This window comes from Prosthecobacter sp. GW821-HT29F12, assembly GCF_058803405.1.
The window spans coordinates 1,493,899-1,551,569 of sequence record NZ_CM179517.1 but is presented as its reverse complement, the minus strand read 5'-3'; the positions used below and the strand labels follow the sequence as shown (position 1 = coordinate 1,551,569).

The window sequence follows — 57,671 nt, the reverse complement described above, 5'->3', positions numbered from 1 at the left end:
CCGGCACCTCCGGCGTGCATCCGCGCAATCTGAACGCCACCACCGCCATCGTGCGCAGCGCCGTGCTGTATGTGATGCGGCTCATGCTGCAGGAAGACCTGCCCCTGAATGAAGGACTGATGGAGCCCGTGGAAATCCTCTGCCCCGAATCCCTGCTCAATCCCACCTTCACAGGCGATGCGGCGCGCGATCCCGCAGTCGTAGGCGGCAATGTCGAAGTCAGCCAGCGCCTCGTCGACACCCTCATCAAAGCCCTCGGCCTCCAGGCCTGCAGCCAGGGCACCATGAACAATTTCCTCTTCGGCGGAGCCGGCTTCGGGTACTATGAAACCATCGCCGGTGGCTCCGGTGCTGGAGATGGCTACCACGGTGCCAGTGCGCTTCACACGCACATGACCAACACCGCCATCACCGACCCCGAGATCATCGAACAACGCTACCCCGTGCGCCTCCGCCAGTTCGCCATCCGCCGCCACTCAGGCGGCATCGGCCAATGGCACGGCGGCGATGGCGTCATTCGCGAATTCGAGTTCCTCGCCCCTCTCACCGTCAGCCTCCTCACTCAGCATCGCGTGGAATCACCCTTCGGTCTTCACGGCGGCTCCGCCGGAAAAACCGGCCACCAAACCCTGCTGCGCGATGGGCAATCAACAACACTCGAAGGCTGCACCTCCTTCCCCGTCCAACCCGGAGACCGCGTCACCATCCAAACCCCCGGCGGTGGTGCCTGGGGAAGCGGCCCCGCCGCTTGAAGTACGACAGGCACTCATGCCTGTCGACCAGCGCCCTCAAATCTCCCCAACCCCACCGCACAAAGTCTGCCCTGTGCTAAGCTCGCACCTCACGGCTTCTTCGCCACCACCGTCAGCCACGGATGCGTGTCAGTCATGATCAGCAAATCCCCTCGCGGCTCAGTAAACGGAATCGCATAGCTCGCCTTCACCGTCTCCACCGCATCCGGTGCGCTGGTCACAATCTCCACGGCAAACGGTGCCTGATTCGCCACCACCTCCGCCGTCGCCTTCAGCGTCAGCTTCACCTCACCCCCCTTCGCCGGCACATCCACGCTCTCCGCTGTGACACCTGCAGGCAACTGCACCGCCTGCGCTTTGATCTTTCCTGCGAAGGTTCCGTTCGTCTTCACCGTGACCTTCACCTCCACCGACTTTCCAGCCTCCAAACGATAAGCATGGGTATCCAGCGTGGCCGTAAGTGAAGCCACAAACGGCTTCACCGTCAGCTCATACAGATGCTCGGCGCTGCCATGTTGAAACCGGTCGCCCACAATCAATTTAAACTCACCATCCTTCGGCGCTTTCCAGCGCAGCGTGGGGTCCAGGCTGTCTTTGTCGGCATCATCCGCCTGCTGCAGAGATTTGCCCGCCTCATCCTCGATCCGCAGCGTGGCATCCAGCAGGCTGCGCACGCGCTGCGCACGCACGCTGATCTGCAAATCATCACCCTTCTTCGCTGTGAACGTGTAGGCATCCTCTTCCGCCGCCTTGCTGATGCAGCCATTGAGCACCGCTGGCAGCGTGATTTTCCCCGGCTGGCTCAAAGCCGCCACGGCCTTTGCCACATCCGTCACCGTGAGCCGATACACATGACTCGCGCTGCCTTTAAGGGCGACATCAGCCGCAGGCGGATGCGCAAACGCGAAAAGCTGCACAAACAAAGCGCCGTCGGCAGCAGGCGTGTATTCAATGCGCGGATCGAGATTGTGTGTGTCATGCCCGGCAGCGATCTCAACACCCCGTTCGTTCAGCAGCCGCATCGCGGGGTCCATCGGTGAACCCAAGGCGTAGCCATGCAGATCAAACCGGATGCGTTTCCCCTTCTGCGCCCGGATGGCGAAGGTGTCCACATCGCCCGCCTTCTCCAGCACGCCGTTGAAGGTCACATTCATCTTGCCCTCAGCCTGCTTGGCATCGGCCAGAGTGTCATTCGGCTCCTTTTCCAGCACCTCTTCAAATTTGCCCACCTCGATGATTCGAGGTGGCGAGGCATCCGCTTCGTTGTACAGCCTGATCAGGCACGGGCCCGGCACAGCATCTTTGGAGATGTTCAAATAGAACTTTTTCGGCTTGTCACCGCCCAGCACCACCACATGCGGATCGCTGCTCCAGACCAAGAGCGTCTCCTTCTCCAGTCCCTTGCCGCTCACCAGCGTCTCCACCCGGCCGCCAATCTGCCCTCCTGCTGGAAACAGACTTTCAAACGCATGCGGTGCAGCGAATGCCGAAGTAATAAAGGCGGAGCACAGAATGACGAAAGCCAGCACACGGCGGCCATTCGTCATTCTGCATTCGTCATTCGTCAGTTCCCGGCGCATCACGCAAACAGTTCGCGGATGGGCCTGCCGCCGTTGATCAACTGCACCGGACGTCCGCTGCCTGTGTGCAGCACCTGGTGCGGATCAATGCCGAGCTTGTTGTAAAGCGTCACGGCAAAATCTTCCGGCGAATAGATGTTGTCGCTGGCGTAGTAGCCCTTCGGATCGGTGGCACCAACGATGCCGCCACGTGGGACTCCCGCGCCTGCGAACAGGATGTTCATCGCGCCCGGCCAGTGGTCGCGGCCCGAATCCTTGTTGATCTTCGGCGTGCGTCCAAATTCTCCGAGGGCAACGACCAGCGTGCTTTCCAGCAGACCACGGCGGTCAAGGTCGGTGATCAGGCCGGCCATACCCTGGTCAAACTTGTTCATGAATTCACCTTTGCAGGTCTTGAACAGATCGCGGTGATGGTCCCAGCCACCGTAGTTCACGGTGACAAAAGGCACACCCACTTCCACAAGACGTCGCGCCAGCAGCATGCGCTGGCCCAAATCATTGCGGCCGTAGAGATCCCGCGTCTTTTCGTCTTCCAGAGAAATATCGAAAGCTTCCTGCGCCGGCTTGGAGGCGATCAGATCCACTGCCTGACCGTAGAAAGTGTCAAAGCTCACCGCCGGATCTTCCGCCACGGCATCATTCAGACGCTTCATGCGGTCCAGCGAATGACGCAGATCACGGCGTGCGAGTCCGCGTGCATCGGAAATCTCGGAAGGCAGCACCACGTCGCGCACCTTAAAGCCCTTCGAATTCGGGTCACCACCGGCAACAAACGGCGCATGCTCCGCACCGAGGAAATTGGGGCCACCGCTGCGAGTGATGCTCGGCAGTGTCATGTAGGCGGGCAGACCATTTTTGATGCCCCGCTTGTAGCTCACCACGCTGCCAAAAGACGGATGAAAGGTCACGAAGGCACCACAGCCCACCGGCACCGGTGTCGGCGCGCCCGTCATCATGTAATGATTGCCGCCGCCGTGGTTCGGATCCTTGTGCGTCACGCTGCGCAGCACGGTGAACTTGTCCGCCGCTTTGGCCAGGTGAGGCACACTTTCAGAGAAGCGCACCCCTGGAACACTGGTCGGGATCGTGCCCAATGAACCCCGGATCTCACTCGGAGCATCCGGCTTCGGATCAAACATCTCGTAATGCGATGGACCACCATCCAGCCACACCAGAATGCAGTTTACGGGCCGAGCGATCGAAGGCTGCGGAGCCTGCGCTGCCATGGCTCGTGCACGCAGCAGATCTGTGAAGCCCAAGCCGCCACCGGCAGCGGTGAGACCGAGCTTCAGAAAATCACGCCGCATGTGACCGGCGCAGTTGTGAGTAAAACGAGTCATTGGTATGAGCAGACTACGCGAAATATCAGGCATTCTTGCGAGGGTGGTCAAAAGTCCTGCTCAATTAATGACACGGGTGTCCGCAGATGGCCCTACTCGTGGAATTTCGATGCCCTCAGCGTGAATGGAATGCTTTAAAACTTTTGTACCAGAGACCTGAAAAAAGGAACCAAGAGTTCCGCCCCAGCGGGTGTGAGGTGGTTGTTGTCATGGTAGAGGAGTTTGTCATTCTGAATCACACGATAGTTGCCGCTGCTGTTGAGAAAGAGATCGGACGGATCCACCACGGTGACTCCCATCTCAGTGAGTTTGGCAAAGATCTCAGCCATTGGGGCGCTGACCTTTTGGTGCTGCTCCTTGCTGATGCCAAGGGTGTCAAAGTCGCGCTTCCGCAAAACGGTGAGAGCAGCCACACGGGGTACGTCACTGTCATGTTCGGGCAGACCTTTGAACACGATCACCTGGGCACCTGCCGCCATGAGGGCTCGCATTGAGGTGACAAGATCGTCTCTAAGTTCGTCTAATGGCCCATACAGCTTCCACCTGCAGATGAAGATGACATGTTTGATGTGCTGCTCGGCAACGAAGTCCACAATATCTTGGGAGACTTTGGGCGCCCTTTTGCTGGGCGGTTGATAGGGAGTGGGGCTGTCCTTCACGGCCGGAGGAGTTGCTCGACGGGCTGGCATGAGAGCACGCAGCGAAGCCTCGCGGCAGACAAGGTCCAAGGCAGGGGCGGCCGCTGCGGCATGGCTGTCTCCATACAGAAGAAGGCTGATCGGCTGGGTGACTTTGTCAGAACCAAACTCGATGAAATTCCAGCCGTTGCCTTGGAACGTGCCGGCCTGGTCGTGAAACTTTTTGTAACCATCCTGAGTCTGGTTGTCCATATGAGTGGAGGCGTAAGCAAGTGCTTTGGCGGGGAATCGCGCCGGAAAGCCATTGAAAATCCACACTGTGGACGCCAGGGCGAGAAACAATGCCGTGGTGATCCCTGCAAATTTAAAAATCTGGCGGCGTTCACCGAGCCACTGTCGACGACGGAAAGGCGTTTCGATTAGTTTCCAGGAGAGCACGGCAAGTGCAAAGCTCAGCAACAGCAACAGAATGCGGCTGGAAGTGCTCAGCTCATGAGCGGAGAGATACTGGGACAATGTCAGCAAAGGCCAATGCCAGAGATACAGCGAGTAGGACACCAGTCCTATGAAGACAAAAGGGGGAAATGAAAGCAGTCGCCCGACGATAGAGGGACTTGAGCCACTCGAAAAGATGATGAGCGCCGCCCCGAGACATGGGGCCAGTGCTGCAGGGCCTGGAAAGTGCATGTGATCATCATAAGCAAGCATCGTCATGCAGATCAGCCCCAGCCCCAGAAGGCCGGATGCCTCACTCACCCACCTTTTAACTTGGGGTCTTGGGCAGTAGATGGCCAGCAATACACCGACAAGCAGCTCCCAGGCACGGAATGGCAGAAGGTAGAAGGCTGAACGATAATTGTGGGATGAATAGGCACCGACCGACCCGAGGATAAATGAGCCAACGGTGATCCCGAGAATGTAGTGCTTCCATTTGGAGGACCGGGGCCGCATGAGGAAGGTCAGCAGCAGCGGAAAGAACAGGTAAAACTGCTCCTCCACTGCCAGTGACCAAGTATGGAGCAGAGGCTTCGTTTCGGCCGCCGGAGCGAAGTAGTCGCCATTTCCCCGAAAGTAAAAGTTGGCAGCCATCAGCGCCTGGTACAGAAGAGACTGGCCTGCTTGTTTGAAATCCTCAGGCAGGTAAAACATCCAGGTGGTCACTAGAACAAACACCAGCACGACGCACAGCGCGGGCAGGATGCGCCGGATGCGCCGCTCCCAAAACTGCGGCATGCTGAATGAGCCTTCCGCCATCTCCCGGACAATGAGTGAGGTGATCACATAGCCGGAAATGACAAAAAAAACGTCCACTCCCGCAAAACCGCCCGGGCAACCAAGCTTGGCATGATAGATAAGCACCTGCAGAACTGCCAGAGCTCGAAGGCCATCAATGTCCGGGCGGTATTTAAAGGCTGGCTGGCAGGGGGTGCTTGCAGAAAGAGTCATTTTTGAACGTATCCAAGGGCCCTAAACCTAGGCGTCAACATCCGCAATTTTTTGCAGATTGTTTTTTGGAGGCAGTGGTGACCATGCCCCATCGAACGACCGGGGTGCTGAGACACAGGACGGATAAATCCAAGGCTCAATTCATGCAATCAGTGATTAAACACAAACTCCGCCGAATTCAGCAAACTCCACAGCACATCCTCAATCGCTTGCTGCCGGTTCGCGACACCGACATCCAGAGCCTTGCCCGCAATCGCCGCTTCTTCGGCAGTGGGCAGGCGTGAGTAGCAGGCGAGGTAGAGCTCCTCCATGATCTGCTCCGGCTTGAGATCGCTCTTGGCGAGTCGCGTTACGCGACCCTTGCTGCTGGTCAGCATCTCCTGCAGTTTCGTCGAGTTCATCAGATGCAGCGCCTGCACCACACTGGGCTTGGCATCACGTTCGCAGGGGCATTCGGAACTGGCATTGGGGCGGCCAAAGGCATCCATGAACTGGCTTTCCAGCTTGTGATTCCACGTCTGCTTCGCCAGCGCATCAGCCGGCATGCCGGAGAAGGTTTCATGGACATCGGTGACCTCACACACGGCATCCAGCAACGTTTCCGCAGGCAAACGACGACGGTAGCTGCGGCTGTAGTTTTTCAAATCAGCGACGTTCGTCTCATTCGGCAGGCTGCTGAGGCGATAGGTCTGCGACAGCATGATGTTGCGCATGAGGTGCTTCAAATCGTAGCCGTGCTTCACGAAATCCTGCGCCAGCCAGTCCAGCAGCGGCCCGTTGGTTGGCGGGTTCGAAGCGCGGAAATCATCCACAGGATCGACGATGCCGCGCCCCATGAAGCTGGACCATACACGGTTCACAAGGGCAGGCGCAAAATAAGGGTTGTGCGGATTGGTCATCCAGTCCGCCAGCACCGCGCGCGGGTCTTGCGTTTCCGCGATGGTGATTTCCTTGTCGGCAGGCGGGCGTGGTTTCAGCGTGGCCTTGGTCACAGGATGCTCAATACCCGCGTTGCCCGGCGCAAACCACATCTGCTCCGGCTCACCGCTAATCGGCGCAGAGATCCCCTGCCCCTTGCGCTTCATCTGCGTGAAGAACGCGGCCATCTGATAATAGTCCGTCATGTCCCACTTTTCCGTCGGATGGTGATGACACTTGGCGCATTCAAGACGCACACCAAGGAAAATCTGTCCCACGAAGGTCGCCGCATCCACAGGATCACGCTTGTCGCGCCAGACCGCCACAGGCCCGTCCTGATGCGTGTTGCCCTGCGCCGTGAGCAGTTCGCGCACAAAGCGGTCCCAGGGTTTGTTCTCGCGGAAGCTTTGGCGGATCCACTGATCAAGCAGATAAACCGGCTTCACGCCGACACGCGAAGGATTCGGACGAATCAGGTCTCCCCATTTGATGGCCCAGTGGTCGGCCCACTCGGGGCGCTGCAGCAGCGCATCCACCCATTGCTCGTACTTCTTGGGATCCTTGTTCGCCACAAAGGCGCGTGCTTCGTCCACCGTCGGCAGCATGCCGATGGCATCCAGCGTCGTGCGGCGCAGAAACTCCGCATCCGTGCAGGTGTCGCTGGGCAAATGGCCGAGCTTTTGCAGGCGCGCATACACGAGCTTGTCGATCTCATTGCGCACGGTCAGCTTGGCGTAGCGTTCCGGCGGCAGCAGCTTGTCCGCAGGCACTGCCACGCGCGAGATGGCCACCTGCCCCATGTAACGCGCCACGATGACCGTCTCACCGCTTTCGTTTGTGGTCTTCATGTGACCTTCTTCATCCACCGCAGCGATGGATTTCTCGGAGGAAATGTAGTCCGTCAGCCCCGTCACATCACGGGTCGTTCCATTGCTGTACTTCGCCGTGACCTTCAAAGCGCCCGCTTCATTCTTGCGATACGTCTTTTCAGCAGGCACCACCTCGATGCCCGTGAGCGCAGGCTGTCCCGGGGTTTCATACGGCATGCCCTGCCGAATCCATTCCGCGATGGTCTTCGCCGACTCGGAGTCCGGCTCAAACCGCTGCCCGCCCTCATGCTGCACGCGCACCACAGACTTTTGCAGCAGCAGACTGTCTTCCGGCAATGCGGGGAACACACGACGCCCGCGCGAGTCCTTCACCAGTTCCATGTAGTCCCCCTTCGGATCGAAGGCGAAAATGGAAAGTTTAAAGCCCGCCTGTCCGGACGACTTCGCATGACAACTGCCCAGATTGCACCCCGCTTTGCTCAGTACCGGCAGGATGTCCTGCGTGAAGGAGAGAGCCTTGGGATTGGGCGTGGCAGGCGCAGCCGCAGGACCGCTCAGTTTCGTGACCTTCTGCTTCTCATCGATCTGGAAGACATCACCCGCATCGGTGGCGGCATAGACATTCTTGCCATCCGCCGTCATCACCGCCGCATTCGGCACGTCTTCGAGAGTACCGATCTTCTTGTCCGTCCCCGAGGTGAAGGCAAGACGCACTCCATCATGCGCCTTCAATTCCGTGACGCCATGCACGCTGCCGTTGTCATTGAAGTATGTCAGTTTGGTGGAATCCGGCGACCACAGCAGCGCGTTCACTGGCGAAGTTTTATCTCCCAGCAGCATGATCATCTCCTTGCTGGCGATGTCCCAGACTTTCAGGTCTTTGTCCGCGCTGCCAGTAGCCAGCCACTTGCCATCCGTGCTGAATCCCAGCGCCACGATGTGCCCCACATGCCCCTCGATCTTGGCAGTTTCCTTCAGTGTTGCCGCATCCCACACCTTGGCCTGATTGTCTGCACCGCCAGTGGCGATCTGTTTGCCATCGCGGCTCATGGCCAGACTCAACACATTGTCCGCATGCGCCTCCACTGTCTGCGCCGGTTTCGGCTCGCCGAGCTTCCAGCGGTGTAGCACCCCTTTCAGGCTCGTAGCCCCATCGGCCAAAATCAGCGTGGCATTATCCAGCAGAAACACAGCACCCGTGACCCGCCCCTCCAGCGGTGCCGTCAAAGTGTGCGCGACTTCCCATGCCGGAGCCTTCCACACCAGCACACTCCGGTAACCACCGGCCGCCAGCAGCGAAGCATCCGCATTCCAGGCCAACGACTGCACCACATCCTTGTGACCTTCCAGCGTCGCCACCACCGGCGCATCCTTCGCCGTAACATCACGAATCAGTACCCGGTTGCCCCGCCCCACAGCCAGGAGTTTGCCATCCGCACTCAGCGCCATCGCCGCCGCAGGCGTGTGGCTTGCAGGCAGCGCCGTCAGTTTGTCCGCAGGCGTCAGTTCACCGAATTTCTTCAGCGCTGCATCATCCCAGGGCGCGCCCGCATTCACCCAAGCTTTCAGCAGGTTGATCTGCTTCTCCGGCATCTGCTTCTTCGGCGGCATGTGGGCATCGCCCGGATCATTCAGCGCTTTGATCAAGGCGCTGTGATCCGCATCTCCGGCGATGGCGGCACCATTTTCGCCGCCCTTCAGGGCCAGTTCACGCGTTTCTAGCGACAGTCCGCCCTTCTTCTTTTCTGCATTATGACAGCCGAGGCACTGCGTCTTCAGCAGCCCCATCGCTTGTGCGGGATGCACCTTCGCCACTTCCGCAGCGAGCGAGGAGGTGAACAGGATGAAGGCAAGAACGTGGCGACTTTGGATCATGGGTAGTCTTAAACTACGCCCTAAACTGCAAGCCTCTTGCCATTGATCCTCAACGTGACCCCGCTATCGGCGCATCTTTCGCCGTTCGTTATACCACCCCAGCCCCAGCGATACGACAAACAGCCCCACAAAAATTCCAAACACCGCCCACAGCGGCTGGGTCATTCCAATGAGAAACTGCAAGGGCAGACGCGGCAGCGGCACCGCGTGGATCAGCAGCAAATGCACCACATATAGCAGCAGCGATTCTCGGCCCGCCAGCCGCAGCCAGCCGGTGATGGCGCTGAGACGGTCCGCCACGCAAGCCACCAGCACAGCGGACATCATCACCCAGCCGAGACGCTCCAGAAAGAACTCCGGCTGCCCGCCCGGCCATGGTGAATACGGCTGCGCAAAGGCCAAAAGCGCGCCCAAAATAAAGACCACCGCCGCATGGCGGCCCGCCGTCCCGTCCCACAGCCAACGCGTCAGAAATCCAGCCAGCCCGAAACCCACCCACGGAAACAGCGCAAAGAGTGAGCCTTGGTTGCGGTTGAAATACTGATCAATAATGAGCACCCCCGTGTGCCAGCTCTCCGCCGACTTTTGCAGTCCCACAAAGAAGACCAGCATCATGGCCACCACCACCTGCCTCCACCGGCCAAAGCGCTCCGCCAGCAGCATCAGCATGCCGCTGATGGCCAGACAGTGCAGCACATTGACCGTGCACGCCGCACGCCATGCCTGAGCATGGAACAGATCCAGCCACGGAACATACATCAGGTAGCCTATGAGCAGCACCATCAGCAGCCTTTTCAAGGCAGGCAGCGCAGGCTTCGCCGCCGCCGATGTCACATGCGCCCGCACAAATCCGGCGATCCAGAAAAACGCCGGGGCGATCAGTCCATGGTAGTAAGTAAGCTCGTGATACCACCCCGTGTGCTGCAGCCGGGCGTCGAGAAACGTGTTCGCCGAGTGAGTCCAGACCATGCCCAGCACGGCCAGACCACGGAAGAGATCGAGCCACAGGAGGCGTTTGCTAGGAAAAGACACGCGCTAAACTAACTAAATTGTTTCCGTTCACAAGATGTCACTCCGAAGTCCGTTGGTTACAGCTTTCGCTCCCAACCATGAAGTCAGCCATCCTGCTCTCCCTCCTTATCGCAAGCTCCGTGCCTGCCGCCGAAGTCTTTGAAGCCGCGCTAGGCCGCGAAACCGAACTTCCCAAAGGCAAGGAGGCAGACGGCATCCTCGGCGACTTCGTCTTGCGCAGCGACAAGGTGGAAGCCCTGATCTCGCAGAACTCGCCCAATCGCAGAGCCAACATGAGCACCTTCTACGGTGAAGACGGCGTCACCCCCGGCTGCCTCTACGATTTGACCCTGCGCGGTGCGAACAACGACCAGCTCGTCGTGTATGGCCCCTGCGGGCACGGCAATGTGAGCTACGTGAAGATCATCGACTCGAAGGAAAAGGGCGAGGCCGCCGTGGAATCCGTCACCACCGCCGCAAAGAACGGCGGCGTCTACAAGAGGCATGAATACCGCGTCAAAGACGGCACGCAGGGCGTCTTTATCACCACCACACTGCGCAACGAAACCGACAAGCCGCTGAAGACCTTCACCAAGTCCGACTTCACCCGCTTTGATTCCACCGGCACGACGACCGATGGCATTTTCTGGACCGATGCCATCAATCCCGCCCACAAGTGCGGCTACGCCGTCGGCACGCTCAATGTCACCGGCGCAGAAAAGATCGAAGACACCATGGAGCTCGCGCCCAAGCAGGAAGTCGTCATCTCGCGCTTCTTCGCCATCGGCACCTCGCCTGCACAGGCCGTGGGTGAGTTCCGCTCCGTCAAAGGGGGCAAGCTGGGCAGCGTGGACGGACTGATTCTGGATGCCAAAAACAAAGGCATCACAACAGCCAGGATCGTGGTTCCCGAGGGCGCAAAAGGCATTCCTGCCTATCCCGATGACGAAGGCAAATTCAGTCTCAAGCTGCCGCAAGGTCCAGTGGAGTTGCAGATCGAGGACCTGGGACGCACTCAGGCCAAGATTGCTATCACCATAGGTGAAGGCGCAGCACTCACCCCCAAAGTGATCCTTCCAGACGCCGCCCGCATTCGCTTCAACATCACCGACGAATCCGGCAAACCCATCCCCTGCAAGGCCCACTTCGCCCCCCTCGACCAAGACGCGCCCAAACTCGACCTCGGCCCCAAATGGCGCGCGCATGGCTGCGTGGATCAGTACATGAGCGAAAACGGCCAGTTCACTCAGCAGCTTCCTCCGGGCAAATACCGCGTCGTCGTGGTTCGTGGCCCAGAGTATTCCCATCTGGAGCAGGAAGTGATCGTCGAAGCTGGCAAAGAGTCCGTCTTCAAAGGCACTCTCAAACGCGTGGTCGATACCAAAGGCTGGATCAGCGCCGACTTCCACAATCACAGCACCCCCAGCGGTGACAACGTCTGCGATACGGACGGCCGCCTCATCAACATCGCCGCAGAAAACTTGGAGTTCACCCCCACCACCGAGCACAACCGCTTCTACGATTGGGAGCCCACCATCAAGGCACTCGGCCTCGAAGCCCACATCAAGACCGTCAAAGGCATCGAACTCACCGGCAGCCGCCAGCACGTCAATGCCTTCCCGTTTGAGCCCGAGCCTCTCAAGCAAAACGGCGGCGCACCTGATTGGAATGATGACCCCCGCATCACCGTCCTCACCTTGCGCCGCTGGCAGACCGAGCGCGCGGACCGCTGGATTCAGTTCAACCACCCTGACCTCTCCAACATGTTCGTGGACCGCGACAGCGACGGCATTGAAGACGGCGGCTTCGTCGGCGTTGGCAGCATGATCGATGGTGCCGAATCCCAAAACGGTGCAGGCACAGACATCCTCGCTGACGCGCCATTCCGCTTGAGCCGCCCTGCCGGCTCCTTGGCCATGAAGGTCAGTGCAGTTCGTGAATTTGTCTGGCGTCAGCTCTTGAATCAAGGCCTGCGCGTCACCGCCGTCGGTGTGGCAGATGCTCACTCAGTCTACGGCAACGGTGTCGGCTGCTGGCGCTGCTACCTGCCCAGCAGTACCGATGAACCCGCCAAGATCGACTGGGCCGAACTCTCCCCGCATGCGAAGGCCGGCCACCTCGTGCTCAGCACCGGCCCCTTCCTCGAAGTCACCACCCAGAACGGCAAGATCGCCGGAGATGATGACCGTTCCACCGGCGGCATCGATTTGAAAGTGCGCGTGCAATGCACCGACTGGATGGACATCGATCGCGTGCAGGTTCTCGTCAACAGCCGCCCCGATCCCAAGCTCAATTTCACCCGCGCATCCCACCCGCAGATGTTCAAGGACGGCGTGGTCAAGTTTGACGAAAAAATCCACGTGCCTCTGCAAAATGACGCCCACCTCATCGTCGTCGCCATCGACGAAGACGGCGATCAAAAAATCGGCTACGGCACCAGCGACTACGCCAAGGTGCGCCCCTGCGCCTACAACAACCCCATCTATGTGGATGCCAACGGCAATGGCTTCACCCCCAATGGCGACAACCTCGGCTTCGAACTCCCCACCGGTGGACTCAAAGTGGATGCTGCTAAAGAAAAACTCATGCGAGCTGGCTTGATCAAAGACGGCCCGCAACCTGCTTCTCCAACACCAGCATCACCACCCGCAGCCGAACCGAAGAAGAAAAAGAAAAAGTAATGCCCCCTGCCTCCACCCTCCTGGCAAGCGCCACTGCCGCCGCCGCGAAAGCCTACGCCCCCTACTCGCGCTTCCAGGTCGGCTGTGCGCTGCTGACGGCGCAGGGCAATCTCTTCACCGGCTGCAATGTCGAAAATGCGAGCTACGGCCTGACCATCTGCGCGGAGCGCAACACCATCTTCCGCGCCGTCGCAGAGGAGGGCCCCGGCATGAAGATCGCCGAACTGGCGGTCATCGCCCTTGGGCATGAGTTCCCTCCCTGTGGGGCCTGCCGTCAGGTCATCGCAGAATTTGCATGGCCGGACACGCCCATCTGGTTTCTGCGCGATGGAAAACCAGTGGCAATGACGATGGCGGAGTTGCTGCCGGCGAGCTTCAGGATATGAGTGCGCCCGCATGACACTCCCTCCTTCCGTTTCACTCATCGAAGAACCCGCAGGTTATCCCATTCTTGTCATCGAGCATCCCGCTGCGTCGGGTCGCATCGCGCTGAACGGAGCTCACGTCACCGATTGGATTCCCGAAGGGCACGATCCCGTGCTCTTCATGAGCGCCGATGCGGTGCTGGAAACTGGGAAGCCCATCCGCGGTGGCATCCCTGTTTGCTGGCCTTGGTTTGGCCCGAACCCCACGGACAGCAGCAAACCGGCCCATGGCTTTGTGCGTCAGGTGACCTGGGAGGTCGATGTGGCCCGCGAATCCGAGACAGGCGTGGAGATCGTTCTCAAGCTGTCTGATTCCGCTGCCACGAAAGCCCTCTGGCCACACGCTTTTTCAGCCAGGCTGCACGTCCACATGGGCGCTTCGCTGCAGGTCACCCTGCAAGTGACCAATACCGACTCCGCCGCATGGAGCATGACCGGTGCGCTGCATACCTACTTCAATGTGGAGGACGTGCGCAAAGTCGCCATCCATGGCCTGCATGGCACGCAGTACGTCGAAGGCCGCCTCTCACCCGACAAACGCCCGCAGCACGGCACCATCGGCATCGATCAGGAAGTGGACCGCATGTACATCTCCGATGCCACCGTCATCGTGCATGATCCGCTCTGGAAGCGCGAACTCGTCATCGAAAAAGCTGGCAGCCTGGCCACGGTGGTGTGGAATCCGTGGATCGAAAAATCCAAGCGCCTCGCCGATCTCCCCGACGAAGCCTACCCCGAGTTTCTCTGCATCGAAGCCGCCAACGCAGGCGAGGATGTCGTCACTGTGCAGCCCGGCCAGGAGCATCTGCTGATGCAGCGCATCGATGTGCGGAAATTGTAGCCCACCTGTGGCGCGGAGAGCCACACAACGCACCAATGACGAGTGAATGTCGAAATCCCCATGTTCGGAGACATTAAAGACATTCGAATTTTCTTCATCATTCGTCATTCGGTTTTCGTCATTTCCACAATCCACCCCGTTGCTTGACCCCGCCTCATGCCTCGCCATGTCTTGACGCGTGTCTGAGGGTCCTCCATTGATCGACCGGGTTCGTTTGCGCTCCAACCAGTGGCGCAAACTGCGCTCCATCGTGCTCAATCTCGCCACCACGGACAGCTTCTACGGCAAGAAGATCCGCGAATGGCAGCTCAAAGTAAGCCGCCTCAATCGCGTGGAGGATTTCATTGCGCAGGTACCCTTCACCACCAAGGCGGACATTCAGGCAGACCGCCTCGCGAACCCGCCCTTCGGCACCAATCTGACCCGGGCCATCAGCCAGTACACCCGGTTCTGCCAGACCAGCGGCACCAGTACCGGCGTCCCCATGGCCTGGGTGGACACCCCCGAAAGCTGGGATGCCATGCTCAAGTGCTGGCAGCGCGTCTTCGATGCCGCAGGGCTCGTCAAAGGGCGCGACCGCATCTTCTTCGCGTTCTCCTTCGGCCCGTTCCTCGGTTTTTGGACGGCCTATGAAGCAGCCGCAAAAGACTACCTCATCATCCCCACCGGCGGCATGTCCAGCCGGGCGCGCCTGGAGGCCATGGCCCGTTATGGCGCCACGGTCCTTTGCTGCACTCCAACGTATGCACTACGTCTGGGTGAACTGATCGGCGCACCCTCCGGCGTCGAACGCATGGGCCTGCGCATCAATAAGATCATCGTCGCTGGCGAAACCGGCGGCAGTGTGCCCGAGGTACGCAAGCGTCTGGAGGAACTCTGGGAAGCCCGCATCTTTGATCATCACGGCATGACCGAAGTCGGCCCCGTCAGCTACGAGACGGAAGACATGCCACGGCAGCTCGTGGTCATGGAGGAGGCCTACCTTGCAGAAATTGTGAATCCTCAAACAGGCGAGGAAGTGGCCGATGGCGAATGTGGCGAGCTGATACTCTCCACGCTGGACCGCACCGCCTGCCCGCTGCTGCGCTATCGCACAGGAGACTGGGTGAAAAAGAAGCTCCATCGCGGCAGGCTGATGCTCGATGGAGGCATCCTCAGTCGTGTGGATGACATGATCGTCGTGCGCGGCGTAAACATCTATCCCAGCGCCATCGAAGCCGTCGTTCGGCAGTTCCCCGAAGTCGTCGAATACATGGTCGAACAGCGCAAAGTGGATGCCATGGACGAGATCGAACTGGTCGTCGAAATGGACGGCAATGTGGCGAAGCCGCTGCTCAAGCGTCTCGAAGCCAAGCTAAAAGACACCTTTTCCCTCCGTATTTCAGTGCGCCTCGCCGAGCCCAACACCCTGCCCCGCCATGAGTTCAAAGCGAAGCGCTGGCGCATCGTTCAAGCAGCCTGAACCATCCGCAAGCGGACCGAATAACGAAGCTACAGTGACAAACCAGGCATAATGGATGCCTCATTTTCCCGCTGTTCATCTGCCACAGCTTGTTTACGCTCACCCCATGCCACTCATCCAACTAACCAACGTTTCCAAATCCTACACCGACCCAGGCAGCGGAGCGCAGGTGCCCGTGCTGCGCGGCATCAATCTCAGCATTGAAGCCGGTGAATCCGTGGCCGTCGTCGGCCCCTCCGGCTGCGGCAAGAGCACCCTGCTCAACATTCTCGGCACGCTCGATTTGCCCGACTCCGGCGACATCACGTTTGATGATCAGGCCCTCACCAGCCTGACGGCCCAGCAGCTTGCTGCCGTGCGCAGTCAAAAAATCGGCTTCATCTTCCAGCTTCACCATCTCATGCCGCAGTGCTCCGTGCTGGAGAACGTGCTGCTTCCCACCCTCGCCCTGAAATCCCCTCCGGCAGACGCCTTGCAGCGCGCGGAATCCCTGCTCGAACAGGTGGGGCTCAAGGACCGCATGAACTGGAAACCCGCGCAGCTCTCCGGCGGCGAACGCCAGCGCGTGGCCTTTGTGCGTGCACTGATCAATCAGCCCCGCCTCATCCTCGCCGATGAACCCACTGGCGCTCTCGATGAGACCAGCGCCGACACTTTGACCGACCTGCTGCTCCAGCTTCAGAAAAGCAGCGGCGTCACGCTGATCATGGTCACCCATCACCGCGCACAGGCAGACCGCATGGGCCGTGTGCTGACGATTCACGAAGGCGCCCTGCAATGAAACTCACGGATTACGTCCTCCAGTCCGCACGCCATTACTGGCGTGGTCATCTGGGCCTGCTCTTCGGCACCTTCCTGGCCGCCACCATTCTGACCGGCTCCATGCTCGTGGGGGATTCCGTGCGCGCCAGCCTTGAGCGCGTGGCGGCCCTGCGACTCGGTAAAGTGGAAGGCGGCATTCTTGGCGGCGACCACTGGTTCACCGAAACTCTGGCTCGCAAAACTCATTCAGCCCCCGTCATCATCGCCACCGGTGCTGCAAGTGCGGCCAATGGCAAGGTGCGTGTCAATGGAGCCCAAGTGCTCGGCGTGGACGCAGGCTTCTGGAAGCTCAGCACCAGCTCCAAGAACCTCGCCTTTGATAAATCTGCCGTGGTCATCAATGAACCACTCGCGCGCAAACTCGGCGTGAAAGCAGGAGATACCATCCTCGTCCGGTTGGAGCGCCCCAGCGCCATTTCGCGTGATGCCCCCCTCTCCGGCAGCACCAATCAAGACATCTCTCTTCGGCGCACCATTGCTGCCGTGATCAGTGCGGAAGACTTCGGCGCCTTCCAGCTCACCGCCTCGCAGGTGCCGCCAGACTCGGTGTTTGTAAATCTCGCCGATCTTCAAACCCAGCTCGAAATGGACGGCAGGATCAACGCGCTTCTTCATCCGCAGTTCAACACCCTGCGTGCGCATGTGGAAGAACATCGCACCCTCGAAGACTTCGCGCTCAAGCTCAAACGCCTCGACGGCGCGCAGAAAGAATGGGAGATCAGCACCAGCCGCGTGTTTCTGGACCGCAGCATCGCCGACAAACTCGGTGAATTCAAAGGTGCTCACGGTGTGCTGACGTATCTCGTCAACGGCATCACCTCCAAACAGGGCGGCACCCCCTACTCCATGATCACGGCCACCGGCCATGGCAAGGATGATGAAATCACCATCACCCAATGGCTGGCGGAGGATCAGAAACTCGCCATCGGCGATGAACTGGAGGTCAAATACTTCGTGGTAGGTCTGGGGCGCGATCTCAAACAGCAGTCCGCCAAGTTCAAAGTCGCAAAGATCCTCCCCATGGATGATCCCATGGTTACCAAGGCATGGACGCCCGAATTCCCCGGCGTCTCGGACGTGGACAACTGCCGCGACTGGGAGCCCGGCATCCCCATGGACATGAAGGCCATCCGCGACAAGGACGAAGCCTACTGGGATGAATTCAAAGGCACCCCCAAAGGATTCATCACCTTGGCTGCCGGTCAAAAACTCTGGGCCAATCGCTTTGGCAAGCTCACCGCCATTCGTCTGCCAAATGAAGGCCAGACCATGGAGGCAAAATCAAATGCCCTCGCTCTGCGCCTGCAGCTTGCAGACATCGGCCTGGTGCCGCGTGATTTCAAACAGGATGCCGGAAACGCCGCCAAAGGCAGCGTGGACTTCGGCGGCCTCTTCATCGGTCTCAGCATGTTTCTCATCGCGGCCGCCCTCGTCTTCGCTGCTCTCCTTTTCCTCTTCACCCTGGAGCGTCGTGCCGCACAGATCGGCCTGCTCCTGGCCGTGGGCTGGACTCGTGGCATGGTGCGCCGCGCCTGGCTGCTGGAGGCAGGCGTCATCGCCACCGCAGGCGTTTTGCTCGGGGTCTTCGGCGGCATGTTTTACACCCAGACCGCACTGCACGGACTCTCCGCCATCTGGACGGGGGCCACCCAAGGGCTGCCCCTCATTTTCAGCGCCAGCTTTGGCACCATCTTTAATGCAGCCCTGGCCACGCTGATCGTGGTGCTGCTCACCCTCGGGTGGGCCAGCCGGAAGCTCTTCAAAATCCAGGCGCGTGACCTGCTCGCCGGCTCCTGGAGCGATGACCTCACACCTGTGCAGAAAAAGCGGGGCAGCAAACCGATGCTCATTCTCGCAGTCGTCGCGCTTGCACTCCTCGCCGCGGGGTTCGTGCTCAAAAATCCCGAAGCCGTCGCGGGCATGTTCTTTGGCTCCGGCATGCTGATGATGATCGCCGGACTGCTCTTCCTGCGCGGCTGGATGCGCCGGGACAGCGGCTCGCTCGCTCGTTCACTCCGACAGATCGGCCTGCGCAACATCTCCCGCCGCCCTTCCCGCAGTCTCGCAGTGATCGGCATGATGGCTGGCGGCATCTTCCTCGTGGTCGCGGTCAACGCCTTCCGCATGAGCGCTGGTGACACCACCGCACGCGACTCCGGCACGGGCGGCTTTGCACTCATCGGCGAATCCTCACTGCCCGTCTATGAAGACCTCAATGTGAAAGCTGGCTGGGACGCCTTTGGCCTTGATGAAAAACTCATGCCTCAGTCCCGCGTGGTGCCCTTCCGTGTGCGCGATGGCGATGATGCGAGCTGCTTGAATCTCAACCGCGCTCAAAAGCCTGTGCTCGTCGCCGCAGACCCGGCCAAACTCACCGGCACCTTTGCCTTTGCCTCTGGTTCCTGGGACAAGCTCAACGACACCACCTGCATCCCCGCCATCGCCGATCAAGCCACCGCCATGTGGGGCCTCGGCAAAGGCGTGGGCGATACGCTGGACTACCAGGACAGCTCCGGAAACACCTTCCAGGTGAAAATCGTCGGCCTCCTGGCGGGTTCCATCCTGCAGGGCAAGATGATCATCACCGAAAAGGACTATCTCTCCAAGTATCCTGATGCCGCCGGCTACCGCTTCTTTTTGGTCGATGCCAAACCTGAGCAATCAGCCGAAATCGCCGCCCATCTCACCCGTCAGCTTGAGCAGCGCGGCCTCGCACTTGAGCCCACGCGTCAGCGCCTGGAGTTGTTCCTCAGCGTGCAAAACACCTACATCGGCATCTTCACCGTCCTCGGTGGCCTCGGCGTGCTACTGGGCACCGCCGGCATCGGCGTCCTCATCGCGCGCCATGTGCTGGAGCGCCGCGGGGAACTCGGCCTCATGCAGGCCCTCGGTTTCCGCGCCGGAGCCCTGCGCAGCATGATCATGGGAGAGCACAGCCTGCTGCTCGTCCTCGGCCTCATTCTCGGTGTCGTCACCGCCTCCCTCGCCGTGCTGCCCCAGCTGATCGAACGCGGCGGCAGCCTGCCTCTCGCCTTCCTGGTCCAGCTCATCGTCGCCGTCCTCGGCTTCGGCCTCATCATCTGCGCCATCGCCGTGGCCACCGCCGTGCGCGGCACCCTCACCGATTCCATTCGTCGCGAGTAAGAGGCACAGCCACCCAAGGAGAGGCACTTGCCAAGTGCCTCGGGTTCAGATCCCCTCCCACTTAACCATTGCCAATCGGCAGTTCTCAGAACAAACATCGAGCGTCCCTCATCCTGACTCTCCATGCTTTTCTGGACACACATCTTCGACCTTCTGGCCAAGCTCGCAGGCATGGCCCTCACCATGGCGATGTTCCTGCTCAGTGTGCCCAATCCACCGGCCAAGGGACATCCGCTTCTCTTCATCCTCTGCTTCCTCGCAGGGATCCTCATCTGGTGGTTTGCCCTGCGGCCCCTGTCCTCGTGGCTGCATGCACGGCTGCGACTCGGGGCACCACTTTCGTGGGCGCAGGCAAGACGGGCGTCCATGCTGTTTTCACCCGTGCGCGATATGCTGCACTGGCATCCCCTATGGGAGGTGCGCCAGTTGCCGGCACAAACACGTGTGGCCGCGATTGAAGAGTTCATGGACCAGTTGCAGGCCGAACAGGAGGAAAAGGCCGCCCGCCTGCGGGCAGTCCCTGCGCTGAGTCACGCCTTCCGCTGGCTGCAATGGGTGGTGCTGGCTGTCGCGGTTGTGCTCACCTTTGCCCATCTTCCGCCAGCCTCCTGGGTCTCCGAGTTTCAAGCATACCTCTTCGATGGAGCCTACCATCCGATTCTAACCTTCCTCATCGTAGCACTGCCTGTGGCAGGCATCCTCCGCTGGCTGGAGCACGCCACCGCCCCGAGCAAAGTCACGGTAGCTGGCACTCCGTCCGCAATCGAAGAGCCCCTTGCACCACTTCAGGCTGCGACAGCTTCCGCCCAAGCGCAAACAGTCGCCAAGGAGCAGGAAATGACCGTCGATCCCAACGATCACTCACGCTTCGCGCCGCCCGACTCGCGGAGGCCAAATGGGTAATAAGGACGCTGCATTCCGCTGCTTCACAGGCACCTCTCGTTGCGGGTGCAGCATTGTTGTCACCCCGAAACACACCTCCGCAGAATCCGAAATCCTTTCCGTGTATTCTGTGTATTCCGTGGTTGATCAAATCCGCCCCCTCAGCGTCCCCTGCACAGCATTGCCAAAATCTGCGCATCCCTGCACGAAGAGCCGTGCGCCACACCTTGCACTCTGCGCCGCGCACGCTCCTATATAAGCAGTGAATCCCGCGCTCAACGACCCCGACTCTCCCTTTGATCTCGCCCTCCGCCCGGCGGATTTCTCCGAGTTCCACGGCCAGACCAAGGTCAAAGAACAGCTCCTCGTCATGGTCGAGGCCGCCAAGATGCGCGGTGAGTCTCTGGATCACGTGCTCCTCTGCGGTCCGCCCGGCCTGGGCAAGACCACCCTCGCAAATCTCATCGCCAACGCCATCGGCACCAAGCTGCACACCACCAGCGGCCCACAGATCGATCGCGCGGGAGATCTCGCTGGCATCCTCACCAATCTCCAGGAGCGCGATGTTCTCTTCATCGACGAAATCCACCGCCTCCATCCAAGTATCGAGGAATACCTCTATCCAGCCATCGAGGACTACCGCCTCGACATCATCATCGATCAAGGACCCAAGGCGCGCACCATCCGCATCGATCTCCCCCCCTTCACGCTCGTCGGTGCAACCACCCGCGCCGGCATGCTCACCGCGCCGATGCGTTCACGCTTTGGCATTCCAAATCGTCTCGACTACTACACCGCCGAGGAGATCCAGCACATCCTCATCCGCTCCGCACGGTTGATGAACGTCTCCATTGAACCCGAAGGTGCGCACGAGATCGCCCGCCGCTCCCGTGGCACCCCGCGTATCGCCAATCACCTCCTCCGCTGGGTGCGTGACTTTGCCCAGGTCAAAGCACAGAACATCGTCACCGAAGACGTCGCCCGCCAGGCCCTCACCATGCGCGACATCGACGAATCAGGCCTCGATGAAATGGACACCCGCATCCTCGAAGCCATCATCGGCAAATTCGACGGCGGTCCCGTCGGCATGGGCAGCGTCGCCGTCGCCGTTGGTGAAGACACCAGCACTCTCGAAGACGTGCACGAGCCTTACCTCGTCATGCAAGGCTACCTCAAACGCACCCCCCGTGGCCGCGTCGCCATGCCCGCCGCCTACCGCAAACTCGGCCTCATGCCACCAGTCACTGGGCAGTCGGAGTTGTTCTGAGAGCCTTTAAGTCACTTGCCCAGGCACCCAGGCCACTACGCATTCATCATTCAGCATTTCCAACATGTGGCGCGAACTCACCACCCTCTGGCAGAGCATCTGCGACCCCGAGTACCTCCATCTGCTGCTGGAGCCCCTGCCTCTGTACGGCTTGGGCATCGGCCTGACGTTTCTGATCGTCTCCTTCATGTTCGGCGAAGCCAAGTGCCGCATGCTCGCACTGGCCATCATCGGCGTCTCCTGCGCCAGCGTCTGGCCCTACATCGACCTGCGCGACAAAGCCACCCCCCGCATCCTCGCCACTCGCTCACCCGATTTCGCACCTCTGATTCAGGAGCAGACCCAGCGGCGCAAAGACTGGGCATGGCCCTACTATGTGATGTCCTTGTGCAGCTTCGCCGCCCTCGCCGCCTCGCGTTCTCCCAAAAGCCGCCTGCTGGTATTTTCCGTCGTCATCTTCGGCGCCCTGCTCTTCTGGTTCAGCATCTGGATGCACAAGAAGGAGTGCGAAGTCTACCACCGCAATATCGTGCAGTTCGTGCCGGTGCGGTGATGGGCTGCATCTGCCACCGCATCACTCCTCAATATACGAATCCCCCTCCGTGGGAACCACGAGCTGATTTTTGACGAGATCAAAGTACTCCCCCTTGCCAGACGAGTGAATATACAGCCGCTGCTTCCGGCGCTTCAAGTTGTCGAGCACCACAGCCATCTGCTTGAAGTCCACGCGGTCCTGAAAATCGGAGAACCAGTACAGCCCATCCGCATTGCGCACTTCATCACTCAGCAGCGCCAGCCACGTGTACCCCACCCCCACGTTGTGGATGAAATAAGTCTGCGGACGGCGAGACAGCTTGAGGAACAGATCCTTGCTCGGGATCGGATCTTTAGTTTTGATTTTGTACGCAGCAGTCTCCATGAAAGTGGCCCCGCCAAGGCGCCAGAATTTCTCAAACTCGACGGCTGACGTGCGAAATATTTTCGTGCCCACCAATGGCTTTTCAGGCGGCTCCAGGCCGCAGCCAAAATACAGCACCACCACGCTGCCTTTCGCCACCTTGTCCACCTCGTTGACCACACGCTCCAGGTGCGGCATCATCGAAGAAGAAACATCGAGCACCACCGCCAGCTTTTTGGCTTTGATGGTCAGGCCAAACAAGGGGCCAAACACCATGCCGCTCTTGGCCCCAAGCCCCCCCCCGGTGCCAGCACCTCCTGCTGCACCCGCCAGGCCGAATCCTCCGTTGGCCGCCCCACCGCCACCCATCGGCTTGGATGTCGGCGAAAAATCGAGCATGTCTGGAAGTTCCGATAGCACCATCACATCCTTGATGCTGTTGGCCACCGCCAGTTTGCGATTGGGCATCGCCTGTTTCAGCCACGGATTTTTCTTCTGCTGAATCTTGTGCTGAAGCGCCTCTTCCGCCTGCGCTCCCTGAACGGAACCGCCTCCCGGGACAAAGTCCAGCTGCCTGTCGGTGACATGATGCACCACGATCAGGGCTCCAGCGCTCAGGATCACCACATGCACGAGAATGCTCAAAGCCAGAGATCGCCCGCCCCATTTGTCCCAGCGCACCCGCCAGGTATCTGCCGGTGGAGCAGCAGCAGGCAGGACACTGCGCCGAATTTTAGGCAGCGCTTTTACAGGAGGAAGCGCAGGAGCCTTCGCTCTCTCTTGCGTTTCCGACTTCTTCCCAGACTCTTCATCACCTGCCCTTGGGCGATGTTTGAAGTCATCAGGAGTGGGTGACATGACGGTTAATCAGTAAACCCCGCCAAGTTTCCCGAGTTTTCAACCAACCGCCAGACCGCATTGCAAAATATGCCAGCTTATAGGTCCGTGGCCTAGCCTGCAAAACACAGTCTCAAGACTCCTTTCGCAGCTTGCTGTGCTTGATGCCATAGAAGTAGTAGATCACGAGGCCAATGGCCATCCACACAAAGAGACGGATCCAAGTATCCGCTGGCAGAGAGCACGCTTGCAGCACGCAAATCCCCGCTCCCATAAGAGGGACCACTGGCACCCATGGCGTGCGATAAGGCCGCGGCATGTCGGGCTTGGTCTTGCGTAGCACAATGATGCCGATGCAGACCACGCTGAACGCCATCAGCGTACCGATGGACACAAGTTCCCCCAGCAGATTCAGCGGCAGAAAACCCGCCAGCAGGGAGCAGACCAGTCCCGTGACGATCGTGGTGATGTGCGGCGTGCCGTACTTCGGATGAACCTTGGCAAACATCGGCGGCAGCAGCCCGTCCTTGGCCATGCTGAAAAACACACGAGGCTGGCCCATGAGCAGCACAAGGATCACCGAACTCAGACCCGCCAGCACCGCGATCTCCACCGCCATGCGCAGCCATTTCAAGCTGTCGCCCGCCACCTTCTCCAGCGCGTACACCACCGGGGCATCCACATGCAACTCCTTGTAGTTCACCATGCCGCAAAGCACGATGGACACCGCCACAAACAGCACCGCGCAGATCGCCAGCGAACCGATCATTCCCCAGAACATGTCCTTCTGCGGATTCTTCGTCTCCTGTGCCGCCGTCGAGACAGCGTCAAATCCAATGTAGGCAAAGAAGATCACCGCAGAGCCTTTGAGAACACCGCTCCAGCCGAACTTGCCAAACTCCCCCGTATTTTCTGGGATGAACGGCGTCAGGTTCGCGGAGTTGATGTAGCCCCAGCCGAGACCGATGATCATCAGAATGATCACTACTTTGATCGCAACCATCACATTGTTGAAACTGGCAGATTCCTTGATGCCCACGACCAGCAGCGCAGTGATGATCCAGATCAAAAGAATGGCAGGGATGTTCACATAATTGGCTGTGTGCGTGATATGGCCATCAATGTAGTCCAGCGGAGCTCGGCACCACTGCTCAGGCAGCTCCACATGAAAGAAGTCCTTCATGAACGGGGTGAAATGTTTGGACCAGCCCACCCCAACGGTGGCCGCTGCGAACAGATATTCGAGAATCAAATCCCAGCCGATGAGCCACGCAACCAATTCCCCAAGAGTCGCATACGAATAAGTGTAGGCGCTGCCAGCAATGGGGATGGCCGCCGCATATTCCGCATAACACAAACCGGCAAACAAGCACCCAAGCCCGGAGAGGATATAGGACAAAGCAACGGCGGGACCGGCGAAGTCCGCCGCCGCATGTCCGGTCAGCACAAAGATGCCCGTTCCGATCACCGCCCCAATGCCGAGTGATACAAGCGCCCAGCGCGAAAGCACGCGCTTGAGGCCGTGCGAATCATCATTGGACTCGGCGATGAGCTGAGCAGTGGATTTGGTGCTGAACAGACCTTTTTTCATAATGCGGGAAAGCGGCGCGAGTATGTGAAGACGCGCACAAAGCCGCAATCATTAAAAGTGCCAGTACGGCTACCAAATAACATGTCATTTGGCAGTCTCTTTTTTCCCCAGCCCAAAGCTAAAAATGATCGTGGCGGCCACCAGCATCGAGCAGCACAAATAATACAACCCGCCCACAAACGAACCGGTCATTTTCTCCACCGTGCCCAGCACATTCGGCCCCAGGAAGCCGCCGAGATTCCCAATCGAATTGATCAGGCCGATGCTGCCTGCGGCTGCAGACTCAGTGAGAAACATGCTCGGCAGCGCCCAGAAAGCGGGCATGTAGCTCTTGAATCCGGCAAAGGCGACCATGAGGCACACCATCGTCAGCACCAGATTGCCCTGCGTCTGCGGCATCAGCCCCAGCGCCGTTGAACCCATGACAATCGGCAGCACCGCGTGCCAGCGGCGCTCCTTGAAATGGTCCGAGCTCCAGCCCATGAAAAGCTGCCCGCACATGGCCACGGCGGGCGGCAGCATGATGAGCCAGGTCAAGTGGTTCATGTCCATCGCATACCACGATTTCAAAATGCTCGGCATGAAAAACTCGATGCCATAGCTGCCGGTCACGGTGCAAAAATAAACCAGCGCCAGCAGCAGCACCTTCGGGTGCCGCAGGGCTTCGATCACTGTCATGCGTTTGCCCTTGCGCGTCTCCGCACGTTCGCGCTCCAGTTCCGCTTCCAGCGCAGTGCTCTCTTCCTCCGTGAGCCATTTCGCCTGCTTGGGCCGGTCCACCAGCCAGAAAAACACAAACGTTCCCAGCACCACCGCAGGCAGCGCCCAGAACACATACACCCACTGCCAGCCCACCATGCCCAGCACCGGCGGATGCGCCGCGTCCGCGCCGATCTGCAGCAGCGCGTTGGAGATCTTCGGACTCACAATCTGCGCCATCGGTGTCGCCACGAGAAACGTGGCCAGCGCACGCGCCCGGTCACGGCTGGGAAACCAGTGTGTGAGATAAACCACCACGCCCGGGAAAAACCCCGCCTCCGCCAGCCCGAGAAAAAAGCGCACCGTGTAAAACTGCCACGGCGTCGTCACCGCAGCCGTCAGTCCCGCCATCACTCCCCAGGTGATCATGATCCGGCAGATCCACTTGCGCGCGCTCCAGCGTTCCACCATCAGCGTGCCAGGAATCTCCAGCAGGAAGTAGCCGAGGAAGAAAATCCCCGCACCGAAGCCGATCACCGCATTGTCAAAGCCCGGCAAATCACGCGTCATCGTCAGCTTTGCCACCGCCACATTCTGCCGGTCCACATAGGCGATCATGTAGCTGACAAACAGCAGCGGCAGCAGATGCCAGTAAGCTTTGCGGCGAGCACGGTCGAGTGCCGCTGCGTGAGAGGTGGAGTCCGGGAGGCTTGATGGCATGAGATGAATCCGCAGTCTATCCGTCGGTCAATCCACCGCTCAAGCACGGAATGAGGAATCACTCGATCCCGTCAATCAAAAGCGGAATCGAGCATCCACACACCTCCAGCGCATGACGCATGAGTGCCTTCTGGCTCACCCGCCAGACGCATAACATCACCCAAAGGTTCGCATCACTCCACGTCCCCGCTCAGGACTTCGGCTTCACCTGATACTTGCCCGGAGTCTTGTCGAACTTCTCCTTGCACTCCGCCGTGGCGAAAATGACGCGCTTGCCGTCCTTCGTCGTGCTGCGGAAAATCAGACGCGCGTCCTTGTGGCAGACCGGGCATTCAGTGTTCACGGGCGGATCAGCGGCGATGCTGTTGAGCGTCAAAGAAGCCGTGAAAGCGAGAAAGGTCAGCAGTGTTTTCATGGTGGGTCAGGTTGGGTAAAAACAGTCGGTGCCCATATATCAACTCAAGCAGCCTGATCTGTCACGCATGATTTTCAGCGTGACATCACATCCACCGCCTGCCCTAGTGCGGTCCCCTCATGGAATCCCCCCCGCCCACCCAGTCCACCACCATCTTTCAGGTCATTGGCGGCTTGTACATCCTCTTCGGCAGCTTCACCCTCGTCAGCATGGTTCAGAACAGCAGCGTCTGCTTTGCCCCGCTCGAAGGCCAGACCGGGTTCATGGCGGACATGATGCGCGGGAATCCCGCCTACGCTTCCTACATGCGGGTCCTCTTTTTCCCGGGCCTCCTTTACGCCTTGGTGCAGTTCGGCTCCGGCGTCGGCCTCCTCCGCCTCAGCACACTGGCTCGCAAAGCCGCCCTCGCCTGCGCGCTCTATGGCATCGCCGCAGCACTTGTCACCGCCTGGCTCACCGTCACCTACACCCTGCCCTTCACCCTTGCCTACACCCTGCAGCAGGTAAAAAATCCCGCCATGCTTGAGACCACGCGAAACGTCACCCTCGCCTCCGGCTACGTCGGCATCGTGCTCGGTTTGCTTTATCCCCTGGTTGCCTTCATCCTCCTCAAACGAAACAAAATTCCACGCTACGGCATCGTCTAATCATGCTGACCTCCCTTTCCGAACTCCCACAGCGCAAAGCCAGCGGCCCCAAGCTCGCCGTCCTCACCGCCTACGATTACCCCACCGCGCGCATGCTCGATGATGCCGGTGTCGACCTCCTCCTCGTCGGCGACTCCCTCGGCATGGTCGTCCTCGGCATGCCAGACACCACCGGCGTCACCATGGAAATGATGGTGCACCACACCACCGCCGTCTGCCGTGGCGTCACCCGCGCCCCAGTCATTGCAGATCTCCCCTTCGCCAGCTACCTCACCCCCGAGATGGCCGTGGCCAATGCCCGGCGCCTCATGGCCTGCGGTGCCGCCTGCGTGAAGCTCGAAGGCGGCGTTAGCATGCTCCCGCAGATCCGCGCCATCATCGCCGCAGGCATCCCCTTCGTCGGCCACATCGGCATGCTCCCGCAGAGCGTGAAGGAAGAAGGCGGTTACAAAAAGAAAGGCAAGACCGCCGAATCCATCGACCAACTCATCGCCGACGCCCAAGCCATCGATCAAGCCGGAGCCGTCGCCATCGTCCTCGAAAGCATCGTCCCCGCCATCGCCACCCAGATCACCAGCCTCGTCAAATCCAGCACCATCGGCATCGGAGCCGGCACCGATACCGACGGCCAGGTCCTCGTCACCCCAGACCTCCTCGGCAGCTTCCCCTGGTTCCGTCCACCCTTTGCCAAAGCCCGTGCCGATGTCGCAGCCGAGACCCTCCGCGCCGTCCGCGAATACATGGCCGACGTGCAGTCCTGACCACCTCCGCTGCTCCGACCCACTCCATACGTCGCGCATCACAAACCTTCAAAAGTGGACCTTATCAAAAGGAGGGCCTCTCATCCGCTGTAGTCTGAAGCGCCGAAGCCGTGTTCCATCGCAGCCCGGAGCAACGCCCTTGGGCACCGTCACTACAGTCTGGAGCGCCAAAGGCGCGCTCTATCGCAGCCCAGGGCAACGCCCTGGGTCACCGTCACCATCATTCCGGGGAAGCAAAGCCAGCATAACGCCACACTCAGGCCGCACCAGCAGCGTCGACAAAAAGCCCCGCCACACCTCCTCACCTCGCCTTCTCAAACTGAAAGCGCGTAACTCGCGAGACCGTACACTTCCCGCTGGTCTTTTCCCACACTCTCTGAGAACATCCTCCCATGAATCCGCTCCTTGCTCCCTTCGACAGGAAGTTCCTCAGCCGCCGCGAGATCCTCCGCACCCTCGGAGCCACCGCCGCCTTCACCGCCTTCCCTTCCCTCCGAGCCGAGACCACGCCAGCAGCAACCGGCAAAGACTCCCTCCCCACCCAGTTCTATAAAAGCCTCACCGAAGAGCAGCATTCAAAAATTGTCCTGCCCCTCGACCACCCCCAGCGCGGCTACGTCAGCAACTGGTGGTACATCTGCCCCGAGCAGCGCCTCCACACCTTCTACACCAAAGATCAGCAGGACCTCGTCCGGCAGATCTTTGAGTCCCTCCACCATCCCGACCACCGCGAAAAGATGAACTGGCAGGTCCAGAAGGACCTGATGGGCAAAATCAAAAACACCCCCTCCGTCGGTTTCTTCGGCACACCTGCGGACGCCGACTTCGAGTTCATCTACACCGGCCACCACGTCACCCGCCGCTGCCATGCCCACACCGATCAAGGCCTCGGCTTTGGCGGCCGCCCCATCTTCTACGGCAACTTCGCCAAAGCCTTCAACGAGACCAAAGACCACGAAGGCAATCCCTTCTGGTACCAGGGCCTCGTCTTCAATGAATTCGTTCAGGCGCTCGACGGCAAGCAGCAGGAAAAAATCCTCGTCGGCCGAGAACCCCGGGACGAAAGCCCCGCCAAAGTCATCGAGAAACGCAAGACCGACCTCCCCGGCCTCAGCGCAGCCGATCTCAGCAAAGACCAGCAGGCCAAGCTCCTCGAAACCATGCGCCGCATGCTCGTCTGCTTCCGTCCCGACGACGTCGCCGCCTCCATGAAAACCATCGAGGACAAAAACCTCGTCCAGAGCCTCTTCATCTCCTGCTACGGCGGCAAATACGACATCGGCGCCGACAAAGTCTGGGACACCTGGCAGATCGAAAGCCCCGAATTCGTCTGGTACTTCCGCGGCTTCCCCCACATCCACGGCTACTTCCATCTTCCTGTTTAACAGGCTATCAAAGCACCTGACCGTCGCAGCCGCCAGTCAGCGTGTTTTGCAGCTAGACCATCCCTGCCACCCAGTTCGTCTCTGTCGACTCTGGAAAGAACCGGTAGAGATGAATCATTCGGAACCAAGCATGCATGCGCCCGCATAGTCGCACGAAACCAGCATGCCCCATTCACCATAAAACAACGCCTTTTTGATGTCTCTCAGCCCTCCAAAATCGCGATGACATGCCTTAACCGAGAGCCATTCGTGTCTGGCTTTTTTTTGCCGCATAAATATCCGGTTATTCTAAAGCCACCGGCCACCAATCCACGGGGATCTTCTGCGTCAGGAACCAGTCGCGGAAGCGGCGGGAAACGATGAGAGCGGGTTCACGTGCATGAGGGAAACCGCCACCCCAGCGCTCGGTAGTCAACGCAATATCGAAGGGCTCGAGTGCAGCGACCTTGGCAGCGGGAAGTCGGTATTGATAGGGAAAATAGAGATCGTTGATACCGCAGGTTTTGCTGGTTTTGGGGTCAAAGGGTTCACCTTCAGTACCCGTCACTTCATTGAGCACTGGAGGCAGAGTGATGCTGCTCCAAACCTGCCATAGTTCGAGTTTCTCCGGCTTCCGGCTCTTGATCTGCACAGGGCGAAACGTCAGCCCTTTGAAATGCTGCTCCTCAAGTTCCTTGCGGTATTCTACAGAGCAAATGGGGTTCCAGCCATTTTCCAAGATGCCGACTTGCTTGCCTCGGTAGGAGCTGAACTCCACCTCGAATGTGCCATCTGGAGGTAGCTTTTTTCCTTTCCCGGCCTGCACATCGACCAGCCAGCGAAAGTAGGATGCATGGTCCAAATCAGATTGTTCCCAAACCCGCTCACCTTCGATTTGGTAATGTGTTGGGTGTCCCCATAAAACGCCCGGATTTTTCTTGAAGTTCGGTTCATGGCCTGTCTTGCGCAGGAAATTAATTACTTCATCAATTACAGGATCGCCAACCTCAGCCCTCAAATGAAAGCCCACAAGGTTGGCTGGAAAAAACTGCGGCCATTTAGATCGCATTGTCACCATTGTACCGGCTGGCACAAGATTGCCGCAGGTATCGGAAACAGATTCCGCTTCGTGTATCGTGAATTTGGTGATGAGTTTCATGTTTTTTGTTGGTCACAAAATGTCCCGCTTTTTAAAGCACGCCAAAGCAACTTTTTGCTGTCCAGAATAGCCGTTAGTTGCGTGCCATGTTACGATTGCATTTGCTTTCTTGGCCGTAGTGTCGAGGTCAGTAAATGCTTTTGCATTTTAACCAGAAAATGGGGTCAGGATGCAAATTCTTGACAAGATTACCACCAAGATCTCATCCACAACTTGCAGATCCCCAGCATTCTAAAACAGGCCGATGACGACCTTGCCCCTCGCTAAAAGCCACCACTCCTCCATTATCATTCATAATTCACGCCATCAGCCCCCGCTTCACCTCACCAAACACATCCGTCAGTCGGAAATCCCTTCCCGCATAGCGATACGTCAGTCTCTCATGGTCCAGCCCCAGCAGGTGCAGCATCGTCGCATGCAGATCATGCAGATGCACCTTGTCCTGCTCCGCCTTCATTCCCGTTTCATCCGTGCTCCCATACCGGATCCCCGGCTTTGCTCCACCGCCCGCCATCCACATCGTGAAGCCCAGGTGATCATGGTCGCGCCCCTTGTTCTTGTTCAGCAGCGGCGGCCTCCCAAACTCACCGCCCCACAGCACCAGCGTGTCCTCCAGCAGCCCGCGCTGCTTCAGATCCGTCAGCAGCGCCGCCACCGGCTGGTCCGTCTCCCGCGCATGCTGCGGGTGCCCCTTGAAAATGTCACTGTGATCATCCCAGAACTCATGGTTCACCTGGATGAACCTCACCCCCGCCTCCGCAAAACGCCGTGCCATCAGGCACGCACGCCCGATCTGATCCGTCACCTTCCCATCACCAATCCCATACATCTCCTGCGTCGCCCGGCTCTCCTTGTTCAGGTTCATCACCTCCGGCATCTCCCGCTGCATATTGAAAGCCAGCTCCGCAGAAGTGATCAGTCCCTCCAGCGCCTCATTGCTCCCATCCTGCGCCAGCCTCTGCCGGTTCAGCGACTGCACCAGATCCAGCTGCCGCCGCTGCACCGTCACATCCAGTCGCGCATTCTTCATGAACGGCAGTTGAATATCCTTCAGCGACGTCGCCGGTGAATCCGGACTCGCGCCATTCCCGCTGTCCTGGCCGATCGCCGTCCCGCCGCACACCGCCGGTAAAAACGCGCAGCCATGCTTCAGCGGCCCACCGCCCGAAAACGACGGATTGATCGTCACAAAGCCCGGCAGATTTTGATTCTCCGTGCCCAGCCCATACACACACCACGAGCCCACGCTCGGCCGCGTAAACGCAAAGCTCCCCGTGTTCATCTGCAATATCGCCTGCGGATGCGCATTGTGATCCGTGTGCATCGAATTGATCACGCACAGGTCATCCGCATGCCGCGCGATGTTTGGCAGCAGATCCGAAATCAGCATCCCGCTCTGCCCCCGCGCCTTAAACTCCCACGGCGATTGGTAATACACATTCGTGCTCCCCTTCGCATTCGGCACCTCATGCTGCTTCGTCAGCGCCGGTTTGAAATCAAACGTGTCCACCTGCGACGGCCCGCCCTGCATGAACAAAAAGATCACCCGCTTCGCCCGCGCCGGAAAATGCGTCTGCACCGGCACCAGCGGATTCATCCTCGCCGCCGTCTGCTCATTCGCCCCAAACAGACCTCGCAGCGCCAGCATGCCAAACCCGGCGCTGGAAGCGCTGAGAAGATGACGGCGGGTGGAAAGCGGACCCATGTCTGACACATACGCTGCTGGGGAGCGAATCTTGTCGAAGGCCTGCCCCCTCCGATTCCGCCATCCCACAGACCCGCCATTCCGTGCGTCCAGCGCGCTCGTCACTCGCGATCCATCTATAATTCACGTGGCTCATAATATGGGGCCGAAGTCTGCCTACACCCAAATTCAACCCTTTCTCCTCCCATGTATTTTGTCACACCTCATGCGATTCTCACCCGGCTGGAGGCCGGATTTGCGGACAATTCAGCCCGGCTCAAACAGGTGGAAAATAACCTCCGCACGGATGTCCAGCGCGGGCGCGATTTTGGGGCCAAGCACGCAGAGGTTCCCGAATTAACCGAACAATGGAACCGCGCGGAGGAATGCCTGCAACGCATTCATCACCTAGTCTCCGAAACCGATCTTGCTCCTCGGGGCAGATATGCTCAGGAGGACATCGAGCGCGCCCTGCAGGCATGGAACACGCTGCAAGACGAGGCTTCAAACCTGGAAACATCCCTGACCGCGTTGCGCGACAAGGCAGCCGGACTCGACCTGCCGGTCCGGCACGAATGGAACACGCTGGCCCAGCGCTTTGAGGAAGACCTGGGGGCTCTTCTTGCCTGTGCCAGAACGTTGCGCATCCGGCTGGAACTGCAGGACGGGCGCAGCCCGGAGGAGGTGGACGAATTCATCCGGCATGTGCTCGCCGAGCTGCGGGAGCAGCCCCGGCCGGACGGCGTGGATGCCAGCACCTATGAGCTCGACTACCTCAAGTCGGCCATCGAGACGTCCCATGAAAAGCATGAGAGCCTGGGCTTCCCCACGATCATCAAAACACTCTTCACCTGGTTTGAGAATCCGGAGGAGCGGGTGATTCGCACACTGCTGGTCCCCGTGGACTAGCGCCGATGCGCAGGGCGACCAATGAGGGCTGAATCTGCAGCAACCAGGGAAACAAAACCCGATAATTCGAAATGAAAACCAAAGCCAGCATCCATCGAATGGTCACGCCCAGTCATTTGTGCCCGTGGGGATTGAAGGCCCTCGATCTCTTGAAGCGGCACGGTTATGCCGTCGACGACCATCACCTGACCAGCGAAGAAGAAAACGAACAGTACAAAAAAGAGCACCACGTCGACGAGACTCCGCAGATATCCATCGCCGGAGAGCACATCGGCGGCTACGATGCCCTTCGCAAGCATCTTGGACTGCCCCCGGATCCCAAAGATGGCCAGACCTACCAGCCCATCATTGCGGTTTTTTCGATCACTCTGCTGATGGCCTTTGCGCAGAGCTGGGCTGCCTATCGCACCATTGCTCCCGGTCATCTGGCAGTGTTGTTTGTGACATTCAGCATGTGCGTTTTGGGCATCCTGAAATTGCGCGATCTTCAGTCCTTCGCCACCGGCTTCGTTCAGTATGATTTGCTGGCCCGGCACTACGTGCCTTATGCCTCCGTGTATGCCTTCATCGAGACGCTTGGAGGAGTTCTCATGCTTGCCAATGTGCTGACCTGGCTCGCGGCTCCAATCGTGCTGACAGCCAGCACAGTGGGCGCCGTCTCTGTATTCAAAGCTGTGTACATTGAAAAGCGCGATCTCAATTGCGCCTGCGTTGGTGGCGGCAGCAAAGTCCCATTGGGATTTATTTCCCTGACCGAAAATCTCATGATGATGGCCATGTCACTCTGGATGCTCATCAGGTAGTTCCTCATCGAACAACAGCTCACTGGCGGCGAGGTTCGCATCATCTCAATAAACCACCTGAAACTCCCCGCTCTGCATCAGCGCATGGCACAGCTGCGCCCAACCGCTCGGCGTATCTCCCGCACTCGCCAAAAAACCCTTCATCATCTCCCTCTCCTCCACCGTCGGCACCCGGCAGCAGGCCATCTTCCACGCGCTCACGATCTTCTCCTCCGCGCTCCCTCCGCCCAGCCGCTTTGATAACCCCTCCGCCTGCCGCATCACCTGCTCGCTGTTCATCAGCAGCAGCGACTGCACCGGCGTGATGCTCGCCGAGCGCCCGCCCACCACCAGCCCCGGATCCGCCGCATTGAAACACTGCATCATGGGCATCTGCGCCCCGCGCACAATGGGCAGATAAATGCTCCGGTGCGTCGTGTCGTCCTGCAGGTCATTGAGGAAATGTTTCCGTCCCACCTCGCGTCCCTGCGGAGTGATGGCCTTCGCCTTGTCCGCCACCGGCGATCCCTCACGCGGCGTCAGATCCAGCGTACCGCCCAGCGCCAGCAGCGCATCACGCAGCGGTTCCGCCTCCAGCCGCTTTCGGTTCGCACGCCACAGCAGCAGATTCGTCGGGTCCTTTGCCTGCGCCACTTCTGAGCGCGTACTTGAGCTCATCTGATAAGTACGCGTCAGCACCAGTTCACGAATCAGCGCCTTGACCGACCACCCCTCCTTCACAAACCGCGCTGCCAGATCATCCAGCAGCTCCGGGTGCGTCGGCTGCATGCCCATGCGGCCAAAATCATCCGGCGTCCCCACCAGCCCCCGACCAAACAGATGCAGCCACACGCGGTTCACCAGCACCCGCGCCGTCAGTGGATTCTGCGGACTCGCTATCCAGTCCGCCAGTTGCCTGCGCCCGCTCTCCTTCGGGCCGATGGTCGCTAGCTTCACGGGAATCGCCGACAGCGCCCCACGCTTCACCGCAGCCAGCGGCTTCTTGACCTCACCTTTGTCAAAGACAGGGCAATCAAGCGGGGTCTCCGCATCGCGCACAGACATCCCCACAGGGGGTGCCACCGGCATGCTCTTCTGCATTTCCGCCAGCTTCTTCTGCCACTCGCCCACATCCTTCTCCAGCACCGTCAGCGTGCTCATTTTCTCAATCATCTCCTTCGGCATCACCGCCGGTTTCTTCGCCGGATCAATCCCCGCCTTCACCAGTTCTTCTCTCATCGTGTTGCGCTTCTTCGCCACCTCCGCGTAGTCCTTCTGCATGTCGGCAATGACCTTCTCATGCTGCTTCACCGCCAGCATCCGCTGCACGCCATCGCGCCCCAGCGGCATCGCCTCCGCCTCCTTCTTCACGTTGTTCGTCTCCACCCCGGACAAATTCTGCGTGCTCCGAAAAATGCCCGCCAGCGCGTGATAGTCCGCCGTGGGGATCGGATCAAACTTGTGGTCATGGCAGCGTGCGCAGTTCGCGCTCAGCGCGAGAAACGCATGGCACGTCGCATCGATCTGATCATCCGCCACATTCATATCGTAGAGCATCAGGTCTGACTCCCCGAGCGACTTCACCCCCACATTAAGAAAGCCGGTGGCCAGAAGCTGATCATCACGCCGCAGCGGATCAGCGGCAGCCGGCAGCAGATCCCCCGCGATCTGCTCGCGAATGAACTCATCAAACGGCGTGTCCCGGTTCAACGCACGCACCACATAGTTCCGGTAACGCCAGGCCAGCACATAGGCCATGTTGCGCGTGTTGCCGCTCGTCTCCGCATAGCGCGCCACATCCAGCCAGTGCCGTCCCCAGCGCACACCAAATTCCGGCGAGGCCAGCAGCCCGTCCACCACCGTCGGAAACTTCGAAATATGAAATCCCTCCACCACCTCCAGCGGCGGCGGCAGCCCGATCAAATCAAAGTACACCCGCCTCAGCAGCGTCAGCGGTTCCGCCTCTTCATTTGGCACCAGCCCCTCCTTTTCCAACCGCGCCAAAACAAACTCATCCACCCGCGACCTCGGCCACTCGGTCATCTTTACCTCCGGCACCTTCTGCACCGCAAACGCCTTCAACGACCACAGCCCCTCCGCCACAGGCGGACTCCCTGCCATGGCAAACACCGGCAGGCATAGCAAAGCTGTGAAGCGCGCGATCACCCTCCCAATACGCTCTCACCACCGCATTCTTGAATCAGCCCGTGAAAAAATAAGGGTCATCATCGTCCTCCTTTGTTTTCACTCGACCCAATCACATCAGATAAAACATTAAAATCTAGCTGTCCGCATCCATGTCCGGCGTGTGGAACTCCACACCATGCACCTTCTCCGTTTCGTTCGGAGTGGTGAGCACCTTGTAGATGCACCAGCCAAACAAGGTGGCGACGGTGCCGACAGAAAGCAGCATGACGATGAGGCCGGAAGTGGTCATGGATAGGAGGAGTTCAGGGTTCGCAATCAGTCGTGTTTGTCCAGGCCCTGCTCGGCGCGCTGGTAGGCCTTGGAACGGGAGGAAAGCAGCCCGAAGTAGATGGCCACGACGATCACCAGGGCCACGCTGAGCTGAGCGGCCAAATTCGTCTCCCTCACTTTGCCGTCCTTCACATCGCCGATGAGATCCGCCACGTAGGATGAGACGCTGCCGAAGGTCCGGGTGCTGAGATCAAAGCCGAAGATGCTGGTGAGCACCGTCATGATAAAGATCGCCAGCAGAAACACCGGGCAGATCCATTTCATGATGCAGCCAAAGAAGCGGGGGATGCGAATGGCAGCCCCTTGATGCGCCTCGCGCAGGCCGCGCTCGATGCCCCAATGCCAGCCAAAGATGATGATCTGGATCGTGGCGAGAATGAAGATGAGGAAAGTTCCCACCCAGAAGTCCAGCGTGTCGAGCGCCTTAAGATCCTTGGTGAAATACACCACAAACCCCGTGCCCAGCGTGGTGAGCATGCCAAGGATCGTCACGCTGACCTTGCGGCCCACATTCATCGCTTCTTCAAGGAAGGCGATCCCCGGCTGCAACATGGAGATCGAACTCGTGATTGCCGCAAGGAAGAGCATGAAGAAGAAGGCCCCGCCGAAGAACGCACCCAGCGGCATCTTGGCAAACACCAGCGGCAGCACGGTGAAACCGAGGCCAAACGTCCCCTGCCCCGCCACGGAAGCCAGCCCCAGAAACGCCACCGCCGCCGGCACCGTGATCAGTCCACCCAGCGCCACCTCGCAGAACTCGTTCGCACTGCTCGCCGTCAGGCCGCTGAGCACCACGTCGTCCTTCTTTTGCAGGTAGCTCGCATACACAATGATCACGCCAAAACCCACGGAGAGGCTGAAAAAAATCTGCGCCGCAGCCGCCATCCACAGCAGCGGATTTTGCAGCTGCTGCCATGGGGTGATGGTGACCAGTTTCAACGCGCCGCCGCTCGCTGCCACCTTCTGCTCCGCTGCCGTGATGGCCGCCGAACCCACCAGTTCCTCCACCACCCTGGCCTCACCCGGCGCAGGCTGCGTTCGCTCGATCTTCACCTTGCTCGGATTCCACATGTAGCCCAGGCCGTTCACCACATTGTCGTGCGGCTTCGCAGGATCCGGCGCCCCCAGTGTCATGACACGCGCCAGCACCATCAGTGCCAGCACGATCAGCATGGGCATGCCGTAGTTGCACATCTTCTCGATGCCCCCGGAAATTCCACGGTAGATAAGCCAAAAATTGAACACAAAAACCCCCACCAGCCATGGCAGCGCAGTGTCCCACGAAAACGACAGCGCAGAGCCGTCGCCAACCTGCCCGCTCATGCTTTTAAACATCGCCACCGCCTGCTCTGTCGATTTCAAATCCACGCCCCCCGTCCAAAACTTCACCGCATAGCCCAGGCACCAGGACTCGATGAACACGTAGTACATGTAGATCATCACCGGCACAATGACCCCGATGATGCCGATGTACTTGGCCCAGCGCTTGTTCAAGATCACCGCGAAGGCCCCGGGTGCGGAATTGTAGCCCTTGCTGCCTGCATAGCGTCCCATCGCCCATTCCGCCCAGCCGATCGGCAGGCCGATGATCAGGAATGAAGTCGCATAGGCCAGCATGAAGGCACCGCCGCCATACTGTGCAGCAAGGCCGGGAAAGCGGAGGAAATTGCCCAGGCCCACCGCGCTGCCCGCGACGGCCATGATGACTCCAAGACGTGATCCCCAGGCTTCTTTCTTTTGCGACATGGTGGCTAAGTTAGGGAGTGCGCGGAGTCACAACAAGGTTCTTGTTCGGAAAAGTGCCGCGCATTTCCGCAAAAGCAGAACTCGCGCCAGCGCGCCGATGTGCGAGACTTTTCCCCTTCATGCGCCCCAACCGCCTGCCAGTCCTGTTTTTCGCCACCGCCGTGCTGATCATGGCAGGTTCGATGCTGTGGCTGTTCTGGGTTTCCAATGTCGAGCCTTCCTTCAAAGCCGGGGCGACGCCAGCAAAACACAGCCTGAAGTCCGGCTCCCCACCCGCGCTCACGGCAATGCCACAAGTACCTGTGTTGGCCTCCCCTGCCCCCTTCAGTCCGGCCGCCACGCCAACCATCGCCACGCTCAACGTGCCCGGCTCCACGCCGAACGAAGCGCTCCTCACCTTCCGCACGCCGGAGGCGCTCGCAGCCTTTCGGGACCGCGCCGCATCCCTCGGGCTCGAACTGATCGGTTACGATGTCAAACTGCGCACCGCCCGTGTCCGTTTCCGAGACACAACCGCGCTGGAACGGGATCTCAATGCGCATGCCGAGGAGTACACCCATGTCGGCCCGAATCTCATCACCCGCATTCCCGGTTTGCCGCCTCCCATTGCGGAATCCGACACATCAAATCCGGGTGGGAAGGCCCCATTTCGCAGCCAGGGATTGGATGTCATTGGTGCCAGCGGCGACCGTTCCGCCTGGGGTCAAGGCGTCACTGTCGCAGTCATCGATTCTGGCATCACCAGCCACCCCTCACTCGCGAATGCGAAGATCACCCACTACGACCTCGTCAACGACGGCAGCGCCTTCAATGGACACGGCACCGCGATGGCCTCGCTCATCGCAGGAAATGACCCGAACGTCAGCGGCGTGTCTCCGGCGGTCAAACTGCTGGACATCCGGGTGGCAGACACGAACGGCGAGAGCAACACCGCGCTGGTTTCATCCGCCATCATCAAAGCCACCGATCTCGGTGCGCGTGTGATCAACATCAGCCTCGGTGCCAATGGCGACTCCCCTGTGCTGGATGAAGCGGTGCGCTATGCGCAAAGCCGCAATGTCGTGATCGTCGCCGCAGCAGGCAATGAGCAGCTTACTTCTCTCTCCATGCCGGCCGGCATTCCCGGTGTGCTCAGCGTGGGGGCCGTGGATGCCAATGGTACTCAGGCCTATTTCTCCAACTCCGGTGCGGGCCTCACCCTTGTGGCTCCCGGAGTCGGCATCGTTTCCGGCTATGCCGACAACAAACTCGTCATCGGCAGCGGCACGTCGCAGGCCACGGCGATCACCAGCGGGGTCGTGGCCTATCTGCTGGGCCGCGGTTACTACGGTCCGAACATCATTCCACTGCTCACACGGACGGCAGAGCCGCTGCAAGCCCCCGCCACGGCAGTCGGGGCGGGGTTGATTCAGGTGCCGAAGTGAGAAGAGGTCAAGGTTGAGCGATCTTGACTCCTGAACCACCCCCTTCTACTTCCACGATGGCCCGCAACTACACGCTGCACAGCACGCACGAACCCAGCAACCGCATTGACTACAAGGCGGAGCTCAACGAGCAGCAGTATGAGGCGGTCACGAGTCCACCGGGGCAGGCGCTGGTCATTGCGGGGGCAGGCAGCGGCAAGACGCGCACACTGACGTATCGAGTCGCGTGGCTGCTGGACAACGGCATCCAGCCGGAATCGATCCTGCTGCTGACCTTCACCAACAAGGCCGCGCGTGAGATGCAGCATCGGGTGCAAGAGCTCGTCACTCAAGATGCGACCCGCATCTGGGGCGGCACCTTCCATTCCATCGGCAACCGCATTCTGCGCTACAACGCGGAGCGCCTTGGCTACCGCAAAGGCTTCTCCATCATGGACCGCGAGGATCAGAAGGACCTCATGGAAACGGTGCTGGGCAGCAGCGGCATCGACACCACCACGTACCGCTTTCCCAAGGCCGAAGTGCTGGGAGACATCTTCTCGCTGGCTGACAACACGCTCTGCAGCCTCAAGGAGATCATTCACACGCGCTATCCCTACTTTGAAGAGGTGGCCTCGGGCATCCTCAAGATGCGCACGCTCTATCAGGAGAAAAAGCGTGAGACCAACTGCATGGACTTCGACGACCTGCTGGCGCTCACGGTGCAGTTGCTGGAGGAAAATGAAGACCTGCAGGAACGCTACCGCCACCAGTTTGAATTCGTCCTTGTCGATGAGTATCAGGACACCAACAGCCTGCAGTGTCGCATGGTGGAGCTGCTCACCGGACCGCAGGGAAATCTCATGGTGGTGGGTGATGACGCGCAGTCGATTTACTCCTGGCGAGGGGCGGACGTTTCCAACATTCTCGAATTCGATCAGCACTGGCCGAGAGCCCGCGTGCACAAGATCGAGGTGAACTACCGCAGCGTGCCCGAGGTGCTGAACCTCGCGAATGCCGCCATCGCCATGAACCGCGGGCAGATCCCGAAGAACCTGGTACCCGCCCGCGAATCCAAGGGGATGCTGCCTGCGCTTGTCTCGCTGGACAGTTCCTCAGCGCAGGCGGCCTTCGTGGCGCAGCGGATTTTGGAACTGCAGGACGAAGGCACGGAGCTCAATGACATCGCGGTGCTTTATCGTGCGCATTTCCACAGCATGGAAATCCAGATGGAACTCACGCAGCGCGGCATTCCGTTTCAGATCACCAGCGGGCTGCGCTTCTTTGAGCAGGCGCATGTGAAGGATGTGGCGGCGTTCATGAAGTTTGCCGTCAACCGCCAGGATGAGGTGAGCTTCATGCGCATGGTGCGCCTCGTGGAAGGCATCGGCAATGTCAGCGCCGCGAAGCTGTGGCAGGAATGGCTCAAGTCCGATGCCGCCAAGGCTGAGACGATGCCCTCCAGTTTCTCCGAAGTGCTTCTGCCGCTGAAGGTGCCGAAGAAGGCGAAGACCACCTGGGAGCAGTTTGCCTACACGCTCGATGAACTGATCGACAAAGAGGGCAAGGTCGCCGCCCCGGCGCAAATGATCCGCAGCATCACCGACGGCGTGTATGAGGACTACATGAAGGCCAAGTTCAAGAACTACGAGCAGCGCCAGCAGGACCTGGAACAGCTCAGCAACTTCAGTGACCGCTTCACCGATCCGCTGGAATTTCTCAGCCAGCTTTCCCTGCTCAGCGGGGTTGACACTGACAACAAACCGGCTCAACAGGAACAGCAGGATCGTGATGCCGTGACGCTCACGACCGGGCATCAGGCCAAAGGTTTGGAATGGAACGTCGTCTTCGCCGTGTGGCTGGCGGACGGCATGTTCCCCCATAAACGCGCCATCGATGAAGGCGGTGACGCGGCACTCGAAGAAGAACGCCGCCTGTTTTACGTGACCGTGACCCGGGCGAAGGATGAACTGTATCTGACTTATCCCGTTATCAATCACCAGGCCCGTGATGGCGATATCATGATGCGCCCGTCACGATTCATAACAGATCTGCCGAAAGATCTGGTGGAGGTATGGAATGTGAAGAGCGGGTGGTAAAGAAGCTTCCACCTCATGTTTACTGAACACAAAATACCCAGCACACATCTGCCGGCCTCACGGCAAGCATTTTATTATCCTGCTGCTGGAGCACCCAAGGACTGCCTGCTTTTCCTCGACGGAGAGCTGTATACGAATCGGGTGAAGGCTCCAGCGATTCTGACCGAGGCACAAGCCACAGGTCTGCTGCTGCCAGTGGCTTGTGTCTATCTGCCGAATGTGAGCGCGGCGGGACGTCATGCGGATTACACCTGCAACGAGGCCTTTGCGTCCTTCTTGGCTGAGGAGGTGCCGCAGTGGATCAAGCGAGAGGTTGCGCAATTTGAACGGCTGTTCCTGTGTGGTTTGAGTTTGAGCGCCTTGCAGGCCGTGTTCACGACGCTACGGCATCCGGGTGTCTTTGCCGGTGTTCTCGCTCAGTCGCCCTCGGCATGGTGGGAGGATGAGTGGCTGTTGAACACGCTCCCGACGATGCCAGTACTACCGCAGCGCATGTGGATGAGCGTGGGGACGCAGGAATTGCAAACGAACGCCACGCACCCACCCACGCCATTGGTGCAAAAGGCCAGCCAGCTCGATTCCGTGCGGCGTCTGAGCTCCGCGCTCAGAGATGGCGGTCATGATATTTATGCCAACGAATACAACGGTGGTCACGACTCCGCTTGTTGGGCTGCGGAACTGCCCCAATCGCTTGCGTGGCTCATGAAGCGCTGAGGCTTGTCAGCGGGGCCTTCTACTCATCTACCGCAACGACTTGCCTCACTCCATGATGTCGATCAGCTCCACCAGGAAGTGGAGTGTGGCATTAGGTGGGATTCCGGAGCCGGGCTGGCCCTGCAGGCCGTAGCCGAGGTAGCCTGGGATTTCGAGTTCGATCATGCCGCCTTTGCCAATGAGCTGCATGCCTTCGGTCCAGCCTTTGATGACTTGATTAAGGCCAAAGGTGATCGGCATGCCGCGCATGTAGGAGCTGTCAAAGACCCGGCCGTTGAACAGCCAGCCGTGGTAGTTTACCTCCACCTTTTGCTGGGGAGTGGGCTTGGCGCCGGTGCCTGCGCGCAGAATGCGATACTTCAAACCAGACTCTGTGGCGGTGAAGGTCTTGGCAGCCTTCGGGCTGATCTCTCCAGCTCCTTCAGGAAGCTTGGGGAATGGGACGGTTTCTTCTGCCTTGGTCCATCCTGCCGCCATGAGAAAACACCCGAGCAGGGCGGCACCGAATGCACGACGAGGATGGAAGGATGAGGGAATGCTGGTTGAGAGAACGTTCATCGGCCAGAACTGACTTCATGAGCGACTTTCGTCAAGCGTTTAGCCACAATGCCGGGTGCAACTTGAGGCACCCAACGAGCAGGACATCTGTTGCCAATGGGACCTGCTTCATGATAAAATCCGAGGTCTTTTATTTGCTAAAAGACACCGAAAACCAAGCCATGCCCGACTACAACACCATCAGCACCGAGCAATGGCAGATCCTGCTGCCATGTGACTGGGTGCAGAAACCTCTGACTGATGGGCCGAGGTCATTCTATTTCGAGGCCAGCGACGGGACCAAGGGGGCCTACATCTCCGTTTTCACACGAACCAACCCCTGCTCCTCTGCCCTAGCGGACCTGGCGACTTGGCGTGACACGGAAATTCGCAATCTGCATGCGATGATCGATCACCACTGGGAGATCATTGAAGAATGGCAGCATGATGAAAGCGAGACCGCCATTTCGGCGAGCGACTGCCTCGAACGGAACACCAACTACCGCATCGTCTGCCTGCGGATGACGCAGTTTCCATGGCTGGTGCGCGTGAGCCTGCATGACTACAACTGCACCGACTACGAGGCTTCGAAGCAGGCTTTCCTGCCGTTGATCGATTCGTTTGCGCCGGTGTTTGCGTAGCGGGGCGAGTTTTGCGCCTTCCTAAACGAACTGAAGCCCGGGAGTGCTTCGCTTAGAGCGATGCGGTGGTCATGATTGCCGCTGCCGCCGCCTCCACTTCGTCCACGTAGGGTTCGCCGGTGATTTTTTCGATCTTTTCCCGGTTTTCCTCTTCGCTCAGCGGGGGCACTTCCTCACCGTCCTTGGAGGAGGGGCCATGCCAAGTCACATGCCAGGCCGTCCGTTTCCAGCCGCCTTCCACCCGCTTGAAAGTGTAGTGAAGCTTCGGTTTGCGGAAGCCGAAACCATCATCAATCGGGCCGATGGCCATTTGCACTTTGAGGGGCTTGGCATCGGCCATCTGCTTAATTTCGACAGGCGTCTGGGATTTGTCGCCTTTGAGAATGAAGTGATCCTCCTTTTCCTCGGTCAGCCCATCGCGATGGAAGGCATTGATGGACCAGTCATAGGCAGGAAAGGTCTGGGCGATTTCCCACATGGTGGGTTCTTTTTCTTCGGGCAGTTTCACCACGTCCTCGATGATTTTTTCAGCCATGGCAGGCCGCTTGACGGTGAGGAAGCGCTCGTCTTTGGACCTCTGCGCACGATGAGCCGGGGTCTCGCAGCTTGCGAGGGTGAAGAGACAAAATAGGGAGGTGAAAAGGGCGATCCGAGGATTCATGAAGGAGACGACTGACAATACTTCTCTGACATGGAAGGATATAGACCAATTGAGAGGGAGAAAGTGGGTTTTCTTTGCCATAGGCAAAGATCTCTTCTGGGATTGTCCAAAGCCCGCATCCATCACCGGCTAAAGGATTTGTAAAAGAACTGAAACTTCCTGATGGCCTCTTCGTTTAACCGGCCATCGACCCGGATCTGCGGACGATTCCATCATGAAAACGCGCCTTTGCCTCACCCTTGCCTGTGCACTCCTCGTCACCGGCCTTCAGGCCGACAATGAAGTTTACCGTACCTGGACTGACTCCCAGGGACGAAAGCTGGAGGCGACCTTCCGTGGTATTGAAAACGGCAACGTCTTCCTCCAAGTCCGCAACGGCTACGTCTATCGCCTTTCCTTGGACAAGCTCTCCGCAGCTGATCAGCAGGCGGCCAAAACGCTGAAGCCTGAAGGTCTTGGCATCCCCTCCGACCCTAATCTGGCGCAGGCGGCGGCGCAGATCGACATGCTTGTGGAGGCCGGACTGAAGAAAGCGGAGCAGAAACCCAATCCGCTCGCCTCCGACGAACAGTTCGTGCGACGCGTCTTTTTGGATCTTGCAGGGCGCATTCCCACGCGGGAGGAATCGCTGGAATTCCTCAATGATCCGAGCCTTTCCAAGCGTGCGAAAGTGATCGACCGCTTGCTGGACTCCGAGGGCTATCGCAGCCACCTTTTCAACTACTTTGCCGACATGCTGCGCATGGCGGATGTGGCGCAGAAGGCGCGCTTCTACACCTATCAGGACTGGTTGAAGAAGCAGATCGGAGAGAACGTGCCATGGAACAAACTCGTTTACACCATGATGACGGCGGACGGCAAGCTGCTGGAAAATGGAGCTACCGGCTACCTGCTACGCGATGCCGGCATGCGACTGGACAATCTGAGCCTCACGCTGAGCACCTTCATTGGTGCGAACGTATCCTGCGCGCAATGCCATGACCATCCCTTTGCCGACTGGACACAGCGCCAGTTCTATGAAATGGCGGCCTTCTTTGGTGCCACGGAAACCTACGGGGCCAAAGGCAATGCGGGAGCAGGCATGCAGGGCATGCGCAAGGTAATTGCCTCGCTGGGAGACAAAAAGCTGCAGCAGCAGGCGAAGAACCTCCTGCGAGTCAATGCCCTGGCCGTCGAAGACTCCAGCACGAATGATTTGAAGATGCCGGATGATTACAAATACCCAGATGCCAAGCCTGGGGATCTTGTGACTCCCAAGCTGATCACCTGGAGTGATGACAAAACCAAGAAGGCCTATCAGGGCGTGCAGACCACCAAGCATGATGAGCAGCTGCGCGCCCAATTTGCCAAATGGATGACTTCGCCGGACAATCCACGTTTTGCCATGACCATCGCCAACCGCATGTGGAAGCACATCTTTGGCATCGGAGTCAAGGAACCGGTCACGGATCTGGATGACCCGAATGCGAGCGTGAATCCGGCGCTGCTGCACCATCTGGCCAATGAAATGGTGCGCCTGAAATTCGACCTCAAGCAGTTCCTGCGCGTGCTGTGCAACACCCAGACCTACCAGCGTGAGGCCACCAGCCATGAACTGGCAGACAACACCGCCTACCTCTTCCCCGGCCCGATCCTTCGCCGCATGACCGCCGAGCAGGCCTGGGACTCCTGCGCTACTCTCGTCGTCGGTGCTGACGTGGACAAATTCAAAGGCCATCGCGGCGAAACCTACGCCAAGGCCATGACCGTTGATTTGAGCGGTGAGGCTTCGCCAGATGTCATCAAAGGCCAGATCGAAAACGCCATCGCGAGCATGCGCCAGTTCGGCGGCGGCAAGGCTGCGGGCAACCCCAAGAACAGGAAAAAGCGCATGATGAATCAAGGCGGCGAAGAAGACCTGACCCTCGCTCCTCCAGTGCGCGACGGGCTGGTGCTGGCACGCGCCTCAGAGCTGCCGCAGCCGGAGAAGGATCAGCATTTCCTGCGCATGTTTGGCCAGAGCGACCGCCAGATCGCCGACAGTGAAAGCGAAGAAGGCAGCATCCCGCAGGTGCTGATGCTCATGAATGGCGAGGCCCAGCGTGTCATCGGCCAGAATGATTCTCTCGTGGTGAAAACGGCCGGCGCGCAGAAGACACCGGAGCAGCAGGTGGAGAGCCTTTACCTCAGCTTCTTCAGCCGCAAACCCAAGCCCGACGAACTGGCCAGCGCCACGGCGGGACTTAGCAACGGCATGACCATGCGCGATCTGACCTGGGTGCTCTTCAACACCCGTGAATTCATCTTCGTGGAATAACCTCTCACCCTTTCCTGCCATGAATCTTCACAACCAGCTTGATCCCATTTCCCGTCGTGCGTTTTGCGAACGCTGGGCCAGCGCCGCACTCGGCGTCACCGTGCTGCACGGTCTCGGCGGCAGCGCCTTTGCAGCCGAAGCCGCCAAGACAGCCGCGCCTACGGGCTCCGGCTTTGGCAAGGCCAAGAACGTCATCTTTCTCCAGATGATCGGTGGCATGACCCACATCGACACGCTGGACCCCAAGGAAGGCCCGACGCAGGGACCGAAAGCGCCGATCAAAACCAAGGCTGACTTTCAACTGGGAGGAACGATGGAGAACCTCGCCAAGCATGCGGACAAGTTCAGCATCATCCGCAGCATGACTTCCAAAACGGGGGTGCATGCCGCCGGTCAGTACGTCATCCGCACCGGCTACGAGGAGCGCGGAACCATCAAGCATCCCAACATCGGCGCCTGGGCGCAGCACTTCCTGGGCTCCAGCCACAAGACGCTGCCCTCCAATGTCTGCGTGAACCGCCAGCCGCAGAACGGCAACGGCTTCTTCCCCTCCAGCTTTTCTCCGCTGCCCATCCTTGATCCCGATGTGGGTCTGCAATATGCCAAGAGCGAAGCCAGCCCAGAGCAGATGACCAAGCGCCTCGCCATGCTGGATCAACTCGACGCCGGATTCCGCGATCGCTTCAAGACCTCAGAGGTGAAGAGCTACACGCAGTTCTATGACAAAACGGTCAGCATCATGTCCAGCACGGACCTGGAGGCTTTCCACCTTGATGAAGAACCGGAAGCCTTGAAGGAAAAGTACGGCAAGAACAAATTTGGCCAGGGCTGCCTGCTGGCGCGGCGTCTGGTGGAAAAAGGGATTCGCTACATCGAAGTCGCCAAAGGCGGCTGGGACATGCACAACAACATCGACGACGGTCTCGATGAACACGGTGCCGAACTGGACCAGGCGCTTGCCGCATTGCTGGAAGATCTCAAGGAACGTGGTCTGCTGGAAAGCACGCTGGTGGTGCTTTGCTCTGAGTTTGGCCGTGGTCCCAAGATCAATGACAACGGTGGCCGGGACCATCATCCGAAGGTCTTTTCCACGCTGCTCGCAGGTGGTGGCATCAAAGGTGGCTACATCCATGGGGCCAGTGACAAGGAAGGCATGGCGGTGGCCGACAAGCAGACCAGCCCGCAGGATTTCCTTTCCACGATCGGCTGGAGCTTGGGGCTGCCTATTGACGAAGTCGTCATGTCACCCAGCAACCGGCCCTTCACAGTGGGAGACAAGGGCAAGGCGGTGATGGAGCTGTTTGCATAGCGCGAAAGCACTCCGCCTCAATTCTCCGCAAGCCTCTCGAACGGCTGGCGTACTTTGCCTCGCGATGCTTTCATCGCTTCCCTGACCATGACTTCCCGCCGCCATTTTCTTTCCGCCAGCACCGCCGCGTTTGCCGCTTCATCGTTTCACATCTTCGGCGCTGATCCGGCGAAGAAATACCGCACAGCCTTAATCGGCTCAGGCTGGTGGGGGATGAACATTTTGAAGGAGGCTCTGGCTTCCGGACGCATCAAGGTCTGCGCCTTGTGCGACGTGCATGAAGACGTGGCCTCCAACGCCGGTGACACGGTGAATGGAATCTCCGGCGACGACCCGAAGCTCTACAAGGACTACCGCGAACTGCTAGACAAGGAGAAGCCGGAGATCGTCATCATCGCCACGCCGGACCACTGGCATGCGCTGCAAACCATCGCCGCCTGCAAAGCGGGCGCTCATATTTACGTCGAGAAACCGACCGGGCACACCATCAACGAGAGCAAGGCGATGGTGAAAGCGGCACGCGAAGCGGGCGTCGTGGTGCAGGTGGGACTGCACCGACGGATCGGCCCGCATCACGTCGAGGCGATGAATTTCCTCAAGTCCGGCGCCGTGGGCAAAGTGGGCATGGTGCGTGCTTTTGCCGACAGCAAGGGCGGACCCGAGCAGCCGAAGCCCAACAGCCAGGTGCCCGAAGGGATGGACTGGGACATGTGGTGCGGCCCGGCTCCGATGCGCCCGTTCAATTCCAAGCTGCATCCCGGCGGCTGGCGCCATTTCCTCGACTACGCCAACGGCACCATGGCCGACTGGGGCGTGCATTGGCTGGACCAGATCATGCTCTGGAGCGGTGAGAAAGGTCCGAAAAAAATCTTCTGCACCGGGGGGCGGCCTATCGCCGGTCCTGCCGTGCTCAATGACAAGGAGCAGACCACCGATGCGCCGGATCATCAGGTGGCCACGTTTGAGTTTGAGCAGTTCACCGCCGTGTGGGAGCACCGCAAATTTGCCGACAACAACAACGAGAAGCACAAGATCGGCTGCTACTTTTACGGCGAGAAAGGCGTGCTGCACATCGGCTGGCGCGACGGCTGGACCTTCTACCCGGTGAATCCCAAAGAAGGCGAAAAGCACGGCAACCACCAGCTTCAGGAGCCGGATGGTCATAACATTGGCCTGCTCTGGGCCGATTTCATCGATGCCATCGAGAAGAAAAAGCAACCCATCGCCGACATCGAAAGCGCCCACCGTTCCACCTGTCTGCCGCTGCTCGGCATGCTCAGCTACAAGGCGGGACGCAGCATCCAGTGGGATCCGGAGAAAGAGCTGATCATCGGGGACGCGGAGGCCAGCAAGCTGATGGCGCGCGAGTACCGTAAGCCGTGGGCCTACCCGGTCTAAAAGCCGACATTCCAGCGATTGCCGCTTGATCTTGCCTTTTCCATCGGCTTTCGACATGGCTCTGTGAATCAGGCATCCTTCCTGCTTTGATTCGCAAGCTCCACCCAGCCATGTCCGAAACTCCCCCGCAAAACCTCCGCACCCTCGGCTTTCAACTTCTCGAAGACGACCTGCGCTACCTCATGGCGGCCTTCTCCGCCGTTCTCAAGCAGCTGGGGGAACCCGAACTGGCGGCCAGTCTGCCTTGGATCGGCACCGGGGTGCCGCAAAAGACGAACCGCTCCCTCGGTCAGGCCTATTCCATCGCTTTTCAGCTGCTCAATATCGTGGAGGAGCGGGCCGCCTCACAAATCCGCCGTTTGCGGGAGAAAAAGAGCGGACCCGAGGCTGAAAAGGGCCTGTGGGCGGACAATTTGAAGCAACTGCAAACCCTCGGCCTGAAGGAAGCCGACATCCTTGCCGCACTGCGGGATGTGTGCGTGGAACCTGTGCTCACCGCGCATCCTACCGAGGCCAAGCGCGAGACGGTGCGCGAGCTGCACCGCGAGATCTACAGCCTCATGAACCGTCATGAGAACCCGGCCTACACGCCGCGTGAGCAGGCCCGCCTGCAAAGCCAGCTGCAGACCCAGCTCGAAAATCTCTGGCGCACCGGCGAAATCCACGTCACACGCCCCAGCATCGAGGCCGAGCTGCAAAACGCGCTGCATTATCTGCGCGATGTGTTTCCCGAGGCGCTCACCCGTGCTCATGTGCACCTGCGCGAAGCCTGGCAGGCGGCCGGGTATGATGTGAGTGAGGTGGACTCTCTGCCGCCCCTGATCCGTTTCGGTTCCTGGATCGGTGGCGACCGCGACGGGCACCCTTTCGTGACGGCTGATGTCACGCGCCATGCCTTGCAGGTCATGCGCAAGAACGCGCTGCGAGTGCAGCGTCGTGGGCTTGAAGCCCTCGCTTTCCACCTGCCGCTGAGTTCGTTGTTTCAGGTCACGCCGCCGCAGCTCACGGAGTTGATCGCAACTCTCACTGCGCAGCTCAAAACCGAGCCGGGCGTGGATCTTGCCTACATTCTGGAGCGCAACAAGGAGGAGCCGTGGCGCGCCGCTGTTTACCTCATGCACGCGAAGGTTGTGCTGGCCATCGAGAAGCCCGCTTCACCGTTCGCGTATGTGCAGCCGGAGGAACTGCGTGCTGACATTGATGTGCTCGCGCAAACGCTGCTCGATGTTGGTTCCAAGGCCGTCGTCGAGGAGCAGATCGTTCCATTCCGCCGCAATCTGACTGCTTTTGGTTTCCACTCCGCCGTGCTGGATGTGCGGCAGAATTCTGCGTTTCATGAGAAGGCGCTCGATCAACTCCTGCGTGCCGCGGGCCTGCTGGACGGTGGTTCCTTCATCGACTGGAGCATTGAGAAAAAGCGCGAGTTGCTTGATCGTGAGCTCGCCTCTCCCCGTCCTTTCCTATCTCCTAGCATCTCTGCCGGACCTGAAGCGGATACGGTGCTGGACTGCTACCGCGTGCTGGCCGATCACCGCGCCAAGTATGGCAATGCGGGTCTAGGCTCGCTCATCATCTCGATGACACGCTGTGTGGAAGACATGCTCGTCGTCTTCCTTCTTGCCCGTGAAGCCGGGCTCATGGCCTGGAGCGAAGAAGGACTGGTATGTCCCCTGCCCGTGGTGCCGCTGTTTGAAACGATGGGTGATCTCGAATCCGGCCCTGGCATTGTTGAGGCGTTTCTTTCGCATCCTGTGGCCAAGCGCAGTCTCCTTGCGCAGAGCAAGGGTGGCACGCCGGTGTTCCAGATGATGGTCGGCTACTCTGACTCCAACAAAGACTGCGGCATCGTGGCCAGCCAGTGCGCGCTGCATCGTGCGCAGCGTGAGCTTTCCACCACGATCCATCGGCATGGTGTGCGTCCGATCTTCTTCCATGGCCGTGGTGGCACCGTCGGCCGCGGTGCGGGCCCCACACATTGGTTCATGGAGGCGCTGCCGCATGGCTCCCTCAGCGGCGGCATGCGCATGACTGAGCAGGGCGAGACCATCGCGCAAAAATACGCGCACATTGGGTCCGCTGTTTACAATGCCGAGCTGCTCATGGCCTCCGCCACGGCAGCCACCGCACGCCATCGCTGCACCGAATCCAGCGCCCCGCCCGAACTGGAGCCGCTCTTTGACAAACTGGCCGCCGACAGCCGCGATGCGTATCGCGCCTTCCTGCACGCGCCGGACTTCATGAAGTTCTACCGACAGGCCACGCCGATCGATGCTTTGGAAAACTCCCGCATTGGCTCACGCCCCGCCCGCCGCACGGGCCAGGCATCACTTGATGATCTGCGCGCCATTCCATGGGTCTTTTCATGGACGCAGTCACGCTTCTATCTTCCCGGCTGGTTCGGTGCTGGCAGCGCCCTGACCAAGCTCAAGAACGAAGATCCCAAAAGCTACGCAACCCTCGCTGCGGCGATTCCCGGCTCGGCCTTCCTGCGCTACGTCCTCACGAACATCGAAAGCTCTCTCGTGAGCGCCAACACCGACCTGATGCGCGCCTACGCCGCTCTGGTGGAGGACACCGCCGTGCGTGACCGCTTTCTCGGCACCATCCTTGGCGAATACGAGGCCACCCGCTCCATCATCGACGACCTCTTCCAAGGCACCTTTGAAGGACGCCGCCCTCGCCTCGCCTACACGTTGAACATTCGCGAAGAACCGCTCAAGGTGCTGCACCACCAGCAGATCGCCCTGCTGCGTGAGTGGCGTGGACTCACCGCGGCTGGCAAAACGGAGGCTGCGGATGCGATGGTGTCAGATTTGCTGATTTCGATCAATGCGATTGCGTCGGGATTGAGGACGACGGGCTAAAACATGGACGGATTCCCAAGCTTTGCGCCGAGGTCATTTGGGCTCGGCTGCGGGCATGGTTAGTTCTGGGATGTCCAGAGCGTGCAACTCTCGCCCGAACTGATCATTTTCCGAGACCAGGAGAATCATACCCTTGAGCACCGCAACGATGTCTGTCGCCCGGTTCAAGACAGCGAGTCTCCGGCTACCGTCCTCTGTTCCATCTGTGATCCAAACGTCTGTGCCCGAGTCTGCGTTCTTGCGTTGAAACAGCACGCGGCCATCGCTCAGCGGGAACAGTTTGAAAATTTCCGCATCTTCATTTCCAAAGGCAATGTCGATTACAAGGTGGGTGCCATCCTTGGTGCCGTCTGAGCACCATAGCTCAAGGCCATGCTTGCCGTCATCCATGACATAGAAGAGCCGTCCTCCGGCGACCACCGGACTAGGAGGTCTGTCTCTAGAAAAAGAAAAGGAGCCATCCTTGTAAGGATCGCTGTCCAAGATGTTCCTGGAGCCTGAAATCGTGCCATCACTGCACCACAAACCGCAGCGTCGGGTGCGATCATGGGCGAGCAACAAGCCAAGATCCCCGACACGACCGAACCAGAGTTGAGAAGCAGGATTGCTAGGCCACCATGATGCCACTTTGGCGACGGATTTTCCATCGGTATGCCACAACTCCAATGGCGGCTTCAATTGACCGTTGGGCAGCATGAGCACTCCATTCGGCAAGGAGACGAATTGATTAAGGCCATCATCATTCTCAAAGCTCGGCAGTCCCGGCAGCACCAGCTTTTGCAATCCGGAGCGTGTGCCATCAATGCTCCACAGTGACTTCCCAAATAAGTCCAGTTTCAGCATGGAACCGTTCAGCACTGCGCCATCAGTATAGTCTTCCCAGCCGTCAAAAGGCACCGCGATGGTTTCCGTCACGCCCGTGTGGAGATTGAGCGCCACCAATCCATGCCTCTCGTAGTTGCCATGAAGCGAGAGCACCAGACGGTCGCCGATCAGAAATGGCTTGGATTCATCACACACATCTTTGCCGTCTTCAGATATGGGCCGAGTACCAGCCTCGGTGCCGTCCGTCACCCAGACTCGGCTGCCTTTCCCGAGGGCAGCATTGGGTCCTTGGAAGTACAGGCGGTTCTCATAGGCAAAGGGGTTTTCGAAAATGGAACCGCGTTCCTGCCACGGAAAATCCTTGATGCGTCGTGTGCCTGCTGGGGTGCCATCTGAGCGATAGAGCGACACCGTTTTACCGCTCTGATCGGAGGCGGCGAAGAACCACGCCTGATTGTTCCACACAAAGAAATTCGTCAGGCCTGAGCCGTTCTGCCCCGGATTTAAGTCAGCCACCAAACGCAGCTTGGCAGTTTCTGCTGCCGAAAGAGTGTTGGCCAGCAGGATCCCAAGGCAAAGAAATGAGCGCTACATATTCCGCAGCATAACGAACTCAGATTGTGGGCGTCAATGCTTGAATCAACCAACCCGCGATCCATCAAATTAATTCAGCCGGCTTCGAACTTTCTCACAGATGCTTCCATGACGAGCCGACAATTCGTTTTGCGAGCAGCGAAGTATAAGCAATGGCGAACGGCAGAAGCAGCCATCCAAGCCACCAAAACTCCACGTCGCTGTGGATCAAACCGAGCAGCAAAGAGCAGATCACCGGAGCGAGCAGTCCTGCCCAATAAGGGGGCTGTACAAAAAAGACTTCCGCCTGGGCCACCGCATAATGCCACCAGCCAGGCGATACAGTTCCGCCCACCGGGCGCAAAATCAGCAGGCTGCTGCCTTCTTCGGCACCTTCACCCGGCTGAGAGACACGGCACTGATAGGATGCATGCGCGCTTAGCGCTGTGGAAACAAGCGCCAGCGCGGCCAGCGCGAGACTTGCAGAGATTTTCACGTTCACCATGGGGATGGTGATCTGCTCGTTTTCGTACGCGTAACGAGATGAGGCATACAGGCTGTCCACCGCATCCGTTGCCTGAGTCCACGCCTGGGCTTTGAGACGAATGCGGCTTTCAATATCCGAGGTGCTGAAGGGTTCGGCATGGTGGTCTGCAAACGCCCGCAACTCCATCGGCTCCCATGAAATTTTTCCTGACGCCGGATGCCTGCTTTGCTCAGCGTTCGTCAGTTTGACGGCAAACGGAATTCTCCGGTGCAAATCAGAGTCCTCCCCCACAAGAATGGTGATTTCATAGAGAGGAATCAGACTGCCGGCAGGAGGCGGAGCCAGCTCTTTGAATGAACGGTGGCTGGCACGAAACCTCAACCACCCACCGCTGGGCAGTGACACACGATGAACAGGCGGATCGTAATCCGCCTTCGTCTTTGACAGAAAAACCGCCAGCGAATCCACTTCCAGCGATGTGGTGCTCATCGTAAATCCACGTTCCATGTCAGCCGCCAGCTTTTCGGAAACTGACTCTTCTAATTCGCTGTCATTATGACGCACATCGCCCGTTGTCGCCGTCAGAAGACGATGTGTGACGTACAGCTTTTCGAGTTCCGCCATGTCATTCGTCTGCAGATGACGGCTGCTTGAGAAAGAGACACATAGCACCACAATCAGCGCCTGGGTCAGAAGGTTGCTACGAATGCTTTCCGCGAGGTCATTTTGCATATTGAGTTGTTCAGACTAGGAGACAAACTCAAAACTGGCAAGCATCTGTGTTTACCAACCCCTGCCCCGGAACTCCCCCGGCGCCACGCCGACCCAGCGCTTGAACACGCGTGAGAAGATCGCGGCATTGGCGTAGCCGACGTTTGCGGCCACGACTTCGAGCTTATCGTTTCCGGCTTCGAGGAAACGGCGGGCCTGCTCCATGCGCAGGCAGGTGAGGTGCTGCATGGGACTGCGGCCGAGTTCCTTCATGCACAGGCGGCGCAGGTGCTCGGGGCTGCAGTGACTTCGATGCGCCAGTTCGGCGAGTGTCCAGTCGCGCATGAGGTCCTTTTCCACATCCGCCCACAGTTTGGCCACCCGAGGCTCGCGGCTGCGCCAGGGCTGGGCGATGCGTCGGATGGTGGCATGCAGCAGTTCCAGCCAGTGGTGAAGGATTCGCGGCTCGCGCTCCCCTTCCCACTCGGCGCGTACGCCATGGATGATGCGCGCAATTTCATCGGCATGGGCCGTGGGCATCACGGGTGAAGCTGCGCCGACTACTGGTGTGACGAAACTCGGCTCGTCATAGCGAATCCATGCGAAACACCAGCGTTCACGTCCTTTGGCCTCAAAGGCATTCAACACGCGTGGCGGCGCGAGGCACACCATGCCGGGCTTCACTCGCTGCCAGCGGCCGTCGAGCAAGATGGAGCCTTCGCCGCTTACACACGCGAGAACAAAACTGCCAGTCGGACTCATGCGAACGCGCCGGTAGGGAGGCAGGGCCTCATCGAGGCCAAAGCGTGCGATGCGGTGCGTGGTCATCTCCACGCACTCGCGGGCCTCCACCACCCAGCGCCGCGTGCGCGGGCCGTCGAGCGTGGTTTCGGTGAGTTCGTGGTTCATGCCCTATTTAATCGCGGAAGCCTAACGATGTCACGTACAGGTGCATTTCAGGCATGACACCGTGCATGTCATCCTGTTAGCCTGCGTTTAACCCATGCGTTATTCCAACCTATGAAGCACCTGCTCTCTTTGCTACTCCTCACCACCGCGCTCCATGCCGAGCCGGTTTCCCTCTTTGACGGCAAGTCGCTCGACGGCTGGGACTACGATCCCAAGATCTGGCGGGTGGAAGACGGCATGATCACCGGCGGCTCCACGACGGAGAAGATCAAGGAGAACCACTTCATCTGCACGAAGAAGAATTATCAAAACTTCGATCTGAAGCTCAAGATCAAGGTCAGCGGCGATCCGAAAACCGGCATGCTCAACAGCGGGATTCAGATTCGCAGCCTGCGAGTTCCTGGTGGTGCGCACATGACCGGGTATCAGGTAGATTGCGGTGCAGGCTGGTTTGGCAAGATTTATGATGAGTTCCGCCGCAACAAGGTCATCTGGGCACCCACGCCGGAGCAGCAGGCCGCGCTGGACAAGGCCATCGATGTCTTCGGCTGGAATGAATACCGCATCCGCGCTGAAGGCCCGCGCATTCAGACCTGGATCAATGGCGTTCTTTGCATGGACTACACCGAAGCGGACAAGAACATCGCACTGGACGGCCTCATCGGGCCGCAGGTGCATAGCGGTGGTGCGTGCTTGGTGCAGGTGAAGGATGTGACGATTGAAGAACTGCCGCCCACGCCGGGGGCGCCGACTTGGGAATCGCTCGGTGGCGTGGATGCCGCACGCAAGCTCGTCGCCCCGCCGCCGAAGCCGCAGGCGGATGCAACTGCGGCGCCGAAGCGTGACATCAGCTACAACAACGTCCAAGGCACCGCTTTGACCGCCGAGGAGCAGTTGAAGAAGTTCCATGTGCCGGAGGGTTACGAGATCGAGCTCGTCGTCAAAGAAAGCGAAGGGCTGGGCAAATTTGTCAGCGTTTACTTTGATCAACGAGGGCGAATGTGGACGCAGACGGCGCTGGAGTACCCGGTGGATGCGAATGAAAACCCCGCCGCCGCAGAGGCGGTGTACGCAGCCCACGGCAAGGACAAGGTGATCGTCTATCCGCGGGAGTCGGTGAATGGGCCGATTCCCGCGGGTGGACTCACCAACCCTACCGTCTTCGCCGACGGCCTCGCCATCCCGACCGGCATGCTGCCCTGGGGCAATGGTGATACGTGTTACGTGCAGCATGGGCATGACCTGAAGCTTTACAAGGACACCAATGGCGATGGCAAGGCGGACACGTTTGACGTCATTCTCACCGGCTTCGGCGTGCAGGACTCGCACCTGTTTCCGCATCAGTTTACCCGTGCGCCGGGCGGCTGGATCTGGATGGCGCAGGGGCTTTTCAACAACAGCAAGGTGCGCAAGCCCGGCAGCGATGTGGTCATTGATTATCCCAAGTGCGGGATGGCCCGTTTCCGGCCCGACGGCAACGAGTTTGAAATGACCAGCGTCGGCCCGAACAACATCTGGGGACTCGTCATCACTGGCGAAGGCGAAACCTTCATTCAGGAAGCGAACGACTACGGCTACCCTATCATGCCCTTCCATGAGTACGCGTACTATCCCGGCGGCATGGAGGCCCTCAAAAAGAG

General features: G+C 59.3%; 43 protein-coding genes (2 of these 43 only partly in view). 24 read left to right on the top strand and 19 right to left on the bottom strand.

Annotation, left to right across the window (positions count from 1 at the left end; genetic code table 11):
* Window positions 1-752 carry the 3' portion of a hydantoinase B/oxoprolinase family protein gene (locus AC3RLQ_RS06550; RefSeq protein WP_493035468.1) on the top strand. 2,824 nt of this gene lie to the left of the window's left edge, so the window shows 752 of its 3,576 coding nt (coding positions 2,825-3,576); its start codon lies off the left edge, out of view; the stop codon is at window positions 750-752.
* A gap of 89 nt (window positions 753-841) precedes the next feature.
* Here AC3RLQ_RS06550 and AC3RLQ_RS06545 read toward each other — a convergent pair whose 3' ends face one another.
* From AC3RLQ_RS06545 to AC3RLQ_RS06525, 5 genes are all read right to left on the bottom strand, one after another.
* A complete protein-coding gene (locus AC3RLQ_RS06545) occupies window positions 842-2,332 on the bottom strand; it encodes a PPC domain-containing protein (RefSeq protein WP_493035466.1) in 1,491 nt (496 codons plus the stop codon).
* Window positions 2,332-3,672, bottom strand: a complete 1,341-nt coding sequence (locus AC3RLQ_RS06540) for a DUF1501 domain-containing protein (RefSeq protein ID WP_493035465.1) — start codon at window positions 3,670-3,672, stop codon at window positions 2,332-2,334. The genes AC3RLQ_RS06545 and AC3RLQ_RS06540 overlap by 1 nt, the downstream gene beginning before the upstream one ends.
* A gap of 134 nt (window positions 3,673-3,806) precedes the next feature.
* On the bottom strand, window positions 3,807-5,756 hold the full coding sequence (locus tag AC3RLQ_RS06535; RefSeq protein WP_493035463.1) for an acyltransferase family protein: 1,950 nt from the start codon (window positions 5,754-5,756) through the stop codon (window positions 3,807-3,809).
* A 149-nt stretch (window positions 5,757-5,905) separates the two neighbouring features.
* Complete coding sequence (locus tag AC3RLQ_RS06530) at window positions 5,906-9,379, bottom strand: DUF1553 domain-containing protein (RefSeq protein WP_493035461.1); 3,474 nt, start codon at window positions 9,377-9,379, stop codon at window positions 5,906-5,908.
* Between the two features lie 63 nt (window positions 9,380-9,442).
* Entirely contained in the window at window positions 9,443-10,411 is a 969-nt protein-coding gene (locus tag AC3RLQ_RS06525) for a heparan-alpha-glucosaminide N-acetyltransferase domain-containing protein (RefSeq protein ID WP_493035460.1), read from the bottom strand.
* Window positions 10,412-10,488: 77 nt separating this feature from the next.
* On the opposite strand from AC3RLQ_RS06525, the gene AC3RLQ_RS06520 reads away from it, so the two are divergent.
* The 9 genes from AC3RLQ_RS06520 to AC3RLQ_RS06480 all read left to right on the top strand — a co-directional run bounded on the left by AC3RLQ_RS06520 (window position 10,489) and on the right by AC3RLQ_RS06480 (window position 22,467).
* Window positions 10,489-13,071 (top strand): CehA/McbA family metallohydrolase, encoded by a 2,583-nt coding sequence (locus tag AC3RLQ_RS06520; RefSeq protein ID WP_493035458.1) that lies wholly within the window; start codon window positions 10,489-10,491, stop codon window positions 13,069-13,071.
* A complete protein-coding gene (gene cdd, locus AC3RLQ_RS06515) occupies window positions 13,071-13,457 on the top strand; it encodes a cytidine deaminase (RefSeq protein ID WP_493035455.1) in 387 nt (128 codons plus the stop codon). The genes AC3RLQ_RS06520 and cdd overlap by 1 nt, the downstream gene beginning before the upstream one ends.
* A gap of 10 nt (window positions 13,458-13,467) precedes the next feature.
* Window positions 13,468-14,337, top strand: coding sequence for a D-hexose-6-phosphate mutarotase (locus tag AC3RLQ_RS06510; protein ID WP_493035453.1), 870 nt, complete (start codon window positions 13,468-13,470; stop codon window positions 14,335-14,337).
* A 178-nt stretch (window positions 14,338-14,515) separates the two neighbouring features.
* Window positions 14,516-15,799, top strand: a complete 1,284-nt coding sequence (locus tag AC3RLQ_RS06505) for a phenylacetate--CoA ligase family protein (RefSeq protein WP_493035451.1) — start codon at window positions 14,516-14,518, stop codon at window positions 15,797-15,799.
* Window positions 15,800-15,905: 106 nt separating this feature from the next.
* Entirely contained in the window at window positions 15,906-16,580 is a 675-nt protein-coding gene (locus AC3RLQ_RS06500; RefSeq protein WP_493035449.1) for an ABC transporter ATP-binding protein, read from the top strand.
* Window positions 16,577-19,765 carry an FtsX-like permease family protein gene (locus tag AC3RLQ_RS06495; protein WP_493035447.1) on the top strand — a complete coding sequence of 1,063 codons (3,189 nt, stop codon included), beginning with the start codon at window positions 16,577-16,579 and terminating at the stop codon, window positions 19,763-19,765. Before AC3RLQ_RS06500 ends, AC3RLQ_RS06495 begins: the two co-directional genes overlap by 4 nt.
* Window positions 19,766-19,888: 123 nt before the next feature.
* Window positions 19,889-20,668: a hypothetical protein gene (locus tag AC3RLQ_RS06490; RefSeq protein ID WP_493035445.1), complete on the top strand. Its 780-nt coding sequence runs from the start codon at window positions 19,889-19,891 to the stop codon at window positions 20,666-20,668.
* 241 nt (window positions 20,669-20,909) lie between these two features.
* On the top strand, window positions 20,910-21,914 hold the full coding sequence (ruvB, locus tag AC3RLQ_RS06485; RefSeq protein ID WP_493035444.1) for a Holliday junction branch migration DNA helicase RuvB: 1,005 nt from the start codon (window positions 20,910-20,912) through the stop codon (window positions 21,912-21,914).
* Window positions 21,915-21,978: 64 nt separating this feature from the next.
* Window positions 21,979-22,467: a hypothetical protein gene (locus AC3RLQ_RS06480; protein ID WP_493035442.1), complete on the top strand. Its 489-nt coding sequence runs from the start codon at window positions 21,979-21,981 to the stop codon at window positions 22,465-22,467.
* Between the two features lie 21 nt (window positions 22,468-22,488).
* Here the strand turns inward: AC3RLQ_RS06480 and AC3RLQ_RS06475 are convergent, their stop codons facing one another.
* The 4 genes from AC3RLQ_RS06475 to AC3RLQ_RS06460 form a co-directional block, all read right to left on the bottom strand.
* Window positions 22,489-23,670 (bottom strand): hypothetical protein, encoded by a 1,182-nt coding sequence (locus AC3RLQ_RS06475; protein ID WP_493035440.1) that lies wholly within the window; start codon window positions 23,668-23,670, stop codon window positions 22,489-22,491.
* Window positions 23,671-23,782: 112 nt separating this feature from the next.
* Window positions 23,783-25,240, bottom strand: coding sequence for an APC family permease (locus AC3RLQ_RS06470; RefSeq protein WP_493035438.1), 1,458 nt, complete (start codon window positions 25,238-25,240; stop codon window positions 23,783-23,785).
* Between the two features lie 84 nt (window positions 25,241-25,324).
* A complete protein-coding gene (locus AC3RLQ_RS06465; protein ID WP_493035436.1) occupies window positions 25,325-26,659 on the bottom strand; it encodes an MFS transporter in 1,335 nt (444 codons plus the stop codon).
* Between the two features lie 190 nt (window positions 26,660-26,849).
* Window positions 26,850-27,074: a hypothetical protein gene (locus AC3RLQ_RS06460; RefSeq protein WP_493035435.1), complete on the bottom strand. Its 225-nt coding sequence runs from the start codon at window positions 27,072-27,074 to the stop codon at window positions 26,850-26,852.
* Between the two features lie 119 nt (window positions 27,075-27,193).
* Here AC3RLQ_RS06460 and AC3RLQ_RS06455 point away from each other — a divergent pair, with 119 nt between their 5' ends.
* From AC3RLQ_RS06455 to AC3RLQ_RS06445, 3 genes are all read left to right on the top strand, one after another.
* Entirely contained in the window at window positions 27,194-27,721 is a 528-nt protein-coding gene (locus tag AC3RLQ_RS06455; RefSeq protein WP_493035434.1) for a hypothetical protein, read from the top strand.
* 2 nt (window positions 27,722-27,723) lie between these two features.
* Window positions 27,724-28,482 (top strand): 3-methyl-2-oxobutanoate hydroxymethyltransferase, encoded by a 759-nt coding sequence (gene panB, locus AC3RLQ_RS06450; RefSeq protein ID WP_493035432.1) that lies wholly within the window; start codon window positions 27,724-27,726, stop codon window positions 28,480-28,482.
* A 392-nt stretch (window positions 28,483-28,874) separates the two neighbouring features.
* Entirely contained in the window at window positions 28,875-29,867 is a 993-nt protein-coding gene (locus tag AC3RLQ_RS06445) for a DUF3500 domain-containing protein (protein WP_493035430.1), read from the top strand.
* 283 nt (window positions 29,868-30,150) lie between these two features.
* On the opposite strand, the gene AC3RLQ_RS06440 is transcribed toward AC3RLQ_RS06445, so the two are convergent.
* Window positions 30,151-31,005 carry a hypothetical protein gene (locus tag AC3RLQ_RS06440; RefSeq protein WP_493035428.1) on the bottom strand — a complete coding sequence of 285 codons (855 nt, stop codon included), beginning with the start codon at window positions 31,003-31,005 and terminating at the stop codon, window positions 30,151-30,153.
* A 298-nt stretch (window positions 31,006-31,303) separates the two neighbouring features.
* The gene (locus AC3RLQ_RS06435) at window positions 31,304-32,710 is read right to left on the bottom strand and encodes a DUF1501 domain-containing protein (RefSeq protein WP_493035426.1); all 1,407 of its coding nucleotides are present in this window, start codon (window positions 32,708-32,710) and stop codon (window positions 31,304-31,306) included.
* Window positions 32,711-32,896: 186 nt separating this feature from the next.
* Here AC3RLQ_RS06435 and AC3RLQ_RS06430 point away from each other — a divergent pair, with 186 nt between their 5' ends.
* Together AC3RLQ_RS06430 and AC3RLQ_RS06425 are read left to right on the top strand one after the other, a co-directional pair.
* Window positions 32,897-33,598: a hypothetical protein gene (locus AC3RLQ_RS06430; RefSeq protein WP_493035424.1), complete on the top strand. Its 702-nt coding sequence runs from the start codon at window positions 32,897-32,899 to the stop codon at window positions 33,596-33,598.
* Window positions 33,599-33,669: 71 nt separating this feature from the next.
* On the top strand, window positions 33,670-34,401 hold the full coding sequence (locus tag AC3RLQ_RS06425) for a MauE/DoxX family redox-associated membrane protein (RefSeq protein WP_493035422.1): 732 nt from the start codon (window positions 33,670-33,672) through the stop codon (window positions 34,399-34,401).
* Between the two features lie 45 nt (window positions 34,402-34,446).
* Here the strand turns inward: AC3RLQ_RS06425 and AC3RLQ_RS06420 are convergent, their stop codons facing one another.
* From AC3RLQ_RS06420 to AC3RLQ_RS06410, 3 genes are all read right to left on the bottom strand, one after another.
* Entirely contained in the window at window positions 34,447-36,546 is a 2,100-nt protein-coding gene (locus tag AC3RLQ_RS06420) for a DUF1549 and DUF1553 domain-containing protein (RefSeq protein ID WP_493035420.1), read from the bottom strand.
* A 115-nt stretch (window positions 36,547-36,661) separates the two neighbouring features.
* Complete coding sequence (locus AC3RLQ_RS06415) at window positions 36,662-36,817, bottom strand: hypothetical protein (RefSeq protein WP_493035418.1); 156 nt, start codon at window positions 36,815-36,817, stop codon at window positions 36,662-36,664.
* A 26-nt stretch (window positions 36,818-36,843) separates the two neighbouring features.
* Entirely contained in the window at window positions 36,844-38,604 is a 1,761-nt protein-coding gene (locus tag AC3RLQ_RS06410; RefSeq protein ID WP_493035416.1) for an SLC5/6 family protein, read from the bottom strand.
* Between the two features lie 119 nt (window positions 38,605-38,723).
* Between AC3RLQ_RS06410 and AC3RLQ_RS06405 the strand changes: the two genes are divergently transcribed.
* From AC3RLQ_RS06405 to AC3RLQ_RS06395, 3 genes are read left to right on the top strand one after another with little or no spacing between them, the layout of a single operon-like run.
* Window positions 38,724-40,028 (top strand): S8 family peptidase, encoded by a 1,305-nt coding sequence (locus AC3RLQ_RS06405; protein ID WP_493035414.1) that lies wholly within the window; start codon window positions 38,724-38,726, stop codon window positions 40,026-40,028.
* Between the two features lie 56 nt (window positions 40,029-40,084).
* The gene (locus tag AC3RLQ_RS06400) at window positions 40,085-42,106 is read left to right on the top strand and encodes an ATP-dependent helicase (protein ID WP_493035412.1); all 2,022 of its coding nucleotides are present in this window, start codon (window positions 40,085-40,087) and stop codon (window positions 42,104-42,106) included.
* A gap of 15 nt (window positions 42,107-42,121) precedes the next feature.
* Complete coding sequence (locus AC3RLQ_RS06395) at window positions 42,122-42,820, top strand: alpha/beta hydrolase (protein WP_493035410.1); 699 nt, start codon at window positions 42,122-42,124, stop codon at window positions 42,818-42,820.
* A 45-nt stretch (window positions 42,821-42,865) separates the two neighbouring features.
* On the opposite strand, the gene AC3RLQ_RS06390 is transcribed toward AC3RLQ_RS06395, so the two are convergent.
* Window positions 42,866-43,297, bottom strand: coding sequence for an FKBP-type peptidyl-prolyl cis-trans isomerase (locus AC3RLQ_RS06390; RefSeq protein ID WP_422315415.1), 432 nt, complete (start codon window positions 43,295-43,297; stop codon window positions 42,866-42,868).
* Window positions 43,298-43,488: 191 nt separating this feature from the next.
* On the opposite strand from AC3RLQ_RS06390, the gene AC3RLQ_RS06385 reads away from it, so the two are divergent.
* The gene (locus tag AC3RLQ_RS06385; protein WP_493035407.1) at window positions 43,489-43,998 is read left to right on the top strand and encodes a hypothetical protein; all 510 of its coding nucleotides are present in this window, start codon (window positions 43,489-43,491) and stop codon (window positions 43,996-43,998) included.
* A 52-nt stretch (window positions 43,999-44,050) separates the two neighbouring features.
* On the opposite strand, the gene AC3RLQ_RS06380 is transcribed toward AC3RLQ_RS06385, so the two are convergent.
* Window positions 44,051-44,659 (bottom strand): hypothetical protein, encoded by a 609-nt coding sequence (locus tag AC3RLQ_RS06380; RefSeq protein WP_493035405.1) that lies wholly within the window; start codon window positions 44,657-44,659, stop codon window positions 44,051-44,053.
* Window positions 44,660-44,873: 214 nt separating this feature from the next.
* Between AC3RLQ_RS06380 and AC3RLQ_RS06375 the strand changes: the two genes are divergently transcribed.
* The 4 genes from AC3RLQ_RS06375 (at window position 44,874) to AC3RLQ_RS06360 (ending at window position 52,526) form a co-directional block, all read left to right on the top strand.
* On the top strand, window positions 44,874-46,955 hold the full coding sequence (locus AC3RLQ_RS06375) for a DUF1549 domain-containing protein (protein ID WP_493035403.1): 2,082 nt from the start codon (window positions 44,874-44,876) through the stop codon (window positions 46,953-46,955).
* Window positions 46,956-46,974: 19 nt separating this feature from the next.
* On the top strand, window positions 46,975-48,264 hold the full coding sequence (locus tag AC3RLQ_RS06370) for a DUF1501 domain-containing protein (RefSeq protein ID WP_493035401.1): 1,290 nt from the start codon (window positions 46,975-46,977) through the stop codon (window positions 48,262-48,264).
* 87 nt (window positions 48,265-48,351) lie between these two features.
* The gene (locus AC3RLQ_RS06365; protein WP_493035399.1) at window positions 48,352-49,662 is read left to right on the top strand and encodes a Gfo/Idh/MocA family protein; all 1,311 of its coding nucleotides are present in this window, start codon (window positions 48,352-48,354) and stop codon (window positions 49,660-49,662) included.
* Window positions 49,663-49,772: 110 nt separating this feature from the next.
* Entirely contained in the window at window positions 49,773-52,526 is a 2,754-nt protein-coding gene (locus AC3RLQ_RS06360) for a phosphoenolpyruvate carboxylase (protein WP_493035397.1), read from the top strand.
* Between the two features lie 33 nt (window positions 52,527-52,559).
* Here the strand turns inward: AC3RLQ_RS06360 and AC3RLQ_RS06355 are convergent, their stop codons facing one another.
* The 3 genes from AC3RLQ_RS06355 to AC3RLQ_RS06345 all read right to left on the bottom strand — a co-directional run bounded on the left by AC3RLQ_RS06355 (window position 52,560) and on the right by AC3RLQ_RS06345 (window position 56,031).
* Window positions 52,560-53,816 carry a hypothetical protein gene (locus AC3RLQ_RS06355; RefSeq protein ID WP_493035395.1) on the bottom strand — a complete coding sequence of 419 codons (1,257 nt, stop codon included), beginning with the start codon at window positions 53,814-53,816 and terminating at the stop codon, window positions 52,560-52,562.
* 223 nt (window positions 53,817-54,039) lie between these two features.
* A complete protein-coding gene (locus tag AC3RLQ_RS06350) occupies window positions 54,040-55,143 on the bottom strand; it encodes a hypothetical protein (RefSeq protein ID WP_493035393.1) in 1,104 nt (367 codons plus the stop codon).
* A 51-nt stretch (window positions 55,144-55,194) separates the two neighbouring features.
* Window positions 55,195-56,031: an AraC family transcriptional regulator gene (locus tag AC3RLQ_RS06345; protein WP_493035391.1), complete on the bottom strand. Its 837-nt coding sequence runs from the start codon at window positions 56,029-56,031 to the stop codon at window positions 55,195-55,197.
* Window positions 56,032-56,142: 111 nt separating this feature from the next.
* Here AC3RLQ_RS06345 and AC3RLQ_RS06340 point away from each other — a divergent pair, with 111 nt between their 5' ends.
* Window positions 56,143-57,671 carry the 5' end (the start) of a DUF7133 domain-containing protein gene (locus AC3RLQ_RS06340; RefSeq protein WP_493035389.1) on the top strand. Its footprint extends 2,932 nt past the window's final position, so only the first 1,529 of its 4,461 coding nucleotides appear in the window; it begins with the start codon at window positions 56,143-56,145; its stop codon lies off the right edge, out of view.

What these genes read in the sequence shown, in the direction of transcription:
- AC3RLQ_RS06545 (WP_493035466.1), bottom strand. Translation starts at nt 2,332, where the DNA reads ATGCGCCGGGAACTGACGAATGACGAATGCAGAATGACGAATGGCCGC.
- AC3RLQ_RS06540 (WP_493035465.1), bottom strand. Translation starts at nt 3,672, where the DNA reads ATGACTCGTTTTACTCACAACTGCGCCGGTCACATGCGGCGTGATTTT.
- AC3RLQ_RS06535 (WP_493035463.1), bottom strand. Translation starts at nt 5,756, where the DNA reads ATGACTCTTTCTGCAAGCACCCCCTGCCAGCCAGCCTTTAAATACCGC.
- AC3RLQ_RS06530 (WP_493035461.1), bottom strand. Translation starts at nt 9,379, where the DNA reads ATGATCCAAAGTCGCCACGTTCTTGCCTTCATCCTGTTCACCTCCTCG.
- AC3RLQ_RS06520 (WP_493035458.1), top strand. Translation starts at nt 10,489, where the DNA reads ATGAAGTCAGCCATCCTGCTCTCCCTCCTTATCGCAAGCTCCGTGCCT.
- cdd (WP_493035455.1), top strand. Translation starts at nt 13,071, where the DNA reads ATGCCCCCTGCCTCCACCCTCCTGGCAAGCGCCACTGCCGCCGCCGCG.
- AC3RLQ_RS06510 (WP_493035453.1), top strand. Translation starts at nt 13,468, where the DNA reads ATGACACTCCCTCCTTCCGTTTCACTCATCGAAGAACCCGCAGGTTAT.
- AC3RLQ_RS06500 (WP_493035449.1), top strand. Translation starts at nt 15,906, where the DNA reads ATGCCACTCATCCAACTAACCAACGTTTCCAAATCCTACACCGACCCA.
- AC3RLQ_RS06495 (WP_493035447.1), top strand. Translation starts at nt 16,577, where the DNA reads ATGAAACTCACGGATTACGTCCTCCAGTCCGCACGCCATTACTGGCGT.
- AC3RLQ_RS06490 (WP_493035445.1), top strand. Translation starts at nt 19,889, where the DNA reads ATGCTTTTCTGGACACACATCTTCGACCTTCTGGCCAAGCTCGCAGGC.
- AC3RLQ_RS06480 (WP_493035442.1), top strand. Translation starts at nt 21,979, where the DNA reads ATGTGGCGCGAACTCACCACCCTCTGGCAGAGCATCTGCGACCCCGAG.
- AC3RLQ_RS06475 (WP_493035440.1), bottom strand. Translation starts at nt 23,670, where the DNA reads ATGTCACCCACTCCTGATGACTTCAAACATCGCCCAAGGGCAGGTGAT.
- AC3RLQ_RS06470 (WP_493035438.1), bottom strand. Translation starts at nt 25,240, where the DNA reads ATGAAAAAAGGTCTGTTCAGCACCAAATCCACTGCTCAGCTCATCGCC.
- AC3RLQ_RS06465 (WP_493035436.1), bottom strand. Translation starts at nt 26,659, where the DNA reads ATGCCATCAAGCCTCCCGGACTCCACCTCTCACGCAGCGGCACTCGAC.
- AC3RLQ_RS06460 (WP_493035435.1), bottom strand. Translation starts at nt 27,074, where the DNA reads ATGAAAACACTGCTGACCTTTCTCGCTTTCACGGCTTCTTTGACGCTC.
- AC3RLQ_RS06455 (WP_493035434.1), top strand. Translation starts at nt 27,194, where the DNA reads ATGGAATCCCCCCCGCCCACCCAGTCCACCACCATCTTTCAGGTCATT.
- panB (WP_493035432.1), top strand. Translation starts at nt 27,724, where the DNA reads ATGCTGACCTCCCTTTCCGAACTCCCACAGCGCAAAGCCAGCGGCCCC.
- AC3RLQ_RS06445 (WP_493035430.1), top strand. Translation starts at nt 28,875, where the DNA reads ATGAATCCGCTCCTTGCTCCCTTCGACAGGAAGTTCCTCAGCCGCCGC.
- AC3RLQ_RS06440 (WP_493035428.1), bottom strand. Translation starts at nt 31,005, where the DNA reads ATGAAACTCATCACCAAATTCACGATACACGAAGCGGAATCTGTTTCC.
- AC3RLQ_RS06435 (WP_493035426.1), bottom strand. Translation starts at nt 32,710, where the DNA reads ATGGGTCCGCTTTCCACCCGCCGTCATCTTCTCAGCGCTTCCAGCGCC.
- AC3RLQ_RS06430 (WP_493035424.1), top strand. Translation starts at nt 32,897, where the DNA reads ATGTATTTTGTCACACCTCATGCGATTCTCACCCGGCTGGAGGCCGGA.
- AC3RLQ_RS06425 (WP_493035422.1), top strand. Translation starts at nt 33,670, where the DNA reads ATGAAAACCAAAGCCAGCATCCATCGAATGGTCACGCCCAGTCATTTG.
- AC3RLQ_RS06415 (WP_493035418.1), bottom strand. Translation starts at nt 36,817, where the DNA reads ATGACCACTTCCGGCCTCATCGTCATGCTGCTTTCTGTCGGCACCGTC.
- AC3RLQ_RS06410 (WP_493035416.1), bottom strand. Translation starts at nt 38,604, where the DNA reads ATGTCGCAAAAGAAAGAAGCCTGGGGATCACGTCTTGGAGTCATCATG.
- AC3RLQ_RS06405 (WP_493035414.1), top strand. Translation starts at nt 38,724, where the DNA reads ATGCGCCCCAACCGCCTGCCAGTCCTGTTTTTCGCCACCGCCGTGCTG.
- AC3RLQ_RS06400 (WP_493035412.1), top strand. Translation starts at nt 40,085, where the DNA reads ATGGCCCGCAACTACACGCTGCACAGCACGCACGAACCCAGCAACCGC.
- AC3RLQ_RS06395 (WP_493035410.1), top strand. Translation starts at nt 42,122, where the DNA reads ATGTTTACTGAACACAAAATACCCAGCACACATCTGCCGGCCTCACGG.
- AC3RLQ_RS06390 (WP_422315415.1), bottom strand. Translation starts at nt 43,297, where the DNA reads ATGGCGGCAGGATGGACCAAGGCAGAAGAAACCGTCCCATTCCCCAAG.
- AC3RLQ_RS06385 (WP_493035407.1), top strand. Translation starts at nt 43,489, where the DNA reads ATGATAAAATCCGAGGTCTTTTATTTGCTAAAAGACACCGAAAACCAA.
- AC3RLQ_RS06380 (WP_493035405.1), bottom strand. Translation starts at nt 44,659, where the DNA reads ATGAATCCTCGGATCGCCCTTTTCACCTCCCTATTTTGTCTCTTCACC.
- AC3RLQ_RS06375 (WP_493035403.1), top strand. Translation starts at nt 44,874, where the DNA reads ATGAAAACGCGCCTTTGCCTCACCCTTGCCTGTGCACTCCTCGTCACC.
- AC3RLQ_RS06370 (WP_493035401.1), top strand. Translation starts at nt 46,975, where the DNA reads ATGAATCTTCACAACCAGCTTGATCCCATTTCCCGTCGTGCGTTTTGC.
- AC3RLQ_RS06365 (WP_493035399.1), top strand. Translation starts at nt 48,352, where the DNA reads ATGACTTCCCGCCGCCATTTTCTTTCCGCCAGCACCGCCGCGTTTGCC.
- AC3RLQ_RS06360 (WP_493035397.1), top strand. Translation starts at nt 49,773, where the DNA reads ATGTCCGAAACTCCCCCGCAAAACCTCCGCACCCTCGGCTTTCAACTT.
- AC3RLQ_RS06350 (WP_493035393.1), bottom strand. Translation starts at nt 55,143, where the DNA reads ATGCAAAATGACCTCGCGGAAAGCATTCGTAGCAACCTTCTGACCCAG.
- AC3RLQ_RS06345 (WP_493035391.1), bottom strand. Translation starts at nt 56,031, where the DNA reads ATGAACCACGAACTCACCGAAACCACGCTCGACGGCCCGCGCACGCGG.